46 protein-coding genes (2 of these 46 cut by a window edge) are annotated in these 57,671 nt (G+C 63.8%); 17 read left to right on the forward strand and 29 right to left on the reverse strand.

Going from position 1 to position 57,671, the window contains the following annotated elements:
* Window positions 1-999, reverse strand: the beginning of a protein-coding gene (locus tag ACP15K_RS11195) for an SBBP repeat-containing protein (RefSeq protein ID WP_424990541.1). Its footprint begins 1,197 nt before the window's first position; the window shows 999 of its 2,196 coding nt (coding positions 1-999); its start codon is at window positions 997-999; its stop codon lies off the left edge, out of view.
* Window positions 1,000-1,288: 289 nt separating this feature from the next.
* Between ACP15K_RS11195 and ACP15K_RS11200 the strand changes: the two genes are divergently transcribed.
* On the forward strand, window positions 1,289-1,921 hold the full coding sequence (locus ACP15K_RS11200; RefSeq protein ID WP_424990542.1) for a hypothetical protein: 633 nt from the start codon (window positions 1,289-1,291) through the stop codon (window positions 1,919-1,921).
* A 435-nt stretch (window positions 1,922-2,356) separates the two neighbouring features.
* The gene (locus ACP15K_RS11205; protein WP_193142698.1) at window positions 2,357-3,184 is read left to right on the forward strand and encodes a bifunctional allantoicase/(S)-ureidoglycine aminohydrolase; all 828 of its coding nucleotides are present in this window, start codon (window positions 2,357-2,359) and stop codon (window positions 3,182-3,184) included.
* Between the two features lie 6 nt (window positions 3,185-3,190).
* On the opposite strand, the gene bhcR is transcribed toward ACP15K_RS11205, so the two are convergent.
* Entirely contained in the window at window positions 3,191-4,039 is an 849-nt protein-coding gene (gene bhcR, locus ACP15K_RS11210) for an HTH-type transcriptional regulator BhcR (RefSeq protein ID WP_424990543.1), read from the reverse strand.
* Between the two features lie 168 nt (window positions 4,040-4,207).
* Here bhcR and bhcA point away from each other — a divergent pair, with 168 nt between their 5' ends.
* From bhcA to ACP15K_RS11235, 5 genes are all read left to right on the forward strand, one after another.
* Window positions 4,208-5,398: an L-aspartate--glyoxylate aminotransferase BhcA gene (gene bhcA, locus ACP15K_RS11215; protein ID WP_424990544.1), complete on the forward strand. Its 1,191-nt coding sequence runs from the start codon at window positions 4,208-4,210 to the stop codon at window positions 5,396-5,398.
* Window positions 5,398-6,360 (forward strand): beta-hydroxyaspartate dehydratase BhcB, encoded by a 963-nt coding sequence (gene bhcB, locus ACP15K_RS11220; RefSeq protein ID WP_193142874.1) that lies wholly within the window; start codon window positions 5,398-5,400, stop codon window positions 6,358-6,360. The genes bhcA and bhcB overlap by 1 nt, the downstream gene beginning before the upstream one ends.
* Window positions 6,361-6,376: 16 nt before the next feature.
* Complete coding sequence (gene bhcC / locus ACP15K_RS11225) at window positions 6,377-7,540, forward strand: 3-hydroxy-D-aspartate aldolase BhcC (protein WP_424990545.1); 1,164 nt, start codon at window positions 6,377-6,379, stop codon at window positions 7,538-7,540.
* Window positions 7,541-7,651: 111 nt separating this feature from the next.
* Complete coding sequence (gene bhcD / locus ACP15K_RS11230; RefSeq protein WP_424990546.1) at window positions 7,652-8,617, forward strand: iminosuccinate reductase BhcD; 966 nt, start codon at window positions 7,652-7,654, stop codon at window positions 8,615-8,617.
* Window positions 8,618-9,079: 462 nt separating this feature from the next.
* Window positions 9,080-9,334: a hypothetical protein gene (locus ACP15K_RS11235; RefSeq protein WP_193142693.1), complete on the forward strand. Its 255-nt coding sequence runs from the start codon at window positions 9,080-9,082 to the stop codon at window positions 9,332-9,334.
* A gap of 54 nt (window positions 9,335-9,388) precedes the next feature.
* Here the strand turns inward: ACP15K_RS11235 and ACP15K_RS11240 are convergent, their stop codons facing one another.
* Window positions 9,389-10,315: a LysR family transcriptional regulator gene (locus ACP15K_RS11240; protein WP_424990547.1), complete on the reverse strand. Its 927-nt coding sequence runs from the start codon at window positions 10,313-10,315 to the stop codon at window positions 9,389-9,391.
* Window positions 10,316-10,475: 160 nt separating this feature from the next.
* Between ACP15K_RS11240 and xdhA the strand changes: the two genes are divergently transcribed.
* The 5 genes from xdhA (at window position 10,476) to guaD (ending at window position 18,216) form a co-directional block, all read left to right on the forward strand.
* Entirely contained in the window at window positions 10,476-11,939 is a 1,464-nt protein-coding gene (gene xdhA, locus ACP15K_RS11245) for a xanthine dehydrogenase small subunit (protein WP_424990548.1), read from the forward strand.
* 12 nt (window positions 11,940-11,951) lie between these two features.
* A complete protein-coding gene (gene xdhB / locus ACP15K_RS11250) occupies window positions 11,952-14,270 on the forward strand; it encodes a xanthine dehydrogenase molybdopterin binding subunit (protein ID WP_424990549.1) in 2,319 nt (772 codons plus the stop codon).
* A 4-nt stretch (window positions 14,271-14,274) separates the two neighbouring features.
* The gene (gene xdhC / locus ACP15K_RS11255; RefSeq protein ID WP_424990550.1) at window positions 14,275-15,126 is read left to right on the forward strand and encodes a xanthine dehydrogenase accessory protein XdhC; all 852 of its coding nucleotides are present in this window, start codon (window positions 14,275-14,277) and stop codon (window positions 15,124-15,126) included.
* A 66-nt stretch (window positions 15,127-15,192) separates the two neighbouring features.
* Window positions 15,193-16,776, forward strand: a complete 1,584-nt coding sequence (locus ACP15K_RS11260; protein WP_193142688.1) for a xanthine/uracil/vitamin C permease — start codon at window positions 15,193-15,195, stop codon at window positions 16,774-16,776.
* 93 nt (window positions 16,777-16,869) lie between these two features.
* Window positions 16,870-18,216 carry a guanine deaminase gene (gene guaD, locus ACP15K_RS11265; protein ID WP_424990551.1) on the forward strand — a complete coding sequence of 449 codons (1,347 nt, stop codon included), beginning with the start codon at window positions 16,870-16,872 and terminating at the stop codon, window positions 18,214-18,216.
* A gap of 21 nt (window positions 18,217-18,237) precedes the next feature.
* Here the strand turns inward: guaD and ACP15K_RS11270 are convergent, their stop codons facing one another.
* The 4 genes from ACP15K_RS11270 to puuE all read right to left on the reverse strand — a co-directional run bounded on the left by ACP15K_RS11270 (window position 18,238) and on the right by puuE (window position 22,466).
* Window positions 18,238-18,993, reverse strand: coding sequence for a sulfite exporter TauE/SafE family protein (locus ACP15K_RS11270; protein ID WP_226925976.1), 756 nt, complete (start codon window positions 18,991-18,993; stop codon window positions 18,238-18,240).
* Window positions 18,994-19,094: 101 nt separating this feature from the next.
* Window positions 19,095-20,519: a uracil-xanthine permease family protein gene (locus ACP15K_RS11275; protein ID WP_193142686.1), complete on the reverse strand. Its 1,425-nt coding sequence runs from the start codon at window positions 20,517-20,519 to the stop codon at window positions 19,095-19,097.
* Between the two features lie 49 nt (window positions 20,520-20,568).
* The gene (locus ACP15K_RS11280) at window positions 20,569-21,057 is read right to left on the reverse strand and encodes an ureidoglycolate lyase (RefSeq protein ID WP_193142685.1); all 489 of its coding nucleotides are present in this window, start codon (window positions 21,055-21,057) and stop codon (window positions 20,569-20,571) included.
* Window positions 21,054-22,466, reverse strand: coding sequence for an allantoinase PuuE (gene puuE / locus ACP15K_RS11285; protein ID WP_226925975.1), 1,413 nt, complete (start codon window positions 22,464-22,466; stop codon window positions 21,054-21,056). Before puuE ends, ACP15K_RS11280 begins: the two co-directional genes overlap by 4 nt.
* Before the next feature lie 149 nt (window positions 22,467-22,615).
* Between puuE and uraH the strand changes: the two genes are divergently transcribed.
* The gene (gene uraH, locus ACP15K_RS11290) at window positions 22,616-22,969 is read left to right on the forward strand and encodes a hydroxyisourate hydrolase (protein ID WP_193142684.1); all 354 of its coding nucleotides are present in this window, start codon (window positions 22,616-22,618) and stop codon (window positions 22,967-22,969) included.
* 10 nt (window positions 22,970-22,979) lie between these two features.
* On the opposite strand, the gene ACP15K_RS11295 is transcribed toward uraH, so the two are convergent.
* Window positions 22,980-23,897: a LysR family transcriptional regulator gene (locus ACP15K_RS11295; RefSeq protein WP_193142683.1), complete on the reverse strand. Its 918-nt coding sequence runs from the start codon at window positions 23,895-23,897 to the stop codon at window positions 22,980-22,982.
* 101 nt (window positions 23,898-23,998) lie between these two features.
* On the opposite strand from ACP15K_RS11295, the gene ACP15K_RS11300 reads away from it, so the two are divergent.
* Window positions 23,999-25,237: a urate hydroxylase PuuD gene (locus ACP15K_RS11300; RefSeq protein WP_193142682.1), complete on the forward strand. Its 1,239-nt coding sequence runs from the start codon at window positions 23,999-24,001 to the stop codon at window positions 25,235-25,237.
* A gap of 107 nt (window positions 25,238-25,344) precedes the next feature.
* On the opposite strand, the gene ACP15K_RS11305 is transcribed toward ACP15K_RS11300, so the two are convergent.
* The 14 genes from ACP15K_RS11305 to ACP15K_RS11370 form a co-directional block, all read right to left on the reverse strand.
* Entirely contained in the window at window positions 25,345-26,337 is a 993-nt protein-coding gene (locus ACP15K_RS11305) for a C45 family autoproteolytic acyltransferase/hydolase (protein ID WP_193142681.1), read from the reverse strand.
* Window positions 26,338-26,339: 2 nt separating this feature from the next.
* Entirely contained in the window at window positions 26,340-27,791 is a 1,452-nt protein-coding gene (locus tag ACP15K_RS11310; protein WP_424990552.1) for a biotin carboxylase, read from the reverse strand.
* A gap of 21 nt (window positions 27,792-27,812) precedes the next feature.
* Complete coding sequence (locus ACP15K_RS11315; protein WP_424990553.1) at window positions 27,813-30,590, reverse strand: aminotransferase class I/II-fold pyridoxal phosphate-dependent enzyme; 2,778 nt, start codon at window positions 30,588-30,590, stop codon at window positions 27,813-27,815.
* 78 nt (window positions 30,591-30,668) lie between these two features.
* Complete coding sequence (locus ACP15K_RS11320) at window positions 30,669-31,616, reverse strand: carbon-nitrogen hydrolase family protein (protein ID WP_193142678.1); 948 nt, start codon at window positions 31,614-31,616, stop codon at window positions 30,669-30,671.
* Between the two features lie 509 nt (window positions 31,617-32,125).
* Window positions 32,126-33,220 (reverse strand): ABC transporter ATP-binding protein, encoded by a 1,095-nt coding sequence (locus ACP15K_RS11325; RefSeq protein WP_193142677.1) that lies wholly within the window; start codon window positions 33,218-33,220, stop codon window positions 32,126-32,128.
* 2 nt (window positions 33,221-33,222) lie between these two features.
* Window positions 33,223-34,008, reverse strand: a complete 786-nt coding sequence (locus tag ACP15K_RS11330) for an ABC transporter permease (protein WP_193142676.1) — start codon at window positions 34,006-34,008, stop codon at window positions 33,223-33,225.
* Window positions 34,008-35,003: an ABC transporter permease gene (locus tag ACP15K_RS11335; RefSeq protein WP_193142675.1), complete on the reverse strand. Its 996-nt coding sequence runs from the start codon at window positions 35,001-35,003 to the stop codon at window positions 34,008-34,010. The genes ACP15K_RS11330 and ACP15K_RS11335 overlap by 1 nt, the downstream gene beginning before the upstream one ends.
* A gap of 76 nt (window positions 35,004-35,079) precedes the next feature.
* A complete protein-coding gene (locus ACP15K_RS11340) occupies window positions 35,080-36,186 on the reverse strand; it encodes an ABC transporter substrate-binding protein (protein WP_193142674.1) in 1,107 nt (368 codons plus the stop codon).
* Window positions 36,187-36,253: 67 nt separating this feature from the next.
* Complete coding sequence (locus tag ACP15K_RS11345; protein WP_424990554.1) at window positions 36,254-37,354, reverse strand: NAD/NADP octopine/nopaline dehydrogenase family protein; 1,101 nt, start codon at window positions 37,352-37,354, stop codon at window positions 36,254-36,256.
* A complete protein-coding gene (locus tag ACP15K_RS11350) occupies window positions 37,351-37,941 on the reverse strand; it encodes a peroxidase-related enzyme (protein WP_424990555.1) in 591 nt (196 codons plus the stop codon). The genes ACP15K_RS11345 and ACP15K_RS11350 overlap by 4 nt, the downstream gene beginning before the upstream one ends.
* Window positions 37,938-38,429 carry a hypothetical protein gene (locus ACP15K_RS11355; RefSeq protein WP_226925974.1) on the reverse strand — a complete coding sequence of 164 codons (492 nt, stop codon included), beginning with the start codon at window positions 38,427-38,429 and terminating at the stop codon, window positions 37,938-37,940. The genes ACP15K_RS11350 and ACP15K_RS11355 overlap by 4 nt, the downstream gene beginning before the upstream one ends.
* Window positions 38,426-39,892, reverse strand: coding sequence for an NAD(P)-binding domain-containing protein (locus ACP15K_RS11360; RefSeq protein ID WP_424990556.1), 1,467 nt, complete (start codon window positions 39,890-39,892; stop codon window positions 38,426-38,428). Before ACP15K_RS11360 ends, ACP15K_RS11355 begins: the two co-directional genes overlap by 4 nt.
* A 42-nt stretch (window positions 39,893-39,934) precedes the next feature.
* Complete coding sequence (locus tag ACP15K_RS11365; protein WP_193142670.1) at window positions 39,935-41,260, reverse strand: MFS transporter; 1,326 nt, start codon at window positions 41,258-41,260, stop codon at window positions 39,935-39,937.
* Window positions 41,261-41,262: 2 nt separating this feature from the next.
* On the reverse strand, window positions 41,263-42,753 hold the full coding sequence (locus ACP15K_RS11370) for an aminotransferase class V-fold PLP-dependent enzyme (protein ID WP_193142669.1): 1,491 nt from the start codon (window positions 42,751-42,753) through the stop codon (window positions 41,263-41,265).
* 122 nt (window positions 42,754-42,875) lie between these two features.
* Here ACP15K_RS11370 and ACP15K_RS11375 point away from each other — a divergent pair, with 122 nt between their 5' ends.
* Window positions 42,876-43,355 (forward strand): Lrp/AsnC family transcriptional regulator, encoded by a 480-nt coding sequence (locus tag ACP15K_RS11375; protein WP_226925973.1) that lies wholly within the window; start codon window positions 42,876-42,878, stop codon window positions 43,353-43,355.
* 24 nt (window positions 43,356-43,379) lie between these two features.
* Here ACP15K_RS11375 and ACP15K_RS11380 read toward each other — a convergent pair whose 3' ends face one another.
* Genes ACP15K_RS11380 through ACP15K_RS11410 form a run of 7 tightly spaced genes read right to left on the reverse strand, consistent with a single transcriptional unit; the run spans window position 43,380 to window position 56,386 of the window.
* Entirely contained in the window at window positions 43,380-45,011 is a 1,632-nt protein-coding gene (locus tag ACP15K_RS11380) for an alpha-D-glucose phosphate-specific phosphoglucomutase (protein WP_193142668.1), read from the reverse strand.
* Window positions 45,008-46,975 (reverse strand): 4-alpha-glucanotransferase, encoded by a 1,968-nt coding sequence (gene malQ, locus ACP15K_RS11385; RefSeq protein WP_424990557.1) that lies wholly within the window; start codon window positions 46,973-46,975, stop codon window positions 45,008-45,010. Before malQ ends, ACP15K_RS11380 begins: the two co-directional genes overlap by 4 nt.
* Window positions 46,972-49,059 (reverse strand): glycogen debranching protein GlgX, encoded by a 2,088-nt coding sequence (glgX, locus tag ACP15K_RS11390; protein ID WP_424990558.1) that lies wholly within the window; start codon window positions 49,057-49,059, stop codon window positions 46,972-46,974. Before glgX ends, malQ begins: the two co-directional genes overlap by 4 nt.
* A gap of 14 nt (window positions 49,060-49,073) precedes the next feature.
* Entirely contained in the window at window positions 49,074-50,510 is a 1,437-nt protein-coding gene (glgA, locus tag ACP15K_RS11395) for a glycogen synthase GlgA (protein WP_424990566.1), read from the reverse strand.
* A 1-nt stretch (window position 50,511) separates the two neighbouring features.
* Entirely contained in the window at window positions 50,512-51,771 is a 1,260-nt protein-coding gene (gene glgC / locus ACP15K_RS11400; RefSeq protein ID WP_193142664.1) for a glucose-1-phosphate adenylyltransferase, read from the reverse strand.
* Window positions 51,772-51,806: 35 nt separating this feature from the next.
* The gene (gene glgB / locus ACP15K_RS11405; protein WP_424990559.1) at window positions 51,807-54,014 is read right to left on the reverse strand and encodes a 1,4-alpha-glucan branching protein GlgB; all 2,208 of its coding nucleotides are present in this window, start codon (window positions 54,012-54,014) and stop codon (window positions 51,807-51,809) included.
* On the reverse strand, window positions 54,011-56,386 hold the full coding sequence (locus ACP15K_RS11410; protein ID WP_193142662.1) for a glycogen/starch/alpha-glucan phosphorylase: 2,376 nt from the start codon (window positions 56,384-56,386) through the stop codon (window positions 54,011-54,013). Before ACP15K_RS11410 ends, glgB begins: the two co-directional genes overlap by 4 nt.
* Before the next feature lie 268 nt (window positions 56,387-56,654).
* On the opposite strand from ACP15K_RS11410, the gene ACP15K_RS11415 reads away from it, so the two are divergent.
* Window positions 56,655-57,599: an amidoligase family protein gene (locus ACP15K_RS11415; protein ID WP_424990560.1), complete on the forward strand. Its 945-nt coding sequence runs from the start codon at window positions 56,655-56,657 to the stop codon at window positions 57,597-57,599.
* Window positions 57,584-57,671: the start of a gamma-glutamyl-gamma-aminobutyrate hydrolase family protein gene (locus ACP15K_RS11420; RefSeq protein WP_424990561.1), read on the forward strand. 638 nt of this gene lie beyond the right edge of the window; the window shows 88 of its 726 coding nt (coding positions 1-88); the start codon lies at window positions 57,584-57,586; its stop codon lies beyond the right edge, outside the window. Before ACP15K_RS11415 ends, ACP15K_RS11420 begins: the two co-directional genes overlap by 16 nt.

The following is a 57,671-nucleotide window of genomic DNA, read 5'->3' on the forward strand; positions in this document are numbered from 1 at the left end:
GTAGGCAGTCGCGCTTGTCGTGATATCGACGCTGGAGGTGAACGAGAGGGCGTAGAAGTCCCCCTGGCTGTTCACGGCCAGTTGGTGCGTTTCCGACCCTTCGCGATCCGAACCACCGAAGAAGGTCGCGGATTTCAGGGTGCGGCCGTTGGTTTGCCCGTCGAATTTCGCCAGATAGATATCGTCGTCACCCAGGGCGTGGCTTTGCAGGGCGCCGGCGGTTGTGGTCAGATTGCCGTTGTTGCTGGCACTGAACGAGATGTTGATATCGCCCATGTCATCAACACGAACCGAGGGAACGCCGTGCCCCCTGCCGCCGATATGGGTACCATAGAGCAGCGATTGGCCGTCGGAGGACAGTTGCAGGTACATGTTGCTGCCTGGCGTGCGGGTCATCGCGTCCGGAGTCAGCAGGGTGTCGGACATCGTGCTTTCTGCATTGGTATAGCCGACGTGAACCACACCCTGATCATCCACATCGATGTCGCGAATGAACCCGGCGTCACTGCCGCCCAGATAGGTTGTCCATTCCATCGCACCCGTGTCGGCGTCCAGCTTGGTCACAAAGCCATCCTGTTCGCCGTACAGGTTGTTGGGAACCGTGTCGCCGCCGAAGTTGCCCTGGTAGGCGCCAGCGGTCGTCAACAGCCCGTCACCGGCCCGTCCGGCAATATACACATAGCCGTCGTCCGAGACCTCCAGCGCATAGGCGCGGTCATAGCCCTTGCCGCCGATGCGTCCGGACCACAGCAAAGTGCCGTCCGGGGCGTACTTCTGGACGACGACATCCATTTCGTCGGCCCGGCCCGCACTGGCCGCACCCTGATTGGTCTTGTAATCCAGCCCCGATGTGATCGCGACGCCGTTCGGAGATGATGTGCCGCCCGTCACATATATGTTCCCGGCACTGTCTACAGCTACATCTCGCGCGACTGTTCTGTAAGAGCGTTGACCATCAATGTATGTCGAAAAAGAACTCTGCAGCCCGTAACTTGACATTACTACCTCTTCCACTTGATCATTTCTGTACCAGCACCTGCGAAACGCTGTTCCGCAGAATGCACGCTGTCGTTGTATTGCAACCTATGCGTGTAGTTTCCCTTGACGCAACCCGAGCGCGAGGATTTAGGCTGAAATCCGCCCAAATGACCTAGGGTTAGCCACATTGACGCGCAGGGTGATTGCGTTTCGGGGAACTTGCTGTACGCGACCGCGCGGGACGGGCATTTCGGGACAGTCAGCCCTGAAATCTGCATCGCACCGGGATCGACTGCCGGGTGTCAATTCCATGAAATTACCACGCAAGCCACATGTTGAAATCCTGATTTCAGCATCAATTGCAACAGGTAACGTACGTTCATTACCTGCAAGTCAATTTCGGCAAGAGAGGCCTGTCCAATTGCAGAAACCGCAGAAATCCTCGGTGAAAACCTCATTCGGACTGAAAATTTCGAGGCAGGAAGCGACGGTTTTCAATCGCGGAATCTGTCTGCCGAAGCGGCGAGTCACCTTTTTGGAAAAATTGGCTCGCTCGGGCTTGGCGCGGGGCGCCAACGCCGGAAATTCCTTCTCTGGGGCGTCATCCGCCGCCGGATTTCCCGAATCAAGCACGGAAAATACCGTCGGAAGCCCCCGTGTTGCACAGCACAAGTCGGCGAATCATTGCGTTGAAAGACGTGAGTCGGGCACCGTTGTCGTGGATCGGCTGAGCCGTTCCCGGAACGCGACAGTTCGCGGCCTGCAATACTGCTCCCTGTATCGGCTGATTATTGCCGAAACAAAAAATCAAGATGCACAGGATATGAAACGCGTGTCCTGCGGCAATCCAATGGCGGATATGAGAAGCAGGTGCCGCGTCATGTTTGAAAATTGGTCTTGCTTTCCCAGAACTGCATACATTTGCATACAAATAATAGAGTAGAGCCGATCTTTGCATTCTGGAAAACACTGTCGGATATCCAGAACTGAATAGGGGCCGGTGACTCGCTCCGGTCGCGGCCGGGGTTTCGACCAAAAACCCGGCGCCCTCCCAACGTTTGCCATCCCGCCGTCAGGGCGCATCGGTCCCAAAGTGGAACGGACCCAGCTTCTCCCAGAGTTTACTCTTGGGAAACATTCGAGAGCGGATATTTGTTGAAAGGATTTGTTAACCTTATCCAGCCGCGACACCGCCCACTTTGATGAAGGTCAATGTCAGCGACAGTGTATCCGCACCGGACCGCTTTTCCATGCAGATTGGCAAGTGCAGACTGATTATCAAAAATAACCTAAAAGAGATGACGGTGCTTTCCGGGTGGCGGGGGCGGGGCCTGGCGTCCTAGGACTATCCCAACGTCGACGTATTCAGGAGCCTGCCATGACCGCCACCTATTTCGCTCCGCACGGAGGCCATCCGGGCCAGGATCAACTGCTTACCGATCGTGCGGTCTTCACCGACGCCTACGCGGTGCTGCCCAAGGGCACCATGCGCGATATCGTGACCAGCTTTCTGCCGTTCTGGGACGATACCCGCCTTTGGGTGATCGCCCGGCCGCTGTCGGGGTTTGCCGAGACCTTCTCGCAATACATCATGGAAGTGGCGCCGGGTGGCGGGTCAGACCGGCCCGAGACCGATCCCGAAGCCGAAGGGGTGCTGTTCATCGTCGAAGGCACGGCCACCCTGACATTTGACGGCACGGCGCATGAGATGACGCCGGGCGGCTATGCCTATCTGCCGCCGTCCAGCACCTGGACCCTGCGCAACGCAGGGCCCGAGACCTTGCGCTTTCACTGGGTGCGCAAGGCCTATCAGGCGGTCGAGGGTCTGGACCAACCGGATTTCCTGATCCTGAACGAAAACGATATCGCCCCGACCGAAATGCCCGACACCGACGGCAAATGGGCCACCACGCGCTTTGTCGATCCCACCGACCTGCGCCACGATATGCATGTCACGGTGGTGACCTTCCAGCCTGGCGGGGTTATCCCCTTCCTGGAAACCCATGTGATGGAGCACGGGCTGTACGTGCTGGAAGGCAAGGCGGTCTACCGGCTGAACAACGACTGGGTCGAGGTCGAGGCCGGCGATTTCATGTGGTTGCGCGCTTTTTGCCCGCAGGCTTGCTATGCGGGCGGGCCGGGGCGGTTCCGTTACCTGCTGTATAAAGATGTGAACCGCCAGATGCCGCTGCGCCCGCAGCGCTGACACCCCTTATTCCGGCGGCTCTGGGACAAGGCCGCCGATGGCCGCAGTCAGGTCTTTGGCCGCCTCGATCACGGGGCGGCTGAGCCGGTCGATATGCCGGGCGCTGATCCGATTGGACGGACCGGAAACCGAGATCCCGGCAATCGCCTCTCCGGTCACATCGTAGACCGGCGCCGCGACACAGCGCATGCCGCTGTTCTTTTCCTCATTGTCAAAAGCATAGCCCTGGGTGCGCACCGTTTGCAGGTCGCGGCGCAGGGCATCCGGGTCGGTGATGGTCTGTTCGGTAAAGGCCGTCAAAGGCCCCATTGCCAACACCCGCTGAAGACGCTCTTCATCCATCCCCGCCAGCAAGGCCTTGCCGATGCCCGAGGCATGCAGCGGCGACAGGGTGCCGGGGGGAAAGAAGGCGCGGATGCTGGCGTGGGTTTCCACCTGGCTCAGAAACAGCACCGCGCCCTCCTGCGCGATGCCGATATTGGCGGTTTCACCCGTGGCTTCCATCAGCTTGCGCAGGATCGGGCGGGCGCGATCCACCAGGCTGGTGCGGCGCAGGAAACGCGCGCCGATGACAAAGGCCCGCGGCCCGATGTGCCATTGCTGTTCCTCGGCATCGAATTCCACCAGACCCCGGCCCTGAAGCGTGACCAGAACGCGGTACACCGTCGCCGGAGATTGCCCCATTTCGCTGGCCATGGCGGTCAGCGTCTTGCCCTGCGCCTCGCTCAGATACTCGAACACCTCCATCGCGCGATCCAACGATTTGATGGTGTTCTGGCCGGTCTTGTCATCCCATCCGCGCGGCCGCCCCCGCGACTTGCGCACCGGTCCACCGTCATTGTCTTGCGTTTCCATAAAAACCTTCTGGTTTGCTGTGAAAGCCTAATTCATGATATGAAAAAAGTAAGATCATGACAACAAATGGTTTTTTAAGTCTCTACGCAATCTGAAAACGCATTTCAAAAAAGTTCCCCTGTGAGAACAGTCCGCCTATGGTGCTCTCAACGACGCAAGGAGTCATCCATGAGCTTTCAGAACCCGGTCTTCATCCCCGGCCCGACCAACATCCCCGAAAGCCTGCGCAAGGCTTGCGACATGCCCACAATCGACCACCGCTCGCCACTGTTCGGCCAGATCCTGCACCCGGCCCGCGAAGGCGTGCGCAAGATCCTGAAAAGCGACGCGGCCGAGGTCTTCATCTTTCCCTCCACCGGCACCGGGGGCTGGGAAACCGCGCTGACCAACACGCTGTCGGCAGGCGACAAGGTTCTGGCGGCGCGCAACGGCATGTTCAGCCATCGCTGGATCGACATGTGCCAGCGTCACGGGCTCGAGGTTCAGATCGTCGAAACCCCCTGGGGCGACGGTCTGCCGGCGGACCGCTATGAAGAGATCCTGACCGCCGACACGGCGCACGAGATCAAGGTCGTTCTGGCCACGCACAACGAAACCGCCACCGGCGTGAAATCCGACATTGTCGCCGTGCGCCGTGCCCTGGACGCAGCCGGCCACCCGGCGCTGCTGTTCGTCGACGGGGTCAGCTCGATCGCCTCGATGGATTTCCGCTTCGACGAATGGGGCGTGGACGTGGCCGTCGCCGGCTCGCAGAAGGGCTTCATGCTGACCGCCGGTCTGGCCATCGTCGGCTTCAGCCCCAAGGCAATGGAGGCCACCAAGACCGCCGGTCTGCCGCGCACCTTCTTTGATGTGCACGACATGGCCAAGGGTTACGCCAACAACGCCTATCCCTATACCCCGGCCGTCGGCCTGCTGAACGGGTTGAACATCTCTTGCCAGATGCTGCTCAGCGAAGGTTTGGACAATGTCTTTGCCCGCCATCACCGGATTGCCGAGGGGGTTCGCGCAGCGGTCTCTGCCTGGGGGCTGGAGCTGTGTGCCAGCGATCCCTCGGTCTATTCCGACACGGTCAGCGCCATCCGCACCCCGGAAGGTTTCAATGCCACCGATATTGTCACCCATGCGGCCAACACCTATGGTGTCGCTTTCGGGGTTGGTCTGGGCGAGGTTGCGGGAAAGGTGTTCCGCATCGGCCACTTGGGCAGCCTGACCGATGTCATGACCCTGTCGGGCATCGCCACCGCCGAGATGTGCATGGCCGATCTGGGTCTGAGCATCCCGTTGGGTTCGGGCGTTGCGGCGGCGCAGGACTACTATCGTGGCCACCCCGCAGCGGCCCTGAAAAGCGCTGCATGATGAAGGATCTGGTGATGCAAATCCCCACCTATGACGACATGCTGGCGGCGCATGAGCGGATCAAGCCGCACATCCGCCGCACGCCGATCCGCACCTCGGACTACCTGAACGAACTGACCGGCGCGCAACTGTTCTTCAAGTGCGAGAACTTCCAGGAACCGGGCGCCTTCAAGGTGCGCGGGGCCACCAACGCGGTCTTCGGGCTGGACGAAGGGCAGGCGGCCAAGGGTGTGGCGACACATTCCTCGGGCAACCATGCGTCCTGCCTGTCCTATGCCGCCATGCGCCGGGGCATTCCCTGCAACGTGGTCATGCCGCGCACCGCGCCGCAGGCCAAGAAGGACACCGTGCGCCGCTATGGTGGCAAGATCACCGAATGCGAGCCCTCGACCACGTCGCGGGAAGCCACCTTTGCGCAGGTGCAGGCCGAAACCGGTGGCGACTTCGTGCATCCCTACAACGATCCGCGCGTGATTGCCGGGCAGGGGACCTGCGCGAAGGAGTTTACCGAACAGACCGGCGGTCTGGACATGGTGGTTGCGCCCATCGGCGGTGGCGGCATGATCTCGGGCACCTGCCTGACCCTGTCGACGCTGGCCCCCGAAACCCGGATCATCGCCGCCGAGCCGGAGCAGGCCGACGACGCCTATCGCAGCTTCAAGGCTGGACATATCATTGCCGACGACGCGCCCAAGACCATCGCTGACGGGCTGCTGGTGCCGCTGAAAGATCTGACCTGGCATTTCGTCTCGAACCATGTGAGCGAGATCTACACCGCCTCGGACGCCGAGATCATCGCAGCCATGAAACTGACGTGGAAGCACCTGCGGGTGGTCATGGAGCCTTCCAGCGCCGTGCCGCTGGCCACCATCCTGAAAAACCCCGATGCGTTCAAAGGCAAGCGCGTCGGCGTCATCATCACCGGCGGCAACGTCGATCTCGACAAACTGCCGTGGACTTAATGAGGGAGCACCTCCAATGAACGCACCTGTCAATCTCTCCGATCTCGAAGTCGGTTTCGATGTCCCGGCACTGCCCGGCATGGACGAAGCCGATATCCAGACGCCCTGCCTGATCCTCGATCTGGACGCGCTGGAATACAACATCAAGAAAATGGGCGATTACGCCAAGGCCCACGGCATGCGCCACCGCGCCCATGGCAAGATGCACAAGTCGGTTGACGTGCTGAAGCTGCAGATGGAACTGGGCGGCGCCATCGGCGTGTGCTGTCAGAAGGTCTCCGAGGCCGAGGTTTTCGCCCGGGCCGGCATCAAGGAAATCCTGGTGTCGAACCAGGTGCGCGATCCGGCCAAGATCGAGCGTCTGGCACAACTGCCCAAATACGGCAGCGAGATCATCGTCTGCGTTGACGATGTCGCCAACGTCGCCGACCTGTCGGCCGCAGCGAAAAAGCACGACGTCAACCTTGGTGTTTTCATCGAGATCGACTGCGGCGCGGGCCGCTGCGGTGTGATCACCACCGATGCGGTTGTCGAAATCGGCAAAGCCGTGCGTGACGCTGACAGCCTGACCTTCAAGGGCATTCAGGCCTACCAGGGCGCCATGCAGCACATGGACAGCTTCGAGGACCGCCAGGCCAAGCTCGACGCCGCCATCGCACAGGTCAAGGACGGTATCGCCGGCCTGAAGGCCGAAGGCATCGACTGCGAGCTGGTCTCGGGCGGCGGCACCGGCAGCTACTATTTCGAAAGCAACTCGGGCGTCTACAACGAGCTTCAGTGCGGTTCCTATGCCTTCATGGATGCCGATTATGGCCGCATCCTCGACAAGGATGGCAAGCGCATTGACCAGGGCGAATGGAAGAACGCGTTCTTCATCCTGACCAGCGTGATGAGCCATGCCAAGGCCGACAAGGCCATCGTCGATGCGGGCCTCAAGGCGCAGTCGGTCGATAGCGGGCTGCCGTTCATCTATGGCCGCGACGATGTGGAGTACATCAAGTGCTCGGACGAGCACGGCGTGGTGTCCGACCCCAACGGCGCGCTGAAGGTCAACGACAAGCTGCGGCTGGTGCCGGGCCATTGCGACCCCACCGCCAACGTCCACGACTGGTATGTGGGCGTGCGGGGCGGCAAGGTTGAAACCCTGTGGCCGGTGTCGGCCCGCGGCAAGGCCTACTGAAGCCCCTTCGTTTCGGTGGGGCTGGCTCGGGAGGAGCCGGAAAGTCGCCCGTGTGTATGCCTTCCCACCGGCAATGGCACACGGGCGCGCGAACGGAATTTGGAGAATGACATGTTGATCGTACCCGAACGCGAAATCGCCGACCTGATGACCCGCGACGCGGCCTTTGCGGCGGTCGAGAAGGTCTTTGCCGCGATGGCATCCGGGAAGGCCTACAACTTCCCCGTGGTGCGCGAGGCCATCGGCCATGAAGACGCGCTTTACGGTTTCAAGGGCGGCTTTGACCGGGCCGGGCTGACGCTGGGTCTGAAGGCGGGCGGCTACTGGCCCAACAACCTTGAAAAGCGCGGGCTGATCAATCACCAGTCCACGGTCTTCCTGTTCGATCCCGACACCGGCAAGGCGAAGGCCATGGTCGGCGGCAACCTGTTGACCGCGCTGCGGACGGCGGCGGCTTCTTCGGTCTCGATCCGGCACCTGGCGCGGAAAGATGCCAAGGTCATCGGCATGATCGGAGCGGGCCACCAGGCGAAATTCCAGCTGCGCGCCGCGCTGGAACAGCGCGACTTCGAAAAGGTCATCGGCTGGAACCTGCACCCCGAAATGCTGTCCAACCTTGAAGAAGTGGCCGCCGAGGCCGGTCTGCCCTTCGAGGCGGTGGACCTGGACGAAATGCGGGCGGCGGATGTGATCATCTCGATCACCTCCTCTTTCGATGCGATCCTGAACGCCGACCAGGTCAGCCCCGGCACCCATGTGGCCTGCATGGGCACCGACACCAAGGGCAAGCAAGAGGTCGACCCGCAGCTTCTGGTCAAGGCCGATGTCTTTACAGATGAGGTGGCCCAGTCCATCAGCATCGGCGAGGCCCAGCACGCCGTGGCCCAGGGGCTGATCGCCGAGGCCGATGTTGCGCAACTTGGGGCCGTCATCAACTGCACCAATCCGGGCCGCATCTCGGACGACCAGATCACCCTGTTCGACGGCACCGGCGTCGGCCTTCAGGATCTGGCCGTGGCCGCCGCCGTGGTCGATCTGGCGGTCGAAAAAGGCATCGCCATCGAGGTCGACTTCTAGGCCGACCCGCCAGCCCATCGACCCCATCCGTCTCTGACCTCCGGTTGCGCCATAAGGCGCAGCCGATGGCAGAGACCTGTCTGAACGCTTCGGTCCTGCAAGGAGCGGCCCCCCGGCACGGGACCCGGTTGCGGACACCGGCGGGAACCGGGGAACTTTCCCGGGCGCGCCAACGCGCTGATCTACGGCCAACCCTTCGCCGCAGGTGAAGGCCGCAACCTATTGTTTCTAAACAGTTACCGACATTAAGTTTTTCCCATCCGGATGGGCAGGGGAAACCGCGCCCATATTGTACCCCCGGCATCACCCCGCGCGGATTTCGCGCCATCGCCGCCCTGGCCGGCGCAGATGCGGCCAGTGACCGCTGAAGCCGCAGGCCGGTCCGCTGCTGCGTGAACCGGACAGGTAACACCGACCTGCCCATCCATGGGGATATCGGACCTGGCGAGGAGTGACCTTGGGATGTCTGACCCGACGATCGATGCCGTGAACAAGTCACTGCCGAAAGGCGAACGGATGGCCCCTGGGCTTCAGAGCGTTCTGGCGATGCGAGCGGGCGCGATCGGCATGGCGATGACGCCCGCACCGCTGGTGCCATTCGGGCAACCTGCTGGCCTTGCAAACCGCCTTCGGGCTGAACAAGGCTTTCAATGGCACTGGCAAGGTCACCGAGGAAAAGCTGATGCAAGCGGCCTTGCAGCGGACGGCGCGCCCTGATCGCGACCGCACAATCGTTGAGACACTCAAGCGCCCCGGCTTCTGCCCGGGCGCTTATGCGTCAGATGGGGCAGCCACCAACCCTTGCATGGTTCGCACCCCGTGATCGACGGCGAATTCCACCAGAAGCCGCACTTTGGGATCCTGCAACTTCTTGTGCGGATACAGGCAGCCGAAGACCGAGGGCGCGGGGCGGGCGTGCGGCAGCACCTCGACCAGCCGCCCGGCGGCCAGATGTGCGGCCACGTCGAATTGCGGCTTGTTGACGATACCCGCCCCGGCCAGCGCCCAATCGGTCAGCACATCGCTGTCATCGGCATCGAACTTGCCGCTGACTTCGTACTTGCGCAGCCCATCGGGCGTGTTCAGCATCCAGTAATATTCGGGCGACCGCGGATAGCGCAGCAGCAGGCAGTTGTGGCCGCGCAACAGATCCTCGGGATCGGCGGGGACGCCATACCGCTCAAGATAGGCCGGCGCGGCGCAAAGCACGCGCGGGCAATCGGCGATCTTGCGCATCTTCAGGCTGCTGTCATGCGGGGTGCCGACGAAGAAGGCCACGTCCAGACCATCGGCCAGCAGATCGACCTTGCGGTCCGACATGCGCATCCGCACTTCGATTCCGGGATTGCGGTCCACGAAGTCGGGGATCATCGGCGCGATGATGCGCCGTCCGACGCCCAGCGGCGCGGTGATGCGGATCACTCCGCGCGGCGCGGTTGAAAACTCGGCCACCACCGCCTCGGCCTGGTCCACCATCTCCAGCACGCGGCGGGCTTCTTCATAGAATCGCTGGCCAACTTCGGTCGGCGTCAGCGACCGGGTGGTGCGGTTGAACAGACGAACGCCCAGATGCTGCTCCAGTTCCTTGATGCGTTTGCTGGCCACAGCCGGGGTCAGTCGCAGGTCGCGGCCTCCGGAAGTGATGCTGCCAAGTTCGACCACGCGGGTGAAGACCCGCAGGCTTTCCAGATAGGCCATTCAGAACACGCCCATTTCTTCCGCATGACCGTCCATCGGCCAGCACCGCATCATTTTCAACGTTCTGTTGAAAGTTATTCCCAAACAACGTCGTTTGTCGAGGCAGTCGCGCAGGGTAGTGTTGGACCACCCGCTTTTCCCCAGCCTGACCGGAGGCCCGATGGACCCGCAACCCCATATCCGCTTTCTTCTCAACGGAACCGAGATCACGGCCAGCGACGTGCCCGCCACACAGACGTTGCTGGATTACCTGCGCATCGACCGCCGCCTGACCGGCACCAAGGAGGGCTGCGCCGAAGGTGATTGCGGGGCCTGCACCGTGCTGGTCGGCCGGCTGCAACAGGGTAGCCTGCGGTACGAGCCGGTGAACGCCTGCATCCGCTTCCTGGCCTCGCTGAACGGCTGCCATGTGGTCACGATCGAACACCTGTCGGGGCCCGATGGCCGCCTGCATCCGGTGCAGCAGGCGATGGTCGATTTCCACGGCAGCCAGTGCGGGTTCTGCACGCCGGGATTCGTGATGTCGCTGTATGCGCTGTGGATGCAATGCCCGCAGCCGACCCGGACGCAGGTGGAAACCGCGATCCAGGGCAACCTGTGCCGCTGCACGGGGTACGAGCCAATCGTCAATGCGGCGCTGGCGGTCAACACCTACGGCAGCCCGGCCAACGACTACCTGACCCGCGAACGCACTGCGATCACCGCGCAGCTTGAGGCGATGCAGCCCAAGGTCCGGGTCGAGGTCGGCCCTGCCGACAACCGCGCCATCCTGCCCGTCGATCTGAATGATCTGGCGCAGGTTCTGGCCGAAACGCCCAAGGCCACCATCGTCGCCGGGGCCACCGATGTGGGGCTGTGGGTGACCAAGTTCATGCGCCCGATCTCGCCGGTGGTGTTCATCGGGCATCTCGAGGACCTCAAGACCATCGCCTTGACCGACACCGATCTGACCCTTGGCGCCGGCGTCACCTATGACGAGGCCGAGCCAGCGATCCGCGAAGCCTTCCCGCATATGGGTGACTACTGGGATCGCATCGCTGGCTGGCAGGTGCGCAGCATGGGCACCATCGGCGGCAATATCGCCAATGGCTCGCCCATCGGAGACACCCCGCCGGTGCTGATCTCGCTGGGGGCCGAGGTGACCCTGCAAAAGGCTGGCGGTCAACGCAGCCTGCCGCTGGAGGCGTTTTTCGTCGATTACGGCAAGCAGGATCGCGAGCCGGGCGATTTCGTCGCCAGCCTGCGGATCCCGCGCCCCGCGCCGGGCCAGATCGACGCGGCCTACAAGATCTCGAAACGCCGGGACGAGGATATCTCCTCGGTCGCGGCCGGGATCAGCGTCGAGGTGGCGGATGGCATCGTGACCGAGGCCCGCATCGCCTTTGGCGGCATGGCGGCGACGCCAAAACGGGCCGCCAAGGCCGAAGCCGCGCTGCGCGGCCAGCCCTTTGGTGCCGCCGCCTTCGAGGCCGCGGCCAAGGCCCTGGCCGAAGATTTTACACCGCTGACCGACTGGCGGGCTTCTGCCGACTACCGGCAACTCGTGGCGGCAAACCTGCTGCGGCGGTTCTGGCTTGAGCATGGCGATCCGGCGCAAGCGCCCGACAGCCAGGCCGTGGCCTGAAAGGAGACGACGATGAAGGACATGCACACCATCAGCGGCGCGGTCAGCAAGGACCGCATCCATGACAGTGCCACCAAGCACGTCACCGGACAGGCCGAATACACCGACGACATTGCCGAACCCTGGGGCACGCTGCACGCCTATCTGGGTGTTTCATCCGTGGCGCACGGGCGCATCCGCACCATGGACCTGAGCGCGGTTCGCGCCGCGCCGGGGGTGGTCGATGTGCTGACCGCCGAGGATATTCCCGGCGTGAACGACATCAGCCCCACCGGACGCCATGACGAGCCGGTGTTTCCCACCAAGCTGGTGGAATACCACGGCCAGCCCCTGTTCGCGGTCATCGCCGAAAGCCGCGATGCGGCGCGACGCGCGGCGGAACTGGCCGAGATCGACTATGTGGTGCTGCCTCATGCCATCGACGCCCCGGCGGCCGAGGCGGCGGGCATGCCCATGGTCACCGATCCGCTGACCCTGCAACGCGGCGATGTTGCCACCGGTCAGGCAGGCGCCGCGCACCGCGTGCAGGCGCGCATGGTCGTCGGCGGTCAGGATCACATGTATCTGGAAGGCCATATCGCCTTTGCCATTCCCGGCGAGGATGACGATGTGATCGTGCATTGCTCGACCCAGCACCCCAGCGAAGCACAGCACATGGTCGCCCATGTTCTGGGGGTGCCCTCGAACGCAGTGACGGTGAACGTGCGCCGCATGGGCGGCGGGTTCGGTGGCAAGGAAAGCCAGATGAACATCTTCTGCGCCGTGGCGGCCGTGGCCGCCAAGCGCCTGAACCGCCCGGTCAAGATCCGCCCCGACCGCGACCAGGACATGACCGCCACCGGCAAGCGCCACGACTTCGTCATCGACTATGACGTGGCCTTTGACGACGACGGGTGCATCCAGGCCGTCGAAGGCACTTTTGCCGCCCGCTGCGGCTACTCGTCGGATCTGTCCGGGCCGGTCACCGACCGGGCGCTGTTTCATGCCGACAACGCCTATTTCTACCCGCATGTGCGGCTGGTCTCGCGCCCGCAGAAGACCAACACCGTGTCCAACACCGCGTTCCGGGGCTTTGGCGGGCCGCAGGGTGTGATCGTCGCCGAGCGGATGATGGAGGAAATCGCCTACACGCTGGGCAAGGATCCGCTGGACGTGCGCAAGGCCAACTTCTATGGCGAGGCGGGCCGCGATCTGACCCCCTATCACCAGCAGGTCGAGGACAATGTCATCGGCCGCGTGGTGGACGAGCTGGAAGCCAGCGCCGACTACCGGGCCCGCCGGGCCGAGATCATCGCCGAAAACGCCAAGGGCGGGATCATGCGCCGGGGGATCGCGCTGACGCCGGTCAAGTTCGGTATCTCCTTCACCGCGACCTGGTACAATCAGGCGGGTGCGCTGATCCATGTCTACAACGACGGCTCGATCCATCTGAACCACGGCGGCACCGAGATGGGGCAGGGGTTGAATACCAAGGTGGCGCAGGTCGTCGCCGATGCCTTCCAGGTAGATTTCGAACGCATCAAGATCACCAAGACCACCACCGAGAAAGTGCCCAACACCTCGGCCACCGCGGCCTCGTCGGGATCGGACCTGAACGGCATGGCGGCGCTGGATGCGGCGCGGCAGATCAAGGAACGACTGGTGGCCTTTGCCGCCGAAAGCCGCAAGGTCGCGCCCGAGCAGGTGGAATTCCTGCCCAACGCCGTGAAGATCGGCGAGGAGGTCCTGGCCTTCGACACCTTCATTCGCCAAGCCTATATGGCGCGCGTGCATCTGTCGGCGGCGGGCTTCTACAAGACACCCAAGATCCATTGGGATCGGGCCGCCGGCAAGGGCCGTCCGTTCTATTACTACGCCTATGGCGCGGCCTGTTCCGAGGTTTCGATCGACACGCTGACCGGCGAATACCGGGTTGAACGCACCGATATCCTGCACGATGTGGGCCGCTCACTGAACCCGATATTGGACAAAGGGCAGGTCGAGGGTGCCTTCATTCAGGGAATGGGATGGCTGACCACGGAAGAGCTGTGGTGGGACGACGCCGGACGGCTGCGCACCCATGCGCCATCGACCTACAAGATCCCGCTGGCCAGCGACCGCCCGCGCGTCTTCAACGTCGATCTTGCCGATTGGTCCGAGAACCGCGAGATGACCATCAAGCGTTCCAAGGCCGTGGGCGAGCCGCCCTTCATGCTGGGCATCTCGGTGTTCGAGGCGCTGTCGATGGCGGTGGCCAGCGTGGCCGACTACAAGGTCTGCCCGCGTCTGGATGCCCCGGCGACGCCGGAACGGGTGCTGATGGCGGTGGACCGTCTGAAGGCCGGGGTCTGAGCCGATGGCCCGTGCCGACGATCTTGCCATGTTCCTGGGCCAGCCCGGCCCGGTGGCGCGGCTGTGGCTGAGCCGGGTGCGGGGGTCTTCCCCGCGCGACACCGGCACCGATATGTTCGTGCGCGAGGACGGGCTTTTCGGCACCATCGGCGGCGGCCAGCTGGAGCATCTGGCCATCGACGCCGCCCGCGCCCTGCTGGCACGCGGCGACATGGCCGCCGATCTGGACCTGCCGCTGGGGCCGGCCATCGGCCAGTGCTGCGGCGGCCGGGTCGAGGTTGCGGTGCTGCGGATGAGCGCTTCGGACAAGACCAAGGCCATCGCCGCGGCGCGCGAAGATGACGCCGCCCTGCCGGCGGTCTACATCCTGGGCGCCGGGCATGTGGGCCGGGCACTGGCGGCGCAATTCCAGCATCTGCCGGTGCGTACCGTCCTGATCGACCAGCGCGCCGACGAGTTGACCCTGTGCAAAGCCGCCATCGAGAAACGGATCAGCGCGATCCCCGAATTCGACATCCAGACCGCACCCAAGGGCAGCGCCTTCATCGTGCTGACCCATGATCACGGGCTGGATTTCCTGCTGGCCTCGGCCGCCCTGCAACGCCGCGACGCGGCCTATGTCGGGCTGATCGGTTCAGCGACCAAACGGGCCAAGTTCAAAAGCTGGTGCCGGAAACACTGCGACGGCGTCTCCGTCGCACCCCTGATCTGCCCCATCGGGGCAGGCGGCAGCCGCGACAAGCGGCCAGCCGTGATCGCCGCCCAGGTGGTGGCAGAAGTGATCACGGCGCTGACCTCTGAAACTGCCGCATTTCACCCCCACTGGGGCGCTGCTTCGCATATCGCGGCGCAGTGACATGAGCAGGCCGCGCAACTGTCCGGGAGGATGGGCAGGGCGCGCCGGTTTGAAAAGGAGGTCCCCATGAGGGATGGGAGTTATCACTACAAGCTGTTTGATCGCAGCGATTTCAGCGCATTCTGGGCGCTGTTCACCGACAACCTGATCAACCTGATGGTGCTGGCGGGGATCTGCCAGTTCGTGTTCCAGATGCCGGCCGAGATCGTCTTCGGTCGGATCATTCCGGGCGCGGCCATCGCCATTCTGGCCGGGGTCGCGGTCTATGTGCTGCTGGCCAAACGGGCCGCAGCACAGCATGGCCGCGATGTCACGGCCCTGCCGTATGGCATCTCGACTCCAGTGATGTTCGTCTACCTGTTTGGGGTGATCGGGCCGATCTACTGGGCCACCAACGATCCGGTTCTGGCCTGGCAGGTGGGCATCGGCGCGGGCTTCATGGGCGGCATCGTCGCCGGGTTGGGCGCCATCGTCGGGCCGTGGCTGAAGCGTGTGACCCCGCGGGCAGGCATGCTGGGCACCCTGTGCGGCATCGCGCTGGTGTTCATCGGCACCGTGCCGCTGGCCATCGTCTTTGAAAACCCTTTCGTCGGCTTTGCCTCGATGATCATCATCCTGTGGGGGCTGGTGGGCCGGTTCCGCCTGCCGTGGAACATTCCCGCCGGTCTGCTGGCCCTGATCGTGGGCACCGTGGTCGCCCTGTTGATCGGCGAAGCGCGGTTCAGCTTCGATGGCGTCGGCTTCTACCCGCCCGTGCCGTATTTCGGTGACCTTGTGGTCGGCATCCAGCATCTGTTCGACAACCCGGAACTGTTCCTGGTCCTGGTGCCGGTGCAGATCTACAACTTCATCGAAACCATGAACAACGTGGAAAGCGCCGAGGCTGCGGGCGACCACTATCCGGTGGCGCTGTGCCAGGTGACGGACGGGGCCGGGACCATGATCGGCGCGCTTTTCGGATCGCCTTTCCCGACCACCGCCTATATCGGACACCCGGCCTATAAACGCATGGGGGCGCATTCGGGCTATATCATCGGCGTGGGCATCGTGATCCCCTTGGCGGCCTTCTTCGGGTTGCTGGCCTTCCTCAACAACCTGATCCCGGTGGCCGCCGCCGCGCCGGTGCTGGTCTTCGTGGCGCTGAGCCTGATCACCAACACCGCGCATTCGGTCAAGACCGACCACATGGCCGCCGTGACCATCGCGATGATGCCCCATGTCTCGGCCTTCCTGATGATCAAATGGGGCGCGATGATCGCGGCACTGGCGGCGACCGGCGTGGTCGGCCTGCCCAGCCTCGGCGATCCCGACCTGACTGGGGCGCTGTTGCAGCAAGGGGCGCATTTCGAAGGCCATCTGGCGCTTAGCCAGGGCGCCATCCTGACCGGCCTGATCTGGGGCGCCATCGTGGCCAGCGTGATCGACGGCAACTTCCGTAATGCCGGTGGCTTTGCCCTGGCGGCGGCGGTGATGTCCTCGCTGGGGATCATCCACGGCGCCAGCCTGCATTGGCCGGTCCTCAGCGGCGTGTCGGCAGGCTATCTGATCGCGGCAGCCTTCCTGTTCATCTACCCCAAGTTCCACAAGGACGAGGATCTGGTGAACCCCAACGCGGTCACCGAAGAGCCGCCCGCCGCCCCGGCCGAGTAACGAGGTTCGCGCCCCGCGCGGGGCGCGAACATCCCTGCGGGCCATGGTCTCTCTCCTCCCATGGCCCGCATCAAATCACGACGGAATTTCCAGATGACCCAAGACCCCAGCCGCCGCCTGTTGCGCGGACGTATCCTGACGTTTTATGCCGAGCCGACCGACGCCGCCGACACAAGTGCCTACAGTTATCACGACGACGGCGCGATCCTGATCGAGAACGGGACGATCCGCGCCATGGGGCCTTTTGCCCAGGTCGCGGCGAAAGCGGCGGACGTTCCGGTGACCGACCACCGCCCGCATCTGCTGATGCCCGGCTTCATCGACACCCATATCCATTTCCCGCAGGTGCAGGTCATCGCCTCGTGGGGGGCGCAGCTTCTGGACTGGCTGAACGGCTATACCTTTGTCGAGGAAACCCGCTTTGCCGATCCCGATCATTGCGCCGCCATGGCCCGCCATTTCTTTGACCTTCTTGGCGCCCATGGCACCACCACCGCCGTGGCCTATTGTTCGGTGCATACGGCCTCTGCCGAGGCGTTCTTTGCCGAGGCCGCGCGCCGCGACATGCGGATGATCGGCGGCAAGGTGATGATGGATCGCAACGCCCCCGACGGGCTGCGCGACACGCCGCAATCGGGCTATGACGACAGCAAGGCGTTGATCGCCAAATGGCACGGGCAGGGCCGGGCGCAATATGCGATCACTCCGCGTTTTGCCATCACCTCGACCCAGGCCCAGCTAGAGATGGCCGGCGCGCTGGTGGCCGAACATCCCGAGTGCTACGTCCAGACCCACCTGAGCGAGAACCACGACGAGATCGCCTATACCGCCGAGCTGTTTCCCGACGCGCCCGACTATCTGGGCGTCTATGAACGGGCGGGTCTTCTGACGCCGAAGATGCTGCTGGGCCATTCGATCCACCTGACCCCGCGCGAGATCGCTGTGCTGGCCGAAACCGGGGCCAAGCCGGTGTTCTGTCCGACCTCGAACCTGTTTCTGGGCAGCGGGCTGTTCGACGACGCCGGGTTGCGCGGGCAGGGCATCACCAATGCCATCGCCACGGACGTGGGCGCAGGCACCAGCTATTCGATGCTGAACACCCTCAGCGAGGCCTACAAGATCCTGCAGTTGCAGGGCCAGAAGCTGCACCCCCTGCGCGCCTTGCACTGGATCACGCGGGGCAATGCCGTGGCCTTGGGGCTTGACGACAAGATCGGCACGCTGGACGCCGGAACCGAAGCCGACATCGTGGTGCTGGACTCCTGTGCCACCCATGCCATGCAACTGCGGATGCAGCGCGCCCAAAGCCTCAGCGAAGAGCTGTTCATCTTGCAAACGCTGGGCGACGACCGCGCCATTGCCGAGGTCTATGTCGCGGGCCGCCCGACGAAATCCACCCCCCCGGCCGTCCTCACGCGGGAGTTGTGCGCCACGGATTGAGAAACCGGGGGCGCAGCGCCGTCACAGCCCGAACAGGCGGGCGAAGAAGACGGCGCTCATCCCGTAGCCGATGACCACGACGATGGTCCGCACCGCCCTGACCGGGATCGCCTTGGCCACCCAGGCGCCGCAATAGCCGCCGGCCACCGCGAAGATCATCATCAGGATCGCCTTGGGCCAGACCACGATCCCGGCAATGGCAAAGGTCGCTACCGAGATCGACGACAGCGCAAACGACAACCAGTTCTTGACCCCGTTGGACAGATGGATGTCGCGCCAGCCCCACAGGGCGAACAGCGACAACAGCACGATGCCCAGCCCACCGTTGAAGTAGCCGCCGTAAAGGCTGACCAGGAACAGGCCGATGGCGCCCTCGGGGCGGAACCCGCGGGCATGGCGTTCGGCCCAGACCTTCAGATCCTGCCCGAACAGGAAGGCGGTGGTGGCGAACAGCAGCAGGAAAGGCACGATCAGCGAGAAGGCCTCGTTCGAGGACACCAGCAGCAGCAACGAACCCGCCAGCCCGCCCGCAAGCGTGATCGCGGTCAGCCGGATCATTTGCGCGCGCTTGAGTGTTTTCAACTCGTTCACATAGCCGAACACGCTGCCCAGATAGCCCGGAAACACCGAAACCGTGCTGGTCGCATTGGCCATCACCGGGGGCACCCCGGCCCAGACCAGCGCCGGAAAGGTCAGAAAGGTGCCGCCGCCGGCAATGGCGTTGACGATGCCCGCGCCGAACCCGGCCAGGGCAAGAACAATGGTCTCTAGCAGCATCCGCTGTCCTTTCAGCAAGAAAGGGCGGCGCACGCCGGTGCACCGCCCTTAGTCTGTCTAGCGCTCCGGCGGCCCGTTGTCAGGCCGCCGATGCAGGTTTTTCAGACGTGATCGTCGTGCGGCAGCGAGCCGTGGCCGTGACCGGCCATGCCGCCCGAAACCTCTTCGGTGGCCTCATCCGCCAGTTCCTCGGGCAGAACAAGGTTCAGCACGATGGCGATCAGCGCGGCGGGCAGGATGCCCGAAGTGGCCAGAACCTTCAGCGTCGACGGCAGGTACTGCAGCGCGCCCGGTTCCAGTTGCAGGCCCAGGCCCAGGCTGAGCGCGATGGCGAAGATCACCATGTTGCGGCGGTTCCAGACCACATCCGACAGCATCGAGACACCGGCCGCGACCACCATGCCGAACATGACGATGACGCCGCCGCCCAGAACCTCGATCGGCACGGTCGCGATGATGGCGCCGATCTTCGGTACCAGACCGCAGAGGATCAGGAAGATACCACCGATGGTCACCACGTGGCGGCTCATCACGCCGGTCATGGCGATCAGGCCGACGTTCTGCGAGAACGAGGTGTTGGGCAGGGCGCCGAACAGACCCGACACAGCCGTGCCCAGACCGTCGGCGAAAGTCGCGCCCTGGATCTCGGTGTCGGTGGCTTCACGACCCGCGCCGCCCTTGGTGATGCCCGAAACGTCGCCCACGGTTTCAACCGCCGAGACAAAGCCCATCAGGCAGAAGCCAAGGATGGCGGCAAAGGTGAACTCCATCCCGAAGTGCAGCGGGTTCGGCAGGGCAAAGCTGGCCGCGTTGCCGACGTTGCTGAAGTTGACCATGCCCATCATGAAGGCCACCGCGTACCCCACCAGCAGACCGATCAGAACCGCCGAGACCGAGATCATGCCACGGGTGAAGAACTTCAGCCCGAGGGTGACGAAGATCACCACCATGGCCACGAACCAGTTCTGGAGCGAGCCGTATTCCGGTGTCCCGATGGCCGGAACGCCGCCCGCCGCGTACTGGATGCCGACCTTGACCAGTGCCAGGCCGATCATCGTCACCACAAGGCCGGTGACCAGCGGCGGCAGGGCAAAGCGGATCTTCTTGATGTAGAGACCCAGAAAGGCGTGGAACAGGCCGCCCACGAAAACCCCGCCCATCAGCACGGCGATGGCATCGACGCCCTTGCCCGCCACCAGCGGGATCATCACCGGGATGAAGGCAAACGACGTGCCCTGCACGATCGGCAGCTTGGCCCCCACCGGGCCCAGGCCGATGGTCTGGATCAGGGTCGCGAGTCCGGCAAAGAACATCGACATCTGGATCATATAGATCATCTGCGGAAAATCGGGCGAGTTCGAGCCGAAGCCGAAGCCCGCCGCGCCGCACACGATAATGGCCGGCGTCACGTTCGACACGAACATGGCCAGAACATGCTGGATGCCCAGCGGGATCGCCTTTGCCATCGGTGGGGTGTAGTTGGGATCGCGGAGCTGTGCCGCTGTCCCGATTGAAGAATCTGCCATGGTGTCTGTCTCTCCTTTGTGGGCGAACCGGCTCCTCCTCCGGCGCGTCCTAGTTTTTGACGATCACGATGTCCTGTGCGAACCAGTGTTCCTCAAGATTGGGGCCGCTGCCGATACGGTCCACGACCGCGAACAGTCCCGGCTCTGACAGGGGGGCGAGAACCCCGTGCCAGACGCCCCGATGATAGTTGACGCCCTGTCCGGGCGCGGTCACGAAGGCCCGCGGCACGCCCGGTTTGTCCCCCTCATCCGGTGCTACGACCACCAGAAACGGCTCCTGGCTCATGGGCAGGAAGGCCTGGCTGCCGTCGGGATGCCGTTCGACCATGTCCAGCTTCAAGGGCAGGGCACGCGGTTGCGCCTTGAACAGGCTGATCCCGGCGCGGCCATCGGCAAAGTCCAGGGTCGCGCGGTCGTGGAACCGGCCGCACAGACCCTGGTTGATCAGCTTGTCGGGGGTGCCGCTGACGTCCAGCACGTCCCCGAACGGGGCAAACGCCTCGGCGGTCAGCGGCTGCACCTGGATGGTATCGCTCATGCGCCCAGCTTCTCTTGCAGTCGCAACTCGGCGATCCGTTCGACCTGGCGGCAGGCCTCGGCGAACTCGGTGTCGCGATCGTTGCCGATGCGGCGCTCGAAGGCGGCCATGATCGAATCCTTGGTGTTGTCGCGCACCGCGATGATGAAGGGAAAGCCGAATTTCTCGGTATAGGTTTCGTTCAGCTTGGTGAAACTGGCGCGTTCCTCGTCCGTCAGCGCATCCAGCCCGACCGAGGCCTGTTCGGCCGTGGATTCCGCGGTCAGGCGCTTGGCAGCGGCCAGTTTGCCGGCCAGATCGGGGTGCGCGGTCAGCACGCCCAGACGCTGTTCGGGACTGGCCGAGCGGAACACGCGGGCGAGGGCGTTGTGCACCCCAGCCGCACAGTCATGTGCCGGGCCCAGTTCCAGGTCGTGCGCGCCTTCGGCAATCCACGGACTGTGTTCGAACACGCCGCCGAATTCCTGCACGAAGGTGGCCTTGTCCATCCGCGACGGTGTCGCCTGTGGCTTCGGGGGATGCTCCTGTGCCCAATGGTCGGCAATCTGTTCACGGGTCGCGAACCAGACCCCGTCGTGTTGGCGGAAATAGTCCAGCGCCCGCTTCAGCGCGGCAGCGCGTCCGGGGCGGCCTGCCAGGCGGCAGTGCAGGCCGATGGACAGCATCTTCGGGGCGCCGGCCTGACCTTCGGCATACAGCATGTCGAAACTGTCCTTCAGATAGCTTTCAAACTGGGCACCATTGGTGAATCCCGCCTGGATCGCGAACCGCATGTCATTGCAGTCCATGGTATAGGGCACGATCAACTGCGGCTTGCCAGCTGCGGTGACCCAATAGGGCAGATCGTCGGCGTAGCTGTCTGCAATATATGCAAAATCGCCCACTTCTGCCGCAAGGTCGATCGTGTTCATGGAACAGCGCCCGGTGTACCAGCCGCGTGGCGCGGCGCCGGTCACCTCGGTGTGCAGGCGGATGGCCTCGCGGATCTGGGCACGTTCCTCGTCCGGCGACATGTCCTTGTGTTCGATCCACTTCAGACCGTGGCTGGCCATTTCCCAGCCCGCCGCCTGCATCGCGGCGGTCTGCTCGGGAGAGCGCGCCAGCGCCGTGGCCACGCCGTAAACGGTGATCGGCGTGTCCTTCAGCAGGCTATGGACCCGCCAGAACCCGGCCCGCGCGCCGTATTCATAGATGGTGTCCATGTTCCAGTGCCGCTGACCGGGCCAGGGCTGGGCGCCGGTGATCTCGGACAGGAAGGCTTCCGAGGCTGCATCGCCATGCAAGATGTTGTTCTCGCCGCCCTCTTCGTAGTTCAGCACAATCTGGATGGCGATCTTCGCGCCGCCGGGCCAGTTTGCCTTGGGCGTCCGGGGGCCGTAGCCGATCATGTCTCTTGGATATCGTGTCAACTTGGGTTCCCTCTGGTTTTACCACTTGATAAACTGGAAAATCACCTAGCATTATCAAAAAATATTAGAAGGAGCCTCTTTGCAGACCCCCTTTGCCACCTGAGGGCGGCAGGGACTAGTTAACTGTAAATCACGAAGGAGACACAACCTTGCCCGGATATCTGACCACCCATGTTCTGGACACTGCGCGCGGATGTCCCGCACATGGCCTGAAAATCGAGCTGTTCCTGATCGACGGCGACAGCCGTAAACTGCTGCGCGAGGTCTCAACCAACGACGACGGCCGCACCGACGAGCAGATCCTGCCGCCGACGGAATTCCAGACCGGCACCTATGAGCTTGTGTTCCACGTCGGCGCCTATCTGGATGCCTGTGGTGTGCCTGCGGAATCCCCGCGCTTCCTGGACCAGATCCCGCTGCGCTTCGGCATGTCCGAGCCTTCGCACTATCATGTGCCTCTGTTGCTGTCGCCCTTCGGCTACAGCACCTATCGCGGCAGCTGAGACCTGCGCGTCAGGGCTGATCCGTGTCCCGAATGATTGCGCCGATGCGGTCGATCATGAAGTCCATGAACAGCCGTGATTTGGGATCCTGCCGTCGCCGATGCGTAAACAGGCAGGCCATCTGAATGGGTTCCGGAGGTGTCTCGACGGCCACCGGAACCAGCGCGCCCGCACGCAGATGCTCTGCAATCTCGAACACCGGCTTCATGGCGATCCCGTGACCGGCCAGCGCCCAGTCGGTCAGAACATCGCCATCGTCGGATTCGTAGCGTCCCGACACCCGGAACCGTTTGGGCCCGTCCTCGGTCGACAACAGCCACTGAAACTCGGTCGCGCCGGGAAACCGCAGGCTCAGGCATTCGTGCTGTTCTGACACCAGATCGAAACCGCTGGCCGGCATCCCGCGCTGCGCGATATACGCGGGCGCCGCGCACAGCACCCGCGCCACATCTGCGATCTTGCGAATGCGCAGGTTGCTGTCTTGAGGCTGGCCCAGAAAGAATGCCAGGTCCAGACCCTCGGTCGTCAGGTCCACGCGCCGGTCGGTCAGGCGCAGGCGGACGCTGACCTCGGGATATTCGGCCAGGAACTCGGGCACCTTCGGCGCAATCAGCCGCCGGCCAACGCCCAAGGGGGCCGCGACATACAGCGACCCCTTGGGATTGTCGGTGATGTTGACGATCTGCGCTTCGGCGTTTTCCACCGCTTCCAGGATCTCGGTCGCGCCGCGATAGAACGATTTGCCCTGTTCAGTCGGCGTCAGGCTGCGCGTGGTGCGCTGGAACAGGCGCACGCCCAGATGTTCCTCCAGCTGCGAGATTCGCGCCGAGGTCACCGCCGGAGACACGCGTAGATCCCGACCAGCGGCAGACATGCTGCCCAATTCATAGACACGCACGAAGGTGCGGATATTGTCGAGATAGGACATTGTTCGTTTTTTTTTGATGCTGCTTGGACTTTCACACCGATAGCAGAATAAACCGGCTTGGACTAGGGTCGTCCAGACACCGAAAAACTGGGAGAAGCACTGTGTTCGAACTGGCAATCTTGTGGGACTGGGTGGCCTTTTCGGTCCGCTGGCTTCACGTCATCACGGCCATGGCGTGGATCGGCGCATCGTTCTATTTCATCGCGCTCGATCTGATGCTCAAGCCCAATGCCGACCTGCCCGCCGGCGCCTATGGCGAGGAATGGGAGGTGCACGGCGGCGGCTTTTACCACACCGTGAAGTACCTTGTGGCTCCGGCGCGGATGCCCGAGCATCTGACCTGGCACAAATGGCAAAGCTACACCACCTGGCTGTCCGGTGCGGCCTTGCTGATGATCGTCTACTGGGTCGGCGGAGAACTGTACCTGCTGGATCCCAGCAAGGTCGAACTGGCGCTGTGGCAGGGCATCCTGATCTCGGGCGGGTCGCTGACCCTTGGCTGGCTGGCCTATGACGCCATGTGCAAGTCCCGGCTGCGCGAGAATCCGACCCTGCTGATGCTGCTGCTGTTCGTGATTCTGGTGATCATGTCCTGGGGCTATAACCAGATCTTCACCGGGCGTGCCGCGCTGCTGCATCTGGGGGCCTTCACCGCCACCATCATGACCGCCAATGTTTTCTTCATCATCATGCCGAACCAGCGCATCGTGGTGAAGGATCTGCAGGAAGGCCGCACGCCGGACGCCAAATACGGCAAGATCGCCAAGCTGCGGTCGACGCACAACAACTATCTGACGTTGCCGGTGGTGTTCCTGATGCTGTCGAACCACTATCCGCTGGCCTTCGGGACGCATTACGCCTGGCTCATCGCCAGCTTGATCTTCCTGACCGGCGTCACCATCCGCCACTATTTCAACACCATGCACCGCACCGGCAAGGGGCCGAACTGGACCTGGCTGGCCACGGTGCTTCTGATGGTGGTGATCGCCTGGCTGTCGACCGTCCCCGGCATCGACACCTATGAGGAATCCGAAGCCCGCGAGTTGACGCCAGCCGAGCAGAAGTTCGCCTCGGTGGACAGTTTCGAGGATGCCTTCTACGCAGTGGTCGGCAATTGCTCCATGTGCCACGCACGCGAACCGTCGTGGGAAGGGCTGAACTGGGCGCCCAAGCACGTTGTGCTTGAGACCGAGGCCGATGTGGCGCGCCACGCCAAGCAGATCTACATGCAGGCGGGCCGCACCCACGCCATGCCGCCGCCCAATGCCATCGACATGGATCCCGAGGCGCGGATGCAGATCGTGGCCTGGTATCGCGACGCCACCGGGCACGGCAGCTAGGAAACAGTGGATCGAAGACCTGAAAGGCGGCCCGAAGGGGGCCGCCTTTTTCCGTTGGCAAGCCGGTCGGTGCGCGTCGCGTTCAAAGCCCCGGCCGCCGGAGTGGCTCAGACGATGGCGCCGGGGTCAGTGTCGGGAAAGGCGACAAGCTGTGCACCGGACGTGAAGCTGGTGAAACTCTGGGTCCATGTGTGCATCGGCCACCTGAGTTGCACTGCCCCTTCAGCGGGCAGGTAGGCCGCCGTGTACAGCGTGCCGAAGCCCCGCGAAAACGCCATGGAATAGAGTGGCGGCTTGAGAAAACTGGAGATGAAGCGTTCCGCAGTCTCGGGGTGCAGGGTCAGCCGGTTCAGCAGGAATTTCTCGCGCTCGACCGTGGCGGTGAAACGGGCGTGGCTGGACCATTCCACCCGTTCCTGATGGTTGGTCGCCACCGGCGTGTTCGAGATGATGGTGGGCCGGTCCGGCGTCAGATAGGCGGTGACAAAGCGCATGGATCGGTCCAGCGCGGTGACGTTATAGCTCATGTGACAGGGCACACGGCGCAGCACATTCTCGGCATCGGCCACGGTTTCGCAAGTTTGCAGGATATAGCGCAGGATCAGCGGCACACCGAAGCCTTCGCCGACCTCGCGCCGCCCGCCGAAGGTCAACGACACCACCAGACCCGCATCGTTCATCCCGTCGACAAGACCAAAGAGCCCGTCGGTCATCGCGATCACCGATCGGCCCTGCCAGCAAGACTTCAGCAAGATCCCGTCGAAGGCCCGCGGGTGATAGTCGTAGTTGCGCACCAGCAAAGGGGCATCGCCGCGCCAGACCGCCTGGCTGCAGCCGGACAGATAGCGGGGCGGGCAATAGTAGCTGAGAAACCGCGCCGCGCTGTCGCTGCCGCCGGCCAGTTCGCACAGCTCGTCATACAGCGGCAGGATCTCGGGCATGTGGCGACGCAGGGCGATGCGGCTTTCCAGATAGGTCGGGCGGGCTGTCAGACCCTCGCGCGCCCACCAGTCCCTGTAGGCCGGCCAGAACTCCTGAAACAACCCGGTCCAGATCGGGCCGGGGTCGTCTTCACTGAGGGCCTGAAACCGAACAGACACGCTTACATCATCTTGAAGGCAGGTTCGCCGGAGGCTTGCGCCGCCGGCAAGGGCCGTGCCGTAAACGCCGACTTGATGCCGTCGATCCACGCCTTGGCGCGGTCGTTCAACTCGAAAGCCTTGGTCATCGACCGGCCGCGGGTGACCAGAATGCCCAGATCGGCGCCTTCATAGCGGTAATCGCCGGTGTTCAGGATGCGCAGGAAAAAGGCTTCGTTTTCGGTTTCCACCGCACGGCGGTGATAGTCGAACCGGTCGAAGACCACCTTGCCATTGTCCAGCATCGTGTAGATGCCGCTTTGCGGGGCCTCGGTGACCATGTCGACACTGTCGTCGGTGTGCTTGATGACCATCTGCGACCAGCTGTCGATCATGTCCGGATCGGACCAGCGCGCGTTGATTTTCTCGACGTCCAGCGAGAAGGGCTTTTTCGAGAATTCCAGAAGATGAAACAGGAACAACGGCGCATCCGCATGGGCAAAGGCGGCATGGTTGGTCATCGAACTGGCCCCGGTGATGCGTGGGTTCAACTCACCCAGCCACAGTACTCCGGTCTTCTTGTCGATCAGGAAATCCAGCTCGAAATAGCCGCGATAGCCGACCTTGCGCAACTGCTCGCCGAACTTGAAAGTCAGTTCGCGGGCCTGCTGGCGGGCCTTTGACGGGAAGGAGGTCGCGAGGATCTCGTTGCCGCACCAGCCGCCGCGATAGGGGGTCAGTTCCCTGAAGCCCACAAGCTCGGTCATCAGCGGGCCGACGATGGTGCCCTGGCTGGTGGCGCAAGCCTCGATGGCCGAGCCACGGCAGTCGATCCGCTTCATGATCTTGATCTCGCCTTCTCCGACGATGTCGTGTTCATGCTTCTGGAAGTCCGCCTCGGACTTGATGAAGAACGTGGTGTGGCCGCTGTCGCCAAAGGCCGATTGCAGCACCAGGTCGTTGCCCAGCCCGGCGTCCTTGCAGATCTTCTGCAGATGGGCGTAGCTTTTCACCTCGTGCAGGGCATTGGGCACCGACGGCACCCCGGCCTCGTCGCCGATGCGCACGGTTTCGATCTTGTTGTCGCAGCGCTCGCGCAGGGCCGACTTGGGGAACCAGATCTCGCCGCCCAACTCCTTGACCAGGGCTTCGGTCTTTTCGTTGAACATCAGGAAAACGAACTTGGGCTTGCCGCCGCGCTGCCTGACGAAATCCACCACTTCCTTGTGTTGCAACAGGTAGTTGTTGATGTCCTCGATCGACTGGAATTCGTCGTGCGGCACCTCGGAGGGCACCAGCACGTTGGGATGGCGCCCGTCGAAGCAGTCCATGTAGCAGATGTACTTGAAGTTCTTCACCCATTCGTCGATGCCGAGCAGGTTGAAGTTGGTGGCGGACACGAAATAGATCGGATCCTCGTTGGTGTGGAAGTACCGACGGATTTCAGAGATGTTCTTCAGCTTTTTCTTTGGCATGGTAACTCCCTCGTCGGTGGTTCAGTTCTTTGAAAGACGCTCCAGCGCATGGGGTGCAAATACCCGAAGGCCCAGATCCGGGCGGTAGCCGTGGATTTCGCTGACGTCGAGCGCACGCATGAAGGTCAGAATCTCGCGGCTGATGACCTGTCCCGGCACAAGGATCGGAAAACCCGGCGGGTAGGGGATGATGAACGAAGCCGACACCAGCTGTTCGCCCGCGTCCAGCTTGGCCATGATCCCGTCGTCCAGATTCAGGTAGTCGCAATTTTCCTCGTCATAGGCCAGGAAGAAGGCCGTGCGGATGTCGCCTTCGGGGGTTTCGCCATGGCGGAAGGCGGTGTCGAAGCGGCTGAAATCGGGCAGTGGAGGCACATGCTCCACCAGGCTTTTGACCCGGTTGTCGAACGACCGTTTCTCCATGATCGAGGCATCGTCCAGCAGATCGTCCAGATCGTTGGCAATCCCCAGCAGCACTTCGATCAGATAGGCGATCGAGGATCGCGTGGTGCCGATGTTGGTCATGAACAGCACGGTGTTGCGCGAGGTCTTGTTGATCTGGATGCCGTGCTTGTCCATCAGGATCTGGGTCTTGAAGGTGTCGCCGTCCCAGCCGGTGCCGCCCACGGCAAGTGTCACCTTGGACGGGTCCAGCACGAATTCATCGCTGCCCCAGTGATCCCAGGCATCGGTCCAGCCCTGCTTTGAGTCGTAGTAGCTCTCGATCCCGCTTTCGCGGTATTCGGCCGGGATCATGTCGGCCACGGTCAGAACCTTGAAGTATTTCTCAAGCTTGGGATGGGTGTTGATGGCCCGGCGCAGCGTCATGGCGCTGTCGATCTGGCGCTGCACGAACTCGTAGCCTTCCAGTTCCACCTGCCGTCGGCCCACGTCCAGCGAGGCGATGATCTGGTAGTTCGGCGAGGTCGAGGTATGGGTCATATAGGCTTCGTGGAAGGCCTGTTCGGTCTCGCCCTTGAAATCCTGGTCGTAGACATGGATCATCGATCCCTGCCGCAGCGAGGTCAGGGTCTTGTGCGTCGACTGCGTGGAATAGACCCGCACCCGTGCATGCGGCGGCGCGATCAGCCTTGTGTTGAGCAGGGTCTCGTCGTCGGCATCGGCCAGATCGGCCTGCTGCTTTTCCCAGGCCAGCGCCCGTTCGGGGCTTTTCAGCGTCCTGCGCAACGCTCCGGCCGTATGCATCGCGGTGCGGCGGCGGTAGGCCGGGTTGAAGCGGGCGAAGGCGAACCAGGCTTCATCCCACAGGAACACCAGGTCGGGCTTGATCGCCAGACATTCCTCCATCACCCGTTCGGTGTTGTAGACCAGCCCGTCGAAGGTGCAGTTGGTCAGCAGCACCATGCGCACCCGGTCCAGTTTCCCGGCGGCTTTCAGTTCCAGCAGCTTGTGCTTGATTTCCTTGGTCGGCACCGCGCCATACATGGAATGCTGGTGCAGCGGATAGCTGTCCATATAGACCACGTTGGCCCCGGCCAGCACCATGCCATAGTGGTGCGACTTGTGGCAGTCGCGGTCCACCAGCACGATGTCGCCCGGCCGGATCAGCGCCTGCACCACGATCTTGTTGCAGGTCGAGGTGCCGTTGGTGGCAAAGAACGTCTGTTTCGAGCCGAAGGCGCGGGCGGCGGATTCCTGAGCCTTCTTGATTGGCCCCTTGGGTTCCAGCAGGCTGTCCAGCCCGCCGCTGGTGGCCGAGGTTTCGGCCAGGAAGATGTTGGGACCATAGAAGGCACCCATGTCCTGGATCCAGTGGCTGCGCGCGATGGATTTGCCGCGGCTGATCGGCATGGCGTGGAAGACGCCGGTGGGTTGCTTGGAATACTCTTTCAGCGCCGTGAAGAAGGGCGATTTGAACCGGCTGTTCACACCGCGCAGGATGTTCAGGTGCAACTCAAGGAAATCTTCCTGATTGTAGAACACCCGCCGGCAGCCGCCCAGATCCATCGCCGCGATGGTTTCGGCCGAGCGGTCGGTGACCAGATAGGTGTCCAGTTCGGGCCGGATCTTGTGCACCAGCCGGCAGGTTTCGGGGCCGTATTCCTCGGGGCGCAACCCGTCGACCTCTTCATCCTCGCTGACGCTGGTGAGGTACTTGTTCAGGATCGACACACCGTTGCGCGACTTCAGGGTCAGACCGGGCCGGACCACCACAGCCTGCACGTTGAAGTTGAACATGATGCCGATCAGCGCGTCTTCCAGGCTGGGCACGATCACCGGTTCGTAGATGAAGGCATCTTCGGGGCGGCGGGCGCGTTGCAGACTCCGGCGCAGCCAGCGTTCCTGATGCTCGCTCAGGTCGTCAACGATCAGCACTTCGAAATAGGGCCGCCCCAACGCGCGTTCCTCGGGTGACAGCGAGGCTTCGTCCTCGAAATCCTCGGCGTCGACTTCGTTGGACATCAGTGGCACGACGCGGCGGCGATAGGCGCCCGACGACAGCGCCCGCGACGTGCGCAGCACGCTGTGGCAGAAGTCGTCGACGTTGCGGTTTTCCACCAGCTTGCGCATGTGGTTGAAGGCCGCAGCGCCCGGGAAGGCCCAATAGGCCTCGATCGGGGCCAGGGCCGCGAACAGCTGTTCGGCCCGGTTCAGCAGGGATTTCCGCTGGCGGCTTTCGCTTGGATGCAAGGCCAGACCTTCGGCAACTTCGCGCAGGGTACTCCACCGATCGGCGCGCAACTGGGTGGCGCTGTAGTATTCCCCGATCGAAGGCAGGTTCTGTCCGTCGCCTTGACCCGGCTTGCTTCCGGACGCTTCGGTTGGTCGTTTCGTCATGGTCAAACCTGCTCTCTTTGGCTGGTGAAGTCTCGTAATGACGTGAACTCGTACGACACTGGGGAATGCGGCGGGCGCTTAGCCCGTTTCGCGATGCCAGCTGGCAACGGCCTTTTCCTCGGCCTCTTCCAGCATGGTGCGCGGGTCGGCGGCGCTGAGACCGGCAAGTGAGCCCTGCTTGGGCGTTTCCAACGGACCAAGCGCGTGCAGATAGGTGTCCGAGCCGCTGCCCGGATCGTAGATCGGGAAACTGACCTCGCGGTCGCGGAAGCTTTTCAGAACCTGGCCAAGCCCCTTCAGGCCGAATTCGCGCTGGCGGCGCACCTGATCGAGATCGATCTCGATGGGGAACATGTCGTCCTGCCCCGCCGACTGGTGCAGCACCATCGCCGCAGGATCGACCACCAGCGACCGTCCGACCCCACCCGAGCCCAGCCCGTTGATGTCGAAGACATAGCATTGGAACTGCGCCGCCGTGGCCCGCGCAATGGCAATTTCGGCCTCACGGTCGGCAGTGCCGGTCAGCACCGGATGCAGCAGAACCTCGACGCCCTGGCTGGTCAGTTGCCGCGTGGTTTCGGGGAACCACATGTCATAGCAGATCGACAGACCGAAGCGGCCGACCTCGGGGACATCGAAGATGCAGAATTCATTGCCGGCCGAGATGCCTTCCTCGTAGGGGCGGAAGGGGAACATCTTGGAATAGGTGGCCACGATGTTGCCATCGGGGTCGATGACCACCGAACTGTTCAGGATCCGGCCATCTTCCTTGGTTTCGAACATCGAGCCGGGGATCAGCCACAGCCGATGCTTGCGCGCCTTTTCCTGAAACCGGACGATGTCTTCGTTGGGGAAGGGCTTTGAGAACCGGTGCAGCGGGCCATAGGCGGCCAGTTCGCTGAACACCGCCATCTGGGTCCACGGAAAGCGCGCCATCAGAATGTCGATGCGGTGCAACATGGCATCGACATTGGAATGAAGCGGATCAACATGCATCTGGATGCCGGCAATTGCAAATGGGGTCATACTCGTCTGGTCTCCTGGTGGTCCGGTCGGGACCGAAAGTCGGGGGTGCCCATGCGCGCAAAAGCTGCGCTGTACGGGACCGGATTATCGGGCGTATGCCTGCCGGATCGGCGGCAGGGGCGGATGGGTCTGCCTAGCAGATCGGCGATCAAACCGCGCGCCCTGTGTCATCGCCGCGCAAGGCGGGCCGGGGCCGTGCGGCGCCTGCGCCGGTCCGGTCACCATAGCACGCAACGCGGGCAAGCAGGCGAATGCATGACGCGGCTGCATCGGCGGAGAAGGATATCGGGATCCCTCGAAGGAACTGGGCGCCTGTCATCGTATGCGTCACGCAAGTGGTCATGGACTGCCACATTGGCGCGAGTCGCCGGCGATTGAAACAGATATTTTTCTGGCAGGATCGCGGTGCCGGACTGACATGGCGGCATCGGGCGGTGCCGTTCGGGCAAGACCTGCGGCACCTGCCGGTCGGCGGTCGGGCAGGGCCGCACCCGGCGGCCCCGCGTCTTTCAGTGCGACAGGATCGCCATGGCGTCGGCGTCCCACGACACCCAGACAGGGGCATCGCCATGCCGGGACAGGGTCGCTGCATCGGTGAAGGCGCGCAGGGTCTGCCCCGGTGCATCCTCCAGTGCGATGTCCACGGCGCTGCGGCTGCCCAGGAACACGCGTTCGGTGATCCGCCCGCGCACGGCGTTGGCGGTTCCTGGCTGTTCGGCGTGCAGTGACAGGTTTTCCAGTCGCAGCGAGGCGGCCATCTTCTGCCCTGCCTGCGGCGCACCGGAGGCCGCCAGACCGATCAGCGGAATGCCCTGCCAGTCAAAGCTCACCTGTCCGCTGGCGCGGTCCACACCGCGAATCTCGCCTTCGATCAGGTTGGTGTCGCCGACGAATTCGGCGACAAAGCGGCTGGCCGGACGGAAATACAGATCCTCGGGCGTCCCATCCTGTTCGATCTTGCCCGCGTTCATCACCACGATCCGGTCGGACATGGTCAGCGCCTCTTCCTGATCGTGGGTCACGAAGAAGAAGGCCTTGTGGGTGCGGCGCTGGATCGACTTCAGTTCAAGCTGCACCTGGTGGCGCAACTTGGCGTCCAGCGCACCCAGCGGTTCATCCAGCAACAGCAGGTCCGGATCCGGGGCCAGCGCCCGCGCCAGCGCCACCCGCTGCCGCTGCCCCCCCGACAGTTGCGAGGGATAGCGGTCGGCAAAGGGGGTCAGTTCCAGAAAGGTCATCAACTCGTCCAGCCGCGCCTTGATCGCGGTCTTGGACATGCCTTTCAGTTCCAGCCCGAAGGACATGTTCTGCGCCACGGTCATATGCGGAAACAGCGCGTAGTCCTGAAACACCATGTTGATATGGCGTCGTTCAGGCGGCAGGGCGGTGACATCCTCGCCGCTGAGGATGATGCGGCCGGTGTCGGGTTTCTCGAACCCGCCGAGGATGCGCAGGGTGGTGGACTTGCCACAGCCCGACGGCCCCAGGAAGGTGACGAATTCGCCGGGATTGATGGTCAGATCCATCTGGTGCAGGGCGACGGCCTTGCCGAAGCTTTTCGAGATCCCTTCCAGGCGGACAAGCGGTTCCTTTTCGGAGCTCATTTTCAGGTGTCCTTGTTCATGCGGCGGCTGGAACGTTCGGCCCAGACCCCCAGCACCGCGGTCAGCACCAGCGCCACGGCAGAGATTGCATTGATTTCCGGCGACATGCCCGAGCGCAGCTTGGCAAAGATCAGCACCGGAAGCGTCGGTTGATAGCTGCCCAGGAAGAACGAGCGCACGAAGTCGTCGAAGCTGAGCAGCAGGCAGAAGATGGAGGCCCCCATCAGCGCCGGTTTCAGATAAGGCAGCGTGATCCGGGTGAAGGTCACGAAAGGATCGGCGCCCAGATCGCGGGCGGCCTCGCCCATGCTTCTGGGCAGGGTGGTCAGGCGCGCCATGACCACCAGCGTCACGAAGGGCACGTTGTGGACGGCATGCGCCCAGATGATGGCGAACATCCCCGGTTCGATCCCCAGCTGCCGGGCATAGATGCGAAAGGCGATGGCCGAGATCACGCCCGGCACCAGCGCCGGCAGGATCATCAGCGCATAGACTGCCGCCCGGCCGACAAAGGCCCGCCCCGCAAGCATCACCGCCAGCCAGGTGCCCATCAGCACCGAGACAAGGGTCGAGGCCACGGCGATGGCCACCGAATACAGGAAGGTCACCATCAGTTCGGTGTCGCCGAAGACCCCGATGTACCAGTCCAGCGTGTAGGATTTGATCGGGAAGCCGATGAACTTGCTGTCTTTGAAGCCCATCAGGATCATCAGCGCCAGCGGCACGAACAGATAGACGACGAAGGCCCAGAAAACGACGGACAGAACGACGCGATGCGAACGGGTCATCAGCTGTCTCCCTTGCGCAGGAAGGCGATCAGGCGGGTGAAGATCCCGCTCAGCACCAGGGCGGCCACGAACATGATGACGGCAAAGGCCGCACCGGTGGGCCATTTGTCCCCGGCGACATGGAAGAAGCCGGCGATGGTCTGGGCAAACACCGTGCTGTTGGGACCGCCCAGCAGCACCGGCGTGCCGTAATAACCGGTGGAGATCAGGAACACGAGCGTACAGCCCGACCCGATGCCCTCAAGGCTCAGCGGCAGGGTGATGCGCCGGAACCGCGTCCAGGGGCCCGCGCCCAGATCGGCGGCGGCCTCGGTAAAGTTGCGCGGCAGCTTTTCCAGCGCGGAATACAACGGCAACAGCATGTACAGCGCGGTCAGGTAGATCAGGCCGACGCTGACCGAAAAGCCGGTGAACATGAAGGGGATCGGCCGGTCGATCAGACCCAGCCATTTCAACGCGATGTTCACCGCACCGTTGTTGCCCAGCAGGATCATGATGGCATAGGTGCGCACGATCTCGCCGGTCCAGAAGGGGATCAGCACCAGCAGCAGCAGTGCCAACTGGTTCTCGCGCTTCACATAGCGGGCCAGGTAATAGGCCACAGGATAGGTGATGAGCAGGGTGACGAAGGTCAGCGAGGCCGAGTAGATGATGGTTCGGAAGAACGGTTTCTGGAACACGCTTTCGTTGAAGAACGTCCCGTAATTGTCTAATGTGAAATGCGTTTCTGTTCCCGGTGCCACCGGATAGGCATCCAGCAGGCTCACCTGGAACATTTGCAGCATCGGGCCCAGGTGCTGGGTGATCAGCCAGATCAGCGGGATGATGCCCAGCAGCAGAAATTGTCGACGCGGCGACGCAAAAATCAAACCCGTCAGGACCTGGTAGGGTTTCCAGGCGACGAGACGGCCCCAACGGGTGGCGTCTTCCGCCGCCGGGGGCCGGGTCACGGCGGGGGCGCCACGCTTGGCCCCGACAGATGCCGTGTTGGTCATGGTTACTATCCTTTCTGCAACTGCAGAACCTGTGGCTTCGGGCCAGCCGGAAGCGGCCCGAAGCAAGGGTGGTGGGTCAGGCGGCCTTGACGGCTTCCACTGCCGGATCGACCAGCCCGTATTTCATCTCGTTGGCCTCGGCGCGGAAGAACTGCAGGTTGGCCAGTTCTTCTTCGGTGAACGAAGACGCGGCTTTCTCGGAATCGGTCAGATAGGCGTCCGCCCCCTTGAAGGTCGAGATGAAGCCCGACGCCTTGGTCATCGCCGCGCCAATTTCCGGTTCCGCCAGGATGGCGTTCAGGAAGGTATAGGCGTTGTCGAGGTTGGGACAGTTGTTGGCGATGTTGTAGGTGTAGACGAAGCCGTAGGAGCCTTCCTTCGGAATGGTCATCGACACCGGGAACCCGTCGGCCATCAGCGCCGCGATCGGGCCGTTCCAGGCGCAGGCCATCGCGATGTCCTGGTTCACGAACATCTGCTGCACTTCGGCACCGCCGTCATAGTACTTGCGCACCAGCGGCTTCTTCTCGATCAGGAAATCGCGGGCCTCGGCGACGATCTCGGCGGCACGCTCGGGATCGTTGAGGTATTCGACCATGTTGCCGTCGTAGCCCTTCATCAGCATCACGATCGACATCATGTCCTGGATCACATAAGCGGTCTGGCCCTTGTACTTGTCCGAGAAGAACGTCATCCAGCTTTGCACGTCTTCTTCCGGCACCAACTCGTTGTTATAGGCCAGAACTTCCATGCCCGACAGGATCGGCGCACCCCATTTGTTGCCATTGATGGTCGACCAGTCACTTTCCGAAAACACCGGGTTGATGGTGGTCCAGTTGGGCAGGCGATCCACGTCCAGCGGTTGCAGCAGATCGTTTTCGATGAACTGCAGGAAGCGGTGGCCGGCCACGGTCATGATGTCCACGGTCGGGTTCGGTTGTTCGGCGGCCAGAAGGTTGAACTGCTTGCCCTGGTCATCCACGAGGCGGACATTGACCTTGATGCCGGTGTCCTTCTCGAAGTCGTTCTTGAAATCGGTCGGCACGAAGTCGTTGTAGGTCCAGACGTTGACTTCGCCCCCCGCGGCATGGGCGCGGCGCAGGTAGGCCGGGCTGGCAAGGATCCCTGCGGTGGCGGCGGTGGTGCCCAGGAATTTCCTGCGATTGAGGATCAGTTTCGACATTCTTGTCTCTCCTTGTTGGTTCGAAAAAGGACCGGACCGGTCCCTCGGCGAGGGTGGCACGCCCTTGTCAGGCGCTTGGCGTTGTTTGCGTAGCGTCAGGCAGAATTCCGGTATGCGCCGCCGTGGTCAAGTCATCCAGGCTGAAAGCGGTCAGATCCAGCGCCGACAGCAATTCGTTCTCCGTCGCGAAATCGCGTCCGTACATGGCCGAGAAGATGTCGATCCCGGCCTGGTGCAGCACCGCCGGCTTGCCCGCCAGACGGCCCAGAACGACAACCGGCAGCAGGCCGTAAGGCACGTCCTCGGTCACATATCGGCTGTCGGCGGTGGCCGGACCGGTGCCGCCATTGCCTTGCGCGTGCATCTGCTGGTTCATCTCCGAGATCGAGGCGACCGGCACGTGAAACGACTGGTGAAAATGCTCGAAGATGGTCTTGACCGACAGCTCCAGCGCAGTGGCGATGGCCAGCCGTTCCTCGTCCAGCTGTTCCAGAAGGCGGCCGACCTTCGGGGTGACGTTCTGGCCCTGGCTCCAGCTTTCGCCGCGTTCCATGCGGGTCATGTTGCCAAGGGCGATGCCCATGTGATTCTGCGGGTTCAGGTTCGACAGGGTGATCGCCAGCAACCCGTCGCGCGGGGCAAAGACCGGACCGAACAAGGTTTCGCATTGATCCAGCGCCGCCGATTGCTGATCGGCGGGCACGGTGCACATGTCGATACGCGCACGGATGGTGTTGACCAGAACCGCCGCCCCGTCCTGCCGCCGTCCGGTCACGGCGGTGGTGCCCCAGCAGGTGATCGGTGCGGTCACGCCGCGTGCGGCCAGCTTGCCGCGCAGGTAAAGCGCCCCGAAAGAGGCATGGGACGAAATGATGACATGCTGCCCCTCGCGGATCACCGGGGCCAGTGCGTCGAACACCGTCTTGTGGCCATAGCCGGGCACGGCCACCAGCAGCACGTCCGTTGCGGCCAATTCGTCCGGCGTGTCGGCCACGGACGGGCGATAGTGGCCCTCCAGCGCGCCGCTGGCGGTGATGCCGCCGTCCAGGCCCTTGGTGCCTGCCCCCGACGGCGACCACAGAACCGCCCGGTGGCCCCGGCTTTCCAGCAGAGCAGCGGTGGCCAGCGCGATAGAACCTGCGCCCGCGATGCCGACAGACAGGCTCATCCGGAGACATCCTCGCGGACGGGATCGCCCAGCACATGCATCAGCCGGTTGGCCCAGCCGAACAGCGCCGTGGACAGGATCAGGTCCAGCACCTCGGCCTCGTCCAGACCGGCGGCGCGCAGGGTGGCCATATCTTCGGCGCTGGCCTGGGAAGGCGCGGCGGAAAGCTTGCGGGCGAAGTCAAAGATCGCCCGGTCGCGCGGGCTCAGGTCGGCGTTTTCCCCCTTGGCGAACAACTCGTCGGTGACGCGGGTGTCCTTTTCGATCTGCGCGTGGCGCGAGGCATGAACAGCGGCGCAATAGATGCAGCGGTTCACGATCGAGGCGCCAAGCGCGCCCAGCTCGCGCTCGGATCGGCTCAGCCCCTCCTTGTCGTACATGATCGCGTTGAACAGCGGCGAGCGCACCTTCAGGCTTTCCACGTCATGGGCCAGAGTCAGTACGTAATCCGACACCTTGGTGTTTGACGGGGTGACCTGCAGGGCCTCCAGTTGCGCTGGCGTCGCCTCGGCCAGGTCGACCGGGGTCACGCGCGGCCGCCATTGCGGCACGTTGCGGGTGAACTTGTGAATGACACGAGCGGTCATGTGCGGACCTCCGTCATCAGACGCAGCCCGGCGATCAGGCGCAACTGGTAGGCCAGAAAGGCGTTCAACTCGCACAGGCGCACGATATCGGCGTCATGAATCCCGGCGGCTTGCAGGGTTGCGATGTCCGCCGCCGCAATGTCACGGGTCTGCATGGCGACCTTGTCCATGAAGGCCACCACTTCCGCGACACCTTCTGCCGCGCCATCCTGGCCGGGATCGGTCAGCCCGGCATAGGCGGTACCGGACATGCGGCCGGCATAGCGGTCTGCCACCGCATCCAGCCGGTTCAGCCGCGCAATGCGGGACGCCAGCGCCGCACGCAGATCGGCAGGCCAAGCGCCGCAGTCTTCGGGTGCCAGCACGGCCTCTTCGGCGGTCTGGGTCATGTCAAGGATATTGGCACGCAGCGTCACCGCCGCCGCACCGGGGCCTTCGGGGACAACGCCACCTTCGGCCACGGCAGTGGTGGACCAGGTATCGCTCACGCGTCGACCTCCAGCGGAAGATCGCTTTCGGTCCATTCGGTGCCGTCCAGTTCGGGCGTGTCGTAGTCCAGCATGCCTTGCCAGTGGGTGTCCACATCCTCGGTATACAGCGTCGCCGCAATGTCGCGGGCCAGCCAAGCGGCCCCTTCGGACACACCGGGAATATCGCCGCTGACCTTGCCCAGGCTCGCCGTGGCCCCGTAGTTGAAGCAATAGACGTTCTTCAGCCAGGGGGCGGTGCCGGGCACTTTCTCGCGGAAGGTGAAATCCGGGTTCAGATAGGGGAACCGGCCCAGGTCGGCGTTTTCCTCCTCGGCGGGCGGCGTATAGACATCCTGCCAAAGCTGGATCTGCCCGGCGGCATCGCCGAACTCCTTGCGTTGCAGCGGATCGGTCACGAAACCGGTGCCGAGGATCAGGAAATCGGCGGTCCAGCTGGTGCCATCGGCAAAGCTGATCTTCACCTGATCGCCGACCTGTTCGGTCTTGGTGGTGGCCTTGCCGAAATGGAAATAGGCGTTGTCATGGCGGCTGACCCGCAGGGTCGAGCCATGCGGCGAGGGCGTCTGCGTGGCAAAGCTGTATTGCATGAAGCGCCAGCGCCACGCATCCTCCATGGCCGAATACCCGGCGGTGAAGCCAAAGCTGCCGATGCCCATCATCTTGTTGACGGTGGGCATGGTCTTGCGCCGGATCAGGTGGCGTACCTCGGCGGCGCCATGTTCCAGCGCCTCGGCAGAGTTGTCCACCGCCGAGGCGCCAACCCCGATCACCGCCACTTTCTTGCCCTTCAGACCGGCAAAGTCGATGTCATCGGCAGAATGCGCCCAGAGCGTTTTTGGCAGGTCGCGGACAAAGCCGGGAATGTTGGGCTTGCCGGTACCATCGCGCCCGGTGGCTGACACCAGCTTGCGCGTCAGGATCGAGCCTTGCGCCGCCCCCGACAGGTGCAGCCGCAGCAGGTCGCCTTCCGGTTCCACCCGATCCACCGAAACCTCGTTCTCGACGGGGATGTCCAGCGCCTTGCGATACCAGCGCAGATAGTCCATCCACATCGGCCGCGGGATCTTGCCCAGGGCCTCCCATGCCGCGGTGCCATGCTGGGCGCGGTACCACGCCTGGAAGGTCAGCGCGCCATGGCCAAAGGCCGGGCCGGTCAACTCCTTGGGCGAGCGCAGGGTGACCATGCGGGCATAGTTCAGCCACGGGCCCTCGAAGCCTGCCGGCGATCGGTCCAGCACGCGGATGTTGTGGATGCCGCCGGTTTTCAGCACCAGCCAGGCCACCATCCCGCACATGCCGCCACCGATGATGACCACGTCATGCACCGGTTCATCGCCTTTGCTGCGGGGCGGCACCCAGGATTTTCCGGGGCTGCACAGGAAGGCAAGATCCTCGTGCAGGCGCGCTTCCAGTGCGGGCAGTCCGGCGCCGTCGATGCTGGGCAATGTGGGCTGTGTCATGGTCTGTCTCTTACCTCTGAAGTTCAACTGCACGGGGTGGGCTCAGGCGGTGGTGCTGCCGGGCCAATGCGGGTGCAGGTCGTCGATGAAATAGCGATGCCGGTGGCGATGGCCCTGCGCGTAATGTTCGCGCAGATGCGGATGGCCTTCGGGAAGTTCGGGATGTTCGTGAACCAGGCCGGCCGGCGGTTCGGCCACCCAGACGCGGGCGGCCAGCACCAGCGTCAAAAGGGCCGCGATGCACAGCCCGGCCATGGCCGGGGCCGGACCGACGGCCGCGCCCAGCAGACCGGCGGCCGGATAGGCCAGCAGCCAGCCCGCATGGGACAGGGCGAATTGCGCGGCAAATACCGCCGGGCGATTTTCGGAGGTGCTGGAGCGTGTGATGATCAGCCCGCCAGGGGTCAGCACCAGCGAGGCCGCCGCCCCGAAGCCGAACCAAAGGACCAGCGCGCCGGTTTCGCCGGGCGACAGCAGGACCAGCGCCCCCAGAGCCGCGAAGATCACAACCCCCAGCGTCATGATCCGCCGCTCGCTGGCATGGTCCAGCAAGCGCGGCACCAGCAGGGCCAGCACCGCCGCACCCATCCCATAGCAGGTCATCAAACGGGGATAGAATTCAACGCCGGTTTCAAAATGCGCGGCGGCGTAGATGACCGAGTTGACCAGCACCCAGGCCATCATCAGCGACAGGGCGAATTGCATCAGCCACAGGCCGCGCAGGCGCGGGGTGCGCAGGTAGATCCGCAAACCGCGCGGCAGGCGCTGTCGGAACGGGGTCTTGGCGGTGGCCACAAGGGCGGGAAACCGGGTCAGCATCAGCATCACGATGGATCCCGCAAAGCTGAGACTGGCCAAGAAGAACAACTGCCCCGGTGCGATCAGGTTCAGCGCCAGTGCGGCGATCACCGGGCTGAGGATCGACTCCAGCGTATAGGCCAGCCGCGACAGGGCCAGCGCGCGGGCGTATTCGGCCTCGTCCGGGATCATGTCGGCGATCACCGACTGGAACAGCGGCGTGAAGCCCGAGGCGAAGGCGAAGAACACGAAGGCCAGCCCCGCCACCTGCCACGGCCCCACGGCCAGCGCCATCAGCGCGACAATGCCCATGCGCATAAGGTCGATCATCGCCAGAACCGGCCGACGCGGATAGTGCGACAGCGCCGCTTCGGCCACCGGCGAGACCAGCACATAGGCCACCATCTTCAGTGCCAGAATGCCGCCCAGAATGGTACCGCCCAGCGAGATGCCGCCGAAATCATAGGCACTGAGCGCCAGCGACACCGTCAGAATTCCGACCCCGGTCAGCGACAGTATCTGTGCGGCGAACAGGCGCCGGAACTGGGGATTTCTGAGCGGGTGGTTCAAATCTAGGCTCTCTCCTTGCGCCCCTCGGACGGCGGTTCTGGCTGACCGGACGGGCGCAAGCTGCGGTGGGCGAAACGGGCGGTACTCGCGTCGCCCTCGTACTCATCAAGGTAACATGCCGCAACCTGAGCAAGGTTGTCGACACTGTCGATGATGAAATCTGCCTTCTCATCGGTCAGCAGGGCTGAAAGATTAAGCCGGACCCAGCCGGGCTTCTCGGCTTCCTGCCCGGTTTCCAGTGCCGCCAACGTCGCATCCGAGGCCGCCTTGTCGAGATTCAGCAGGCGGTGGGCATAGGAACCCGCACAGGCACAGCCGCCGCGCGCCTGTATGCCGTGCAGGTCGCTGAGCAGGCGGGTAAACCATTGGTGATGCAAATGGCCGCCCGCGCCATCGCGAATGCGGAACGAAAAGATCGGGATTGCCGGCGCATTGGCATTGCCCAGAATCTGGAGGCGCGGATTGGCACTCCAGACCGCCAGCGCACGGGCCCGCAGCTCGGCCTGCCGCTGGTCCAGCCAGTCCTGGCCCAAAGCTTCCTTCACCATCAGCACAAGGGCGGCACGGATGTCGCCGACCACGTTCGGGGTGCCGGCTTCTTCGCGGTGCGTCAGGCTTTCGGAATAGACATGCGACCACGGCGATACGAAGGACACGGTGCCGCCGCCGGGCAGGGTCGGGGTGCGGCGCCGGGCGATGGCATCGCGCACCACCAGCACACCCGAGGCACCGGGACCGCCCGGAAACTTGTGCGCCGAGAACACGATGGCATCCTTGGCACAATCGCCGCCCGCCTGCATCTGCATGTCGATATAGGGTGCCCCGCAGGCATAGTCCCAGATCGACAGCGCCCCATGCGCCTTCAGCAATCGCGTCACCGCATCGGTGTCGGTCAGGATGCCGGTCACATTGGAAGCCGCTGAAAAGGCCCCGACGATCAGATCCGCGCCCCGTGCCGCGACCAGCGCCTGTTCCAGCACCGCCATGTCCGGGCCGCCCTGCGCGGCTTCGGGGATCTCGATGCATTCGGCGCCGCTTTCGCGCCACGGCAGCAGGTTGGAATGATGCTCGTAGGGGCCAATCAGGATCACCACCCGGCCTCCGCCCGCGACCAGCGCGGGAATATCCAGCAGGCCCACCAGCCGGTTCAGACCCGCCGTCGCGCCCGCGCCGGTGAACACAACACTGTGGCCTTCCGGCGCGCCGACGATGCGGGCGATCTCGGCCCTTGCGGCATTGCGCAGCCGAGTGCAGAAAGCCCCGCAATACGAGGCCTCGGTATGGCTGTTGGCGTAATAGGGCAGGACCGCGTCGCGGATGAAATCCTCGACCTGGGTCAGGGCACGGCCCGAGGCGACGTAATCCGCATAGACCAGCGGCCGCGCGCCATAGGGGCCGGGGATGGTGGCATTGCTGCCGATCAGGCCCGCGCGCAGGCGCTCCACCAGATCGGGGGCCGAGAGGGTTTCGCGGAATTGTTCCAGTGGTTGCATGGTTATCCAGAGAAGAAAGGTCGGACGGTCTGTCCGGACCAGTTCTGACCCATTGTCTCCGCGAAATCATCACATGATTTTGCTATACTACAGTCTAATTTCTATCATATGATAGACATATCATGATTTCGCTAGATCACATCGACTGCCGAATACTGGCAGAACTGCAAAAAGACTCCTCACAGTCGCAACGGGCGCTCAGCGACAAGGTCGGCCTGTCGCAAAACGCCTGCTGGCGGCGGTTGAAGGTGCTGGATACAAAGGGGGCCATTCGCGGCTACACGGTGCTGCTGAACCGCGATGCGGTAGGGGCAGGGCTGGTGGTATTCGTGATGATCCGCACCCGCCATCATTCCGTGCAATGGCTGGAAACATTCCGCAAGCACGTCGCCGCACTGGACGACGTGGTGGATTTCTACCGGATCGGTGGTGAATACGACTATCTGCTGAAGATCGTCACCCGCGACATGGCCAGCTATGACGGCTGCTATCGCCGCCTGATTGCTGGGATCGAATTGGAAACCGTCACCTCGTTCTTCGCCATGGAAGCGATGGAGGAACAGCGCCCGGTGCCCTTGCAGCCGACCGCCCCCCGGCGCTGACCGGCCGGGGGCGATCTGCGGTGATCAGGTCATCACGTCGGGCTCGGTACGCCCGGTGGTTTCGGTCAGTTGGCACAGGGCGCGGGTGGCAGCGATGATCCCGTTCAGCGCGTCCTGGGTGTCGAGGAACAAGTCGCCCCCGGTGGGTTCATAGCGTTCCAGATAGACCCGCAGCGTGGCGCCCTCGGTGCCGGTGCCCGACAGCCGCAGCACCGCGCGCCCGCCGCCTTCGAAATGGATGCGCAGTCCCTGGTTGCGGCTGACCGATCCGTCCACCGGATCGGTATAGGAAAACTGGTCAGCCCCGGCGATGGTCAGCCCGCCAACGGCAGCGCCGGGCAGGCCGTCCATCCGCTCAGTCAGCCTCGCCATCAGAGCATTGGCCTTGTCGGTGGCGATGGCCTCATAGTCGTGGCGGGAATAATAGTTGCGGCCATAGGTCTGCCAGTGATCGGCCAGGATCTCCTGCACCGAGACCTTCCGCGCCGCCAGGATATTCAGCCACAGCAGCACCGCCCACAGCCCGTCTTTCTCGCGCACATGATCGCTGCCGGTACCGGCGCTTTCCTCGCCGCACAGGGTCACCTTGCCCGCGTCCAGAAGGTTGCCGAAGAACTTCCAGCCCGTGGGCGTTTCATAGCAGCCCAGCCCCTTGGCCTCGGCCACGCGGTCGGCGGCGCGGCTGGTGGGCATCGATCGTGCCACCCCGGCCAGCCCGCCCGCATACCCCGGCGCCAGATGCGCATTGGCAGCCAGCACGGCCAGACTGTCAGAGGGCGTCACATAGATGCCGCGCCCGAGGATCATGTTGCGGTCGCCGTCGCCATCCGAGGCCGCGGCGAAATCCGGGCCATCGTCGCCCATCACCAGATCGACCAGCGGCTTGGCCCAGATCGGGTTCGGGTCGGGATGCCCCTTGCCGAAATCCACCGAAGGCACTGCGTTCATCACGGTGCCGTCCGGCGCGCCCAGAAGACCTTCAAGGATCGCCGTGGCATAGGGGCCGGTCACCGCGTGCATGGCGTCGAACCGCAGGGTGAAGCCGCCCGCAAACAGGGCGCGGATGGCGTCGAAGTCGAACAGCGTTTGCATCAGATCGGCATAGTCGGTCACCGGATCGACGATCTCGACCGCCATGCCCCCCAGCGCGGTATCCCCGATCTGGTTCAGGTCCAGATCGTCGGTGTCCAGCGTGTGGTACTCGGATATCGTCTTGGTCTGCTCGAAGATGGCATCGGTGACGCCCTCGGGTGCCGGGCCGCCGTTCGCGATGTTGTATTTCAGGCCGAAATCCGCGTCGATCCCGCCGGGATTGTGGCTGGCCGACAGGATCAGCCCGCCGTCTGCCTTGCGCTGGCGGATCAGGTTCGACGCCGCCGGTGTCGACAGCAGCCCGCCCTGACCGACGATGGCCCGCTTCGCGCCATTGGCCGCCGCCATGCGCAGGATGATCTGGATCGCCTCGGCGTTGAAATAGCGCCCGTCGCCGCCGACCACGAGGGTCTTGCCCGTTACGCCGCCGATGGCGTTGAAGGTCGACTGCACGAAACACTCGACAAATCCGGGCTGCATGAAGACGCGGGTTTTCTTGCGCAGGCCCGAGGTGCCGGGTTTCTGGCCTTCGAACGGGGTGCAGGGCTGGGTCACTTTGGTCATGAGGCGATGTCTTTCTCACGTGAGGCAGGCAGGGGGGGACGATGGTTTTGCATCACGTCGGTGACATGACGCAGGGATGCGGTCCGCGAAAAGTCCTCGACCGGGACGGGCAGACGCCGCCGCCAGTTGGGATGTTCGTTGATGGTGCCGGGCAGGTTCTGGGCTTGCGTGACGCCAAGGGCGTCATCCAGTTGCACCGAGACCAGCGCCGAGGGTGCCTCGGCCAGACCGGCGTGGATGGCGTCCAGAATGTGGCCCGTCGATGCGGTTGGCGGCAAATCCCGGTCGGCGCGCAGGCTGTGGCGCTGGCGCGCACGAAAGCCGTGACGGTCAAGGCGCTCACCTTCGGATATCCAGCCGACGCGGTGCCACCATTCGATGTCGGCGCCGTGCCAGAACCCGGCGATGGTCGGCGTGTCATGGGTGCCGAAACAGGCAAGGCTTCGGGTCGGCATGGCGCTGGCGGGCAGGATGGTGCCGTCGTGGCGGGTTTCGAACTGCCAGACCGCATAGCTGTAAAGTCCGGCGTCATTCATGGTGGCGCGGAAGCCCTCGGGCACCAGTCCCAGATCCTCGCCGATGACGACACAGCCCGCGCGGGTGGCCTCGATGGCGATCACCGCCAGCAGCGATTGGAATGGCATGGTGACATAGCCACCGGGACTGCCGTCGTCGGGCAGCCAGAAACTGCGCGCCAGCCCCAGTGCATGGTCGATGCGCAGCAGGCCGCAGTGCCGCATCAGGCGCGCCAGCATCTTTCGGAACGGCCCATAGAAGGCCGCTGCCAGCGGTCCGGGCGCATGGGCGGCCAGCGCCCAGGACTGACCCTCGGGGCTGAGCTGATCGGGCGGGGCGCCAATGGTGACGCCGCGCGCGATAGTGGCGGTGTTCATCCAGACCTCCGCCCCGTCGGGGCGCGGGCCAACGGCCAGATCCAGATACAGCCCCAGCGACATCCCCGCAGCGCGGGCGCTGGCCTGCGCGGCCGCAATCTGGGTTTCGGCCTGCCATTGCAGCCAGGCGTGGAACTCGGCGCGCGCGCCGGCGGCCTTGGCGGCGGCCAGGCCCGGCGTGCGCAGCGCCTCGGGCCAGTCGCGAAAATTATGGCCGTGGGTTTCGCCAAGCGCCTCGAATTGCGCAAAGGTCGTCAGATCGTCGTCTGCCGCAGACAGCCAGGCTTGAAAGGCGGCGCTGTCTTTCTGGCGGGCAAAGGCGGCTTCCAGCGCGGGCTTGTGGCGGGCGCGGAAGGCGGCATGATCGATCAGTCCCTCGGCAGGGGTCGGACCCAGACCCGGCAAGGCCAGGTGATCGGTGTTGAAATACCCCCGGTGGGTGGGCGAATAGGGGCTGATGATGTCCTCGACACTCCACCCCAGCGCATGCACCGGGTTGATCCCGAAGAACTGCGCGCCCTGCTGCCCCAGCGCCGTTGCCGCCCGCGCCAGATCGGCATAGCTGCCCAAACCGCCGTTGTCGGCACTGCGCAGCCCGTAAAGCGCCCCGGTCATGCCCCAGCTGCGCTGCTGCCCGGTGCGGGAGGGCACGTCGGGGGCCATGACGGGGCGTGCAAGCACGCGGGTTGGCGCGGATGCGGCGGGCCCCTGCAACAGGTAATAGCCCATCGCCAGTGCCGGCAGATACAGGGTGCCCTCGGCCCGGCCCTCGGCGACCTGGGTGCCATCCTCGGCCAGCAACACCCAGTCGAAAGCGGTTTCGACCGGGCCCTGCCACGGGCTGTTCGCGGTCAGGATGATTTCGTCGGGCAGGGGGCTGTCGCTGCGTGCCTCGGCCAGGGCCTCGTCGACCTCCGCATCCGATCCGGCGGCAACTCCCAGGGCACGCAGCAGGGCACGCAGGGTGTCGGGCGAGGCCGGATGCCGCTGGCCGGACAGATCGTGATAGGCCGTGTGAACGCCATGCTGGCGCGCCAGATCGCTCAGCGCATCATCGGCAGAGCGGCTCATGCCTCATCCCCGGTCAGGCAGAAGGCGACCAGAGTGTGCGCCTTCAGCGTGGTCTCGCGTGCGGTTTCGCGCTTGCTGCCCTGGTGCGCCCTGTTCGTGTCAATGGCGCGGGTCCAGACCCGCGCACCGGGGTTGGGCAGGTCCAGAACCCGATCTTCGGAACTGCGGTTGATGGCGATCAGGACCTCGTCGCGCAGGGCATCGCCCTTGAGGCATTCGGCGCAGCCGCGCAGATGCAGGCACAGGCCGGACAGGTCCGGGTCGTGCCAGTCCAGCGTGCTGCCGTCAAAGTCGCGCCATTCGACATCGCGTTGCCCGTCCGAGGCACGCGCGGCGCCGTGCAGATACTGGCTTTGCCGCAGCACCGGATGGTCGTGACGGAACCGCGTCAACGCGGCGGTGAAGGCGATCATGTCCGGATCCAGCGCCTCCCAGTCGATCCAGCTGGTCTCGTTGTCCTGGCAATAGGCGTTGTTGTTGCCCTGTTGCGACTGCCCGCCTTCGTCGCCCGCCAGCAGCATCGGGGTGCCTTGGGACAGAAAGACGGTGGCCAGCAGGTTGCGCTGTCTCTGCTGTCGGCTTGCCGTGATGACAGGATCGTCGGTGGCGCCCTCGACGCCGAAATTCTCGCTGAAATTCGCCTTGTGCCCGTCGCGGTTGTTCTCGCCATTGGCGTGATTGTGGCGGCGCTCATAGCAGGTCAGATCGGCAAGGGTATAACCATCGTGCGACGCCGCATAGTTGATCGCGGCCCAGGTCCGGCGTCCGGGCCGTTCGAACACGGAAGACGAGCCCAGCAGCGCCGAGCCAAGCGCCTGCGCGCTTTCCTGATCACCGCGCCAGAACCGGCGATAAGTGTCGCGCCCGGTGTCGTTCCATTCGGCAAATTCGGGCGGGAACTGGCCCAGTTGATAACCACCCGGACCAATGTCCCACGGTTCGGCAATCAGCTTGACCCCGGCCAGCACCGGATCCTGACGCAGGGCATCCAGAAATCCGCCGTTCGGATCGAAACCATGCGCTTCGCGCCCCAACGTGGTGGCCAGATCGAAGCGGAAGCCGTCGACGCCCATGACCTCGACCCAGAACCGCAGGCTGTCCATCACCATGCGCAGCACGAAGGGATGGCTGACATCCAGCGTGTTGCCACAGCCGGTGTCGTTCACATTGTGGCGCGGATCGCCGTCCTGCAGCCGGTAGTAGGCGGCATTGTCCAGCCCGCGAAAGCACAGGGTTTGACCAAGATGATCGCCCTCGGCGGTGTGGTTGTAGACCACGTCAAGGATCACCTCGATCCCGGCAGAATGGAACCGGCTGACCATGGCGCGGAAGCCCTGCACGCCCATCGGCCCGAAATAGCGCGGTTCGGGGGCGAAGAAGCCAATGGTGTTGTAGCCCCAGTAGTTGACCAACCCGCGCTGCGCCAAGCCGCCTTCGGATTTCAGGGCCTGCACCGGCAACAGTTCCACCGCCGTGACGCCAAGCCGGGTCAGGTGATCGAGCATGGCGGGCGCGGCCATCCCTTCGAAGGTGCCGCGCAGCGAGGGGTGAATGCCGGGATGCCGGATCGTGGTGCCCTTGACGTGCGCCTCGTAGATCTGGGTTTCTTCCCAGGGCCGTTGCAGGTTCTGGGCATCGGGCCGGAACTGATCGGGGTTCGACACGACGCTTTTGGGCACATGGGCAGCGCTGTCGCAGGGGTTGATGATCAGGTCAGCCTCTGCCGCGTCGGTCCTGTAGCCGTAGGTGGTGGGATGGTTGGTAAACCCGCCCCGCAACTCGCGCGTGTAGGGATCCAGAAGCAGCTTGTGAAGGTTGAACCGATGCCCCTGGTCCGGCGCGTAGGGTCCGTCTGCCCGGTAGCCATACAGCGTGCCGGGCCGCAGGCCGGGCAGGTAGCCATGCCAGATATCACCGGTGCGTTCGGGCAGCGGCAGCCGCCGTTCCTCGCGCTTTCCGTCGGGCGAAAAGAGACACAGGTAGACCTGTGTCGCATGTTGCGAGAACACCGCGAAATTGGTGCCACCGCCGTTGAAATGCGCGCCCAGGCGGGTCGGTCGTCCGGGTTCAAACAGGGCATCCACAGCGGTGTGACAGTTCATGGGGCCAGCGACGCATAGAGGTCGGCGTATCCACGTGCCGACCGTTCCCAGCCGACCGGCTGTTTCATCGCTGCGCGTTGCATCGTCTGCCAGACCCGCGGCTCGGAATAGACCTCGACCACCCGGTCGATGACCTGCGCGATGCCCTCGGCGCTGACCTCGTCGAAGACGAAGCCGGTGGCGGCCTTGGCGGTCAGGGCGGCGGCATTGGCGTCGATCACCGTGTCGGCCAAACCGCCGGTTCGGGCCACGACCGGCAGCGTGCCATAGCGCAGCCCGTAAAGCTGGGTCAGGCCGCAGGGTTCGAACCGCGAGGGGATCAGGATGGCGTCGCTGCCGCCTTGCAACAGGTGGGCCAGCGTCTCGTCATAGCCGATGACGGTGCCGACGCGGCCCGGAAAGGCCTCGGCAGCCTGCACGAATCCACGTTCCAGGTCCGGCGCGCCGGTGCCCAGAACCGCCAGTTGTGCGCCCCGGTTGACCAGATGCGGCACCGCTTCCAGCAGCGCATCCAGCCCCTTCTGGCCGGTCAGGCGGCTGATGACGCAGAACAGCGGCCCGTTGACGTCAGGGTCCAGACCCATGCGGGTGCAGACGGCGGCCCGGTTCTCGGCCTTGCGCTTGAGGCTGCGCGCCTCGAACGGTCGGGGCAGGGCCGCATCGGCGGCGGGATCCCAGGCCTCGGTGTCGATGCCGTTGAGCAACCCGCTCAACGCCGCGCCACGGTTTTGCAGCACGCCTTCCAACCCCATGCCGAATTCCGGCGTCAGGATTTCGCGCGCATAGGTCGGACTGACCGTGGTGATGCGATCGGTAAATACCAGCCCGGACTTCAGGAACCCGATCTGGCCGTAGTATTCCAGCGCCTCGGGGTGGAACCAGTCGCCTTTCAGACCCAGGGGCCCAAGGGCTTCCGGCCCGCACAGGCCCTGGAAAGCGATGTTGTGAATAGTCAGGACCGAGGGCGGCTGATCGCGCCCGTCCATCTTCAGATAGACCGGGGCCAGAGCGGCCTGCCAATCATGGGCATGCAGCACATCGGGGGTATAGCCTTCGATGGCGCCGGCACAGATCCAGGCCGCGGCCCGCGACAGGGCACCGAAGCGGATGGGATTGTCGGCCCAGTCGGTGCCATTCTCGTCAATGTAAAGCCCTGCGGGACGGTCGAACAGCTGCGGCATGTCCAGCAGCAGCAGCGGCACCCCGCGCGAGGTGACGCGCACCACGCGCCCGGCGCCACCAGGCAGATTGTCAAACCGCGCCACTTCCTCGCCCTCGGGCAGCAGCGGGAACAGCGCCGGATAGGCGGGCATCAGAACCCGCGCTTCGATCCCCAGAGGGGCCAAAGCTGCGGGCAGGGCGCCGACCACATCGGCCAGCCCCCCGGTTTTTGCAAAAGGGGCGCATTCAGACGCCACCATCAAGACCTGCATGTCAGCCATCCAGTTTGTCGATCATGTCCTGCGTGATCAGGCAGATGCCGCCTTCTGACCGCCGGAAGCGCTTGGCGTCAAGGTCCGGATCCTCGCCAACCACCAGATCGTCGGGAATTTTCACGCCGCGATCGATGACCACGTTCTTCAGTTTGGCCCGGCGTCCGACTTCGACATAGGGCAGGGCGACGACGCCTTCCAGTTGCGCAAACGAATGGGTCTTCACGCCAGTGAACAGCAGGCAGCGATCCAGCGACGAGCCCGAAATGATGCAGCCCCCGGCCACCATCGACGACACCGCCTGCCCGCGGCGGCCTTCCTCGTTGTGGATGAACTTGGCGGGTGGCACCAGTTCGGAATAGGTCCAGATCGGCCAGTCGGTGGCGAAGATGTCCAGCGCCGGCTTGAAATCGGTCAGGTCGATGTTGGCCTGCCAATAGGCGTCGATGGTGCCCACGTCGCGCCAGTAGGGTTCGGTTTCCAGACCCGACATGACGCTGGAACGGCTGAAGGGATGCGCATAGGCGCCGCCTTCGGCCACGATGGCCGGGATGATGTCCGACCCGAAGTCATGGCTGCTGTCGGGGTTTTTCGCATCTTCGCGCAGGATCCGGGCCAGGAATTCGGTCTCGAACACATAGATCCCCATGCTGGCCAGCGCGCGGGTCGGATCGCCGGGCATGGCCGGGGGATCGGCGGGCTTTTCGACGAACTCCAGGATCTTGTCACTGGCATCCACCGCCATCACGCCAAAGCCCTTGGCCTCCTCGCGCGGGACTGCGATGCAGCCGACCGTGACCTTGGCACCCGAGCGGACGTGCTGCTCGATCATGAAGGAATAGTCCTGCTTGTAGATATGGTCCCCGGCCAGAACCAGCAGGTACTTCGGCCCATAGCCTTCGATGATGCTGAGGTTCTGCGTCACCGCGTCGGCGGTGCCCTTGTACCAGTTTTCCTCGTCCAGCTGCTGCGAGGCCGGCAGGATGTCCAGGCTCTCGTTGCGCTCGGCGCGGAAGAAGCTCCAGCCACGCTGCATGTGACGGATCAGGCTGTGCGCCTTGTATTGCGTGGCCACACCGATCCGGCGAATGCCCGAATTGACGGCGTTGGACAGCGCAAAGTCGATGATCCGGGTCTTGCCGCCGAAATAGACGGCCGGCTTGGCGCGGATATCGGTCATTTCCTTCAAGCGACTGCCGCGACCGCCTGCCAGAACATAGGCCATGGTCTGCTGGGCCAGCCCAAATCTGTCGTCTCTCATGGTTTCCTCCCGCGAAAGTATCTGTTTGTGGCCGCTCATTCGGCGACCCGTTCGAAAAAGACGGCTGCCAATGGTGGCACGGTGATCTCGATGGACTGGGCACAGCCATGGGCGGGCGCGTCAGAACTGGCGAGATCTTCCGGATGAACAGTGTCGCTGCCGCCGTAGGTCGCGGCATCGGTGTTCAGCCGTTCCCGCCACACCCCGGCCTCGGGCACGCCGATGCGATAGCCCGGACGGGGCACCGGGGTCATGTTGACCACCACCAGCACCGGGGCGCTGCCCGGCGCGCCCATGCGCACCCACGAGAAGATCGAATTGGCCGCGTCGCCGCCATCGATCCACTGGAAGCCTTCGGGCGAGCTGTCGCGCTGGTGCAGCGCCGGTGTCGCGGCATACAGCCGGTTCAGATCGCCAACCAGCCGCTGCATCCCGGCATGCGGGGCATGATCCAGAAGATGCCAGTCGAGGCTGGATTCGTTGTTCCATTCCTGCGCCTGGGCAAACTCGCACCCCATGAACAGAAGCTTCTTGCCGGGATGTCCCCACATGAACCCGAAATAGGCGCGCAGGTTGGCGAACCGCTGCCAGTCGTCGCCCGGCATCCGGGCCAGAAGCGAGCCCTTGCCGTGCACCACCTCGTCATGGCTGAGCGGCAGGATGAAGTTCTCCGAGAAGGCATAGTGCAGCCCGAAGGTCATCTTGTCGTGGTGGTATTTCCGATTGATCGGATCTTCGGACATGTAGCGCAGGGTGTCGTTCATCCAGCCCATGTTCCACTTGAACCCGAAGCCCAGGCCGCCCGCATCGGTGGGCGCGCTGACGCCGGGAAACGCCGTGGATTCCTCGGCCGCGGTCATGATGCTGTCGTCGGCGCCGTAAACGGCGACGTTCATGCGCTGCAGGAAGGCGATGGCTTCCAGGTTCTCGCGCCCGCCGTGTTCATTGGGCACCCATTCGCCCTCTTTCCGCGAATAGTCGCGGTAGAGCATCGAGGCCACCGCATCGACGCGCAGCCCGTCGATATGGAACTCTTCGAACCAGAAGCGCGCATTGGCGATCAGGAAGTTCTGAACCTCGGTGCGGCCATAGTTGTAGACCAGCGTGTTCCAGTCCGGATGATAGCCTTCCTTGGGGTCCGCGTGCTCGTACAGCGCGGTGCCGTCGAACCGACCCAACCCGTGCATGTCGGTGGGGAAGTGGCCCGGCACCCAGTCGATGATCAGGCCCAGCCCCGCCGCGTGGCAGGCTTCCACGAAAGCACGGAAATCGGTGGGCGTGCCAAAGCGCGAGGTCGGCGCGAACAGCCCCACCGGCTGATAGCCCCATGAACCGCCGAAGGGATATTCGCTGATCGGTGTCAGCTCGATATGGGTAAAGCCCATGTCCTTGGCGTAGGGCACCAGCGTCTCGGCCAGTTCGCGATAGGTGAGGGACCGGTTGTCCTCTTCGGGCACGCGGCGCCAGCTTTCCAGATGCACCTCGTAGACCGAGATCGGCTGGTCCACCTTCTGCCTTGCGCCCCGCTCTTGCAGCCAGCCGCCATCGGCCCAGTCGTAGCCGCGCAGATCGCGCACCACCGAGGCCGTTGCCGGGGGCAATTCGGCGCCGAAGCCAACCGGGTCCGCCTTCAGTGGCAACAGGTTGAAGGCCCCGTCCAGCAATTCGTACTTGTAGACCGCGCCGTCGCCGATGCCGGGTACAAAGATCTCATGCACACCGGTGGCCCCGCGCCGCCGCATCACATGCCGCCGTCCGTCCCAGCCGTTGAAATCCCCGACCACGGAAACCCGCGCAGCATTGGGCGCCCAGACCGCGAAATGCGTGCCGTCGATCCCGTCATGGGTGCAGGGATGTGCGCCAAGCGCCTTCCACAACTCGCCATGGGTGCCTTCGCCCAGCAGGTATTCATCCAGATCGCCAAGGTAGGGACCGAAGGCATAGGCGTCGTGGTCCTCCCAGACGATTTCGCCCTGCGTCAGCCGCAAGCAGTACTTGAACGGGTTCTTGCGGCGCGGAATGATCCCGGCGAACAGCCCGTCGCCCAGAGGATCCAGCGCGGCCAGCCGACGCCCGGTGCGGGCGTCCAGTACCTCGACCGTTTCGGCCTCGGGGCGCATTGCCCGCACGACCAGTTTGCCATCGTGCGGATGCAGGCCCAGCACCGAGAACGGGTCGCCATGGCGCCCGGCCAGGATCGCAGTGGCGGTTTCGGGGTCGATCAGCGTGTGGGGTTCACTCATGCGGACTTCTCCAGCAGCGCCCCGTGGGGCTGGGTCTTCCAGATGTCGCGGGCATAACCCTTGATCGTGCGATCCGACGAGAACCAGCCCATGCTTGCGGTGTTCATCAAAGCCATGGTGGCCCAGGTCTGTTGGGATTGGAAGGCAATATCGGCGCGGCGCTGCGTATCGAAATAGCTGTCGAAATCGCAGGTCACGAGGAAATGGTCATGGTCGTAGAGCATGCCCACCAGCCCGTGATAGCGGTGCGGATCCTGGGGCGAAAAGCGGCCCTCGAAGATCTGGCCCAACACCCGGCTCAGGCGCGGGCTGGCCTCGATCGCGGCGCGCGAGAACCCATGCTGCTGACGGCGTTCCATCACCTCGGCAGCGGTCAGGCCGAAGAGGAAGAAGTTCTCGCTGCCTACATGTTCACGGATCTCGACATTGGCGCCATCCAGCGTGCCGATGGTCAGCGCACCGTTCAGAGCGAACTTCATATTGCCGGTGCCCGAGGCTTCTTTCCCGGCGGTCGAGATCTGTTCGGACAGGTCAGCCGCGGGGATCAGGCGTTCGGCCATGGTGACGTTGTAGTTCGGCGGGAAGACAATCTTCAGCCGGTCCCGCGTCACCGGGTCGGCATTGATGACAGCGGCGGTGTCGTTGATCAGGCGAATGATATCCTTGGCCATGAAATAGCCCGGCGCGGCCTTGCCGCCGAAGATCTTGACACGCGGGGTCCAGTCCTTTTCGGGATGGTCGCGCATCTCGTTCCACAGGGCGATGGTTTCCAGCAGGTTCATCAACTGGCGCTTGTATTCGTGGATGCGCTTGATCTGCACGTCGAACATGGCATCGGGGTCGATCTGCACATCGCAGGTCTGGCCGATCCAGTTCGACAGGGCCACCTTGTTCAGCCGCTTGGCAGCGTGGAAATCGGCCATGAAGGCGGAATCGCCGCGTTTGGCTTTCAGGGCCGACAGTTGCTCCAGATCCGACACCCAGCCTTCGCCCAGTTCCTCGCTGATGAGGTTGCGCAGGGCCGGGTTGCAGCCGTACAGCCAGCGTCGCGGCGTGATGCCGTTGGTCTGGTTGATGATCCGCGTCGGATGGATGCGGTGCAGGTCGGCAAAGACCGTTTCCTTGACCAGTTCGGTGTGCAGCGCCGAGACGCCGTTGACCTTGTGTGCCATGATGAAGGCCAGCTCGCCCATGCGCACGTCGCCGTGCTCCAGGATGCGGGGGCTGCCGGGGTGCTCGGCCTGATGGCTGTCGTCGATGGCGCGGATGATTTCCAGGTGGCGCGGCAGGATGCGGCCCAGCAGACCCTCGTGCCAGCGCTCCAGCGCCTCGGGCAGCAGGGTGTGGTTTGTATAGGCCAGGCAGCGGCGCGCCAGCGCGATGGCCTCGGGCATGTCCAGGCCATGTTCGTCCACCAGCAGCCGGACCAGTTCCGGGCCGGCAATCGCGGGGTGGGTGTCGTTCAACTGGATCGCGACGGCATCGGGCAGGGCGCGGATATCGTCGTGATCGCTGAGGAACCGGCGCACCAGATCCATGATCGAGGCGGCAGTGAAGAAGTATTCCTGCTTCAACCGCAGTTCCTTGCCGCTTTCGGTGGTGTCGTCGGGATAGAGCACGCGCGAGATGGTCCGGGCCAGCGCCTCGGATCGGCCCGCCGCGATGTAGTCACCCCGATTGAAGCTGGCCAGGTCGAACATGCGCACAGGATCGGCGGCCCACAGGCGCAGGGTGTTGCCCCAGACGCCCTTCCAGCCAACGATGGGCGTGTCGTGCGCGGTGGCCAGAACCGAGTCGCCGGGATGCCATGTGGCGCGGCCGTCGTTGTGGCTGACATGGCCGCCAAAGCCGATGCGATACTGCACCTCGGGGCGTTCGAACTCCCAGGCGTGGCGCTGCGACAGCCAGGTCTCGGGCTTTTCCATCTGCTCGCCTTCGACGAAGCTCTGCTCGAACAGCCCGTGTTCATAGCGGATGCCATAGCCGTAGGCGGGAATGCCCAGCGTTGCCAGCGAGTCCATGAAACAGGCCGCCAAACGGCCCAGCCCGCCATTGCCAAGTGCGGCGTCGGGCTCATCGTGGACGATGGTGTCGAAATCCTGCCCCAGCGCCTTCATGGCGTCGCGGGCTTCGGTCTCCAGCCCCTGGTTCGAGATCATGTCCTCGATCAGCCGCCCGATCAGGAACTCCATCGACAGGTAATAGACCCGCTTGGCCGAGGTGCCATAGGCCGCCCGCGTGCTGTCGAACCATGTGTCGACCATGTGATCGCGCAGCACCAGCGACAGCGCCATGCGCCAGTCATAGACCGAGGCATGGTCGGCATCCTTGCCCAGCGAATAACGGAGACGTTTGAGAATTGCGTTTTTCATGACTGGATCAGAACCCTGTGCCGCGCGACAGACGGCAGTTGTTAGCGTTAACGTAGATTTACGTAGGCAGCCCGATACACGAATCTTTTGCATCCGGCTATGATTGTTTTACCGGCCAACCCGTCCCCTCAGTAGGGCGTGTTGACGCGTGGGGCGCAACCGCCAATCGGCTTTTGCGATACCTGCCATGGGCTTGTGGCGGCATCCTTGCGGGGAAATCGGGGCTTTCAGAGGTGCAATTTTACAACAAGGCCCTATCATTCAGCCAATGAGCCGAATGCAACACCAGGACCAACACGATGACTCCCTTGACGCCCAACGCCGGATCGGGGTCGAGGTCGAATTCGGCGGCCTGTCCGAAGAACGTGCCGCCGAACTGATCCTTGAACGATGCGGTGGCACGGTCTCCGGACGCACAGATCATGTGATCGAATTGGCCACCGACCAACTGGGCAAGATCACGGTCGAGCTGGACACGGTCTGGAAACATGAGATCGCGGCAGCAGGCGATGCCGCCGGCGCCATTGCGCGCACGCTGGTCCCCGTTGAGCTGATCACCGCGCCGCTTACCGAGCCTCAGATCGCGGTGCTGGACGAGGTTCTGGACACGCTGGCCCAGCATGGCGCCGCGGGCAGCCGCGACAGCCTGTTGGCGGCCTATGGTGTGCATTTCAATCCGCAAACCGCCTTTGACGCCTCGGTGGTGCGCGTCGCCCGGGCCTATGCGGCGCTGGAGCCCTGGTTGCGGGCCGCGTCGCATCTGGATGCCACCCGCCGGGTGCTGCCCTTCATCAATCCCTGGCCGGGAACCCTGGTTCAGGCCCTGTTGGCGCCGGACGCCGGGGATCTGACACCCGACGACCTTTTGACCCTGTATCTGTCGCATACCACGTCGCGCAATCACGGGCTGGATCTGCTGCCGCTGTTGCGCCACCACGATGCCGACGCGGTGACCGCCGCCCTTGGCACCTCGGAAGGCAGTGCCCGCCCGACCTATCACTTTCGCCTGCCCGAGTGCCGGTTGAGCGAACCGGACTGGTCGCTGGGCGCCGAATGGGCCAAGTGGCAACTGGTCGATGCGGTGGCGGAGGATCCCGATCTGCTGGCCCGTCTGACCAAGGCCGTGCGCGACGAACCAGATCCCGTCCGCGCAGCCGAGGACATGATTGCGCCGCTGTTGCACCGAAAGGCATTCGCATGTCTCGCCCGGTAATCGGCGTCTCGGTCTCGCGCCGCTCGGGGTGGCGGATATTCCCGCTGGTGGCGCTGAATGTCCTTCTGACCG

Origin of the sequence: Fluviibacterium sp. S390 (genome assembly GCF_049800695.1) — a bacterium.
GTDB lineage: Bacteria > Pseudomonadota > Alphaproteobacteria > Rhodobacterales > Rhodobacteraceae > Meridianimarinicoccus.

Coding starts and splice junctions, on each gene's coding strand:
- ACP15K_RS11200 (WP_424990542.1), top strand. CDS start 1,289: ATGAAATTACCACGCAAGCCACATGTTGAAATCCTGATTTCAGCATCA.
- ACP15K_RS11205 (WP_193142698.1), top strand. CDS start 2,357: ATGACCGCCACCTATTTCGCTCCGCACGGAGGCCATCCGGGCCAGGAT.
- bhcR (WP_424990543.1), bottom strand. CDS start 4,039: ATGGAAACGCAAGACAATGACGGTGGACCGGTGCGCAAGTCGCGGGGG.
- bhcA (WP_424990544.1), top strand. CDS start 4,208: ATGAGCTTTCAGAACCCGGTCTTCATCCCCGGCCCGACCAACATCCCC.
- bhcB (WP_193142874.1), top strand. CDS start 5,398: ATGAAGGATCTGGTGATGCAAATCCCCACCTATGACGACATGCTGGCG.
- bhcC (WP_424990545.1), top strand. CDS start 6,377: ATGAACGCACCTGTCAATCTCTCCGATCTCGAAGTCGGTTTCGATGTC.
- bhcD (WP_424990546.1), top strand. CDS start 7,652: ATGTTGATCGTACCCGAACGCGAAATCGCCGACCTGATGACCCGCGAC.
- ACP15K_RS11235 (WP_193142693.1), top strand. CDS start 9,080: ATGTCTGACCCGACGATCGATGCCGTGAACAAGTCACTGCCGAAAGGC.
- ACP15K_RS11240 (WP_424990547.1), bottom strand. CDS start 10,315: ATGGCCTATCTGGAAAGCCTGCGGGTCTTCACCCGCGTGGTCGAACTT.
- xdhA (WP_424990548.1), top strand. CDS start 10,476: ATGGACCCGCAACCCCATATCCGCTTTCTTCTCAACGGAACCGAGATC.
- xdhB (WP_424990549.1), top strand. CDS start 11,952: ATGAAGGACATGCACACCATCAGCGGCGCGGTCAGCAAGGACCGCATC.
- xdhC (WP_424990550.1), top strand. CDS start 14,275: ATGGCCCGTGCCGACGATCTTGCCATGTTCCTGGGCCAGCCCGGCCCG.
- ACP15K_RS11260 (WP_193142688.1), top strand. CDS start 15,193: ATGAGGGATGGGAGTTATCACTACAAGCTGTTTGATCGCAGCGATTTC.
- guaD (WP_424990551.1), top strand. CDS start 16,870: ATGACCCAAGACCCCAGCCGCCGCCTGTTGCGCGGACGTATCCTGACG.
- ACP15K_RS11270 (WP_226925976.1), bottom strand. CDS start 18,993: ATGCTGCTAGAGACCATTGTTCTTGCCCTGGCCGGGTTCGGCGCGGGC.
- ACP15K_RS11275 (WP_193142686.1), bottom strand. CDS start 20,519: ATGGCAGATTCTTCAATCGGGACAGCGGCACAGCTCCGCGATCCCAAC.
- ACP15K_RS11280 (WP_193142685.1), bottom strand. CDS start 21,057: ATGAGCGATACCATCCAGGTGCAGCCGCTGACCGCCGAGGCGTTTGCC.
- ACP15K_RS11295 (WP_193142683.1), bottom strand. CDS start 23,897: ATGTCCTATCTCGACAATATCCGCACCTTCGTGCGTGTCTATGAATTG.
- ACP15K_RS11310 (WP_424990552.1), bottom strand. CDS start 27,791: ATGCCAAAGAAAAAGCTGAAGAACATCTCTGAAATCCGTCGGTACTTC.
- ACP15K_RS11315 (WP_424990553.1), bottom strand. CDS start 30,590: ATGACGAAACGACCAACCGAAGCGTCCGGAAGCAAGCCGGGTCAAGGC.
- ACP15K_RS11320 (WP_193142678.1), bottom strand. CDS start 31,616: ATGACCCCATTTGCAATTGCCGGCATCCAGATGCATGTTGATCCGCTT.
- ACP15K_RS11325 (WP_193142677.1), bottom strand. CDS start 33,220: ATGAGCTCCGAAAAGGAACCGCTTGTCCGCCTGGAAGGGATCTCGAAA.
- ACP15K_RS11330 (WP_193142676.1), bottom strand. CDS start 34,008: ATGACCCGTTCGCATCGCGTCGTTCTGTCCGTCGTTTTCTGGGCCTTC.
- ACP15K_RS11335 (WP_193142675.1), bottom strand. CDS start 35,003: ATGACCAACACGGCATCTGTCGGGGCCAAGCGTGGCGCCCCCGCCGTG.
- ACP15K_RS11340 (WP_193142674.1), bottom strand. CDS start 36,186: ATGTCGAAACTGATCCTCAATCGCAGGAAATTCCTGGGCACCACCGCC.
- ACP15K_RS11345 (WP_424990554.1), bottom strand. CDS start 37,354: ATGAGCCTGTCTGTCGGCATCGCGGGCGCAGGTTCTATCGCGCTGGCC.
- ACP15K_RS11350 (WP_424990555.1), bottom strand. CDS start 37,941: ATGACCGCTCGTGTCATTCACAAGTTCACCCGCAACGTGCCGCAATGG.
- ACP15K_RS11360 (WP_424990556.1), bottom strand. CDS start 39,892: ATGACACAGCCCACATTGCCCAGCATCGACGGCGCCGGACTGCCCGCA.
- ACP15K_RS11370 (WP_193142669.1), bottom strand. CDS start 42,753: ATGCAACCACTGGAACAATTCCGCGAAACCCTCTCGGCCCCCGATCTG.
- ACP15K_RS11375 (WP_226925973.1), top strand. CDS start 42,876: ATGATTTCGCTAGATCACATCGACTGCCGAATACTGGCAGAACTGCAA.
- ACP15K_RS11380 (WP_193142668.1), bottom strand. CDS start 45,011: ATGACCAAAGTGACCCAGCCCTGCACCCCGTTCGAAGGCCAGAAACCC.
- malQ (WP_424990557.1), bottom strand. CDS start 46,975: ATGAGCCGCTCTGCCGATGATGCGCTGAGCGATCTGGCGCGCCAGCAT.
- glgA (WP_424990566.1), bottom strand. CDS start 50,510: ATGCAGGTCTTGATGGTGGCGTCTGAATGCGCCCCTTTTGCAAAAACC.
- glgC (WP_193142664.1), bottom strand. CDS start 51,771: ATGAGAGACGACAGATTTGGGCTGGCCCAGCAGACCATGGCCTATGTT.
- glgB (WP_424990559.1), bottom strand. CDS start 54,014: ATGAGTGAACCCCACACGCTGATCGACCCCGAAACCGCCACTGCGATC.
- ACP15K_RS11410 (WP_193142662.1), bottom strand. CDS start 56,386: ATGAAAAACGCAATTCTCAAACGTCTCCGTTATTCGCTGGGCAAGGAT.
- ACP15K_RS11415 (WP_424990560.1), top strand. CDS start 56,655: ATGAGCCGAATGCAACACCAGGACCAACACGATGACTCCCTTGACGCC.